This window comes from Providencia sp. PROV252, assembly GCF_033676005.1.
In the GTDB taxonomy this organism is placed as follows: Bacteria; Pseudomonadota; Gammaproteobacteria; order Enterobacterales; family Enterobacteriaceae; genus Providencia; species Providencia vermicola.
Map to the genome: position 1 here is coordinate 2,590,722 of NZ_CP096294.1, position 57,671 is coordinate 2,648,392.

Genomic DNA, 57,671 nt, shown 5'->3' on the forward strand with positions numbered 1-57,671 from the left:
GTTTTGTGCCATTCACGTATATTATGCAAGACAGCCGTTTTGATGGGATCCCGCTGATTTTAGAAACGATCAACCCAGACATCTGGCCACAAGAAATTGCATGGTTGAAATCGCAGCAAAATAGCTAACATTGATAGAGTCCTATTAAAATTTAGGGCTCATTTCTATTTGCTTAGCTCACCTTTATGTTGCACAGCTTGTAACACCCTAATAAGGTGTTACAAGTCACGTAACGGAAGGTGATATTATTAAATCATTTAAACACAAAGGACTAAAGCAACCATTTGAAAAATGGACACTTTCAGGTATTTCCCCTAAAGATTCTTTACGTATAAATGATAGGCTCCAGGCTATTGATTCCGCAAACTTTATTGATGATTTAAATATTTTCACATTTAACCTTCATCAATTAAAAGGCGACCGAGTCAATATTTGGTCAATTACTGTTCGTACAAATTGGCGTATTACATTTGAGTTCATTAATGGCGATACTTACATTTTAAGTCTAAAGGACTGCCACTAATGAAACAGGTTATTGTTACCCATCCCGGTATTATGGTTGCAAACATCTTAGATGACTTAGGCGCTAGAGTTCAGCAATTTGCCAGAAATATTGGTGTCACATTCGCGGCTGTTTCCCGCTTTCTTTCAGGAAAAACTGCATTCCCCCCTGCTCTCGCGATCCGTATTTCAGCGGCTTTAGGCAGTACCCCCGAGTTTTGGCTACGGCTACAAACTCATTGCGATTTACGCTTACTCGAAGATAAAATCGATATCTCAGGGGTTGTTTTATTCGAAAATCTGCCGCAACCACAACAATCAACATCTGAACACTAACAAAAAACCCCACGCGAATAACGCAGGGTTTCTTTTCAAATGTTCAAAAATTACAACGACTTCATTTCAATCTTAGCCATCATGTCAGCTAACTTACTGCGGTTCTTTAAACCGACATCCGCTTGTGAAACTGATAACGCTGAAATTGCAGTTGCCATCCGCAATGTGTGCTCGCTTGATTCACCATTGAGCAGCCCATAAGCAAGGCCAGCAACCATCGAATCGCCTGCCCCTACTGTGCTGATGACCTCACAATGAGGCGGCTTAGCTAACCAAGAGCCCGAAGCATTAACCCATAATGCTCCTTCTTCTCCCAATGATATTACAACGTGAGAAATGCCTTTATCTCTTAGTTCATGAGCCGCAGCAATCACATCTTTTAAATCAGGCAGTTTGCGGCCCACCCAACTTTCTAATTCATGGCGATTAGGTTTTACCAACCAAGGAGAAGACTTTAAGCCCGCTTTTAATGCCTCACGGCTACTGTCGAAAATGATGCATGGACACAATTGGCGCAAGCGAGTCATCCAACGGGTAAATTCCTCAGGGTCAATCCCATTGGGTAGGCTTCCACTCACCACGACCATATCAAAGTGACCTAACCAATTTAGTGATTCAGTTGAAAAACGGTTCCAGTCTTCTTTACTCACATCAAAGCCAGAAAAATTAAAATCAGTTGATTTCCCATCATTTTCAGTGAGCTTTACATTGATACGCGTGCGTCCAGGCACCATACTGAAACGGTTTGCCATACCATTTTCACTGAAAAAATGTTGAAATTCTTCTTGATTATCTTTTCCCATAAAACCACTAACAGTAATATCAATGCCCAGATCACGCAGCACTTTCGCCACGTTGACGCCTTTCCCTCCGGCATTCAGGCTAGCGGTTTTGACTAAGTTAACTTCACCCACTTCAATAGACGAGCACAACCCTACAAGGTCGTAAGCAGGATTTAATGTAATTGTAGCAACCCGGCGAGTCATAACCACTAATCTCCCTTATCATGATTATCATGTCATTAGATGTATGTCATAGTTATAACACTAAAACGTGTTGTTTTCAGTGCTATTTATACTTTTTCCTGCTTGTTTTTCTCAGACCCCATGGCAAAATTCTCACGCTAAAAATGAAAATAAATGGGAGAAAATATGTCTCAGTCAATTAACGTCGTCGTTGGCGTCGGTGTCATTATCACCAATAAACAAGGGCAGATTTTACTAGGTAAACGTAGCAGCAAACATGCACCCTATTGGTCTATTTTTGGTGGTCATGTCGATCCAGGTGAAACATTCGAAGCCTGTGCTATTCGGGAAATAAAAGAAGAGATTGGCATTGATATCACCACACCTTCTGTATTTGGTATCAGCAATAACTTACAAACCTATCAGCAGGAAGGTAAACATACCGTTTCCATTTGCATGCATGTTGAATATAACGGAGATAAACAACCGCAAATCATGGAAATCGATAAATGTGAAAGTCTTATGTGGGTTTCTCCTAATTCCCTGCCTGAACCGCATTTTGAGGCAAGTCGTAACGCAATCAATCTTTGGCTAAATCAGCGCTTTTACAACCAATCTATTTAACACCCCATAAAACATACAAATTAGATTAATTTGTATGTTTATTCACCATCCCTTTCAAATTGTTCAGTTTATTTTATTTTCGTTGTTTACAAGACTTCGCCACTACCGTATCATTTAGCTAGTACAGTGAAACAATTTATTAGGAGCCACCATGGCCGTTAATGGGACAACACAACCAAAAAGCCCTTCTATATTAGGAGGCGCAATGATCATTGCAGGTACCGCTGTTGGTGCAGGCATGTTTTCAATTCCAATGGTGACTTCTGGCGTATGGTTTTCAGGCTCAGTTATCCTGCTAATTTATACTTTTATTTGTATGTTACTTTCTGGGCTAATGATTTTAGAAGCGAATATGAATTATCCAGCGGGTGCTAGTTTTCACACCATAGTAAAAGATTTACTCGGCACTGGTTGGAACACCATTAACAGCTTATCAGTGACTTTCGTCCTGTATATTCTAACTTACGCTTATATTTCTGCAGGCAGTTCAATTATTACCGCAAACTTAGCAGAACATATTCAGATTCCACAAGCTGGAGCGGGGTTAGTTTTTGCATTCATTGTTGCATTCTTTGTTTGGTTATCTACCCGTGCAGTGGATAGGTTAAGTACCATTTTAATTGGTGGGATGGTTATTACCTTTATCATGTCAATTGGTGGGATGATCTCAACGGCTTCGCCCGCAATTTTATTTAACCAAGTAGAGCAAAACGAAACACAATATCTACCTTATGCCTTAGCTGCGCTGCCTTATTTGTTAACATCATTTGGTTACCATGGTAACGTGCCTGGGCTGGTGAAATATTATAATAAAGACAGTCGTAGTGTAGTGAAAAGCTTAACTTACGGTGCCATCATTACTGTTGTTATTTACATCTTATGGCAGTATGCGATTCAAGGAAATATTCCACGCTCTTCATTCATTGAAATCAGAGAAAATGGTAACAATATCGATGCACTACTGGCTCAGATGAATATTTCTACACAAAGCAGCTTTATTTCCCAATTTTTGAATCTGTTTTCCTATATGGCTTTAGCAAGTTCTTTCTTAGGTGTGTCATTAGGTTTATTTGATTTTATTGCTGACTTTTTTAAATTCTCTGATGATAAGCAAGGCCGACTGAAATCTATTTTAGTCACCTTTATGCCACCAACCGTTTTAGCACTGATTTTTCCTAATGGCTTTATTTATGCTATTGGCTTTGCTGGATTAGCTGCAACAATTTGGGCTGTGATTGTCCCTGCATTGATGGCAAAAGCAAGTCGTAGACGTTACCCAAATAATAGCTATAAAGCACCTGGAGGCATGTTTATTATCGGTTTTGTTATTTTATTTGGTTTAATCAACGCCGTTGCGCACATCATGTCCTTAGCTGGTCTACTCCCTATTTACTAATTTGCCATTCTTAATATAGCCCTGCGGGGCTATATTATTTCCCATCAGTTATTTTTCAAAAAATTTTCACTGAAAATTGACCTCAACATCTTGCCTAATCCCGTTTGTGCGAGTAATTTTGTCGCACTCTTTTTGACAATACCAAAGAAGGTTATTTATGGCCAAGGCCAACGAAATCAAACGTGGTTTAGCAATCAACTACAATGGCAAGTTACTACTCGTTAAAGATATTGATATTCAAGCACCTAGCGCTCGTGGTGCCAGTACTTTATACAAAATGCGCTTTACGGATATCAAAACGGGCCAGAAAGTTGAAGAACGCTTTAAAGGCGATGATATTTTAGAAACGATTTCGTTAACTCGCCGTGGTGTCAGCTTTTCTTATATTGATGGTGATGAATATGTTTTCATGGATAACGAAGACTACACGCCATATATTTTCAAAAAAGCAGATATTGAAGATGAACTGCTGTTTATCCCTGAAGAAGGGTTACCAGGCATGCAAGTTCTAACAATGGATGGGCAAGTTTTAGCCTTAGAATTACCGCAAACTGTTGATATGGTTATTGCTGAAACAACACCAGGTATCAAGGGTGCTTCCGCCAGTGCACGTACAAAACCCGCTTTGATGCCGACGGGGTTAACCGTTCAGGTTCCTGAATATCTCACCAGTGGTGAAAAAATTCGTATTCATATCCCTGAACGCCGCTATATGGGACGTTGTGATTAATCTTATATCGATAAAATAATATTAATATGTGTATGCCTATGGACAACATGCTCATAGGCATACATTTTTATTTAACATCATACTCTCCTAGCCTACTACTTCCTCATTTCATTTATTGTCATTAATCATACTTAACAGTGTAAATACCCATCGTTTTTTCTTTATTAATCCAGTTAAACTGCTGTGAGCCCTTCAAATTTGGTAATAGTTGTTCTGTCATTTTTAACTTGGAAACATCAACAGACTGTGTTTTTTCTTTTCCTGAGTCACTCCAACACTTTGTTTCGACAAAATTTTGATTTGTACTAATGATACATGGAGCAGCAACAATCGAGCCTGTAAAACGAATAACCGCAGTATTAGAACGTTGTTGACCACTGTTGTGTGAAGCGAATGTTGAGATACTGGTCATTAATGTAGTCGCTGCTAAAAATGTGAATATTGTTTTTTTTACTAAGCCATTCATAAGAATTTTCCTCTTAAAATTAAGTTATCGTCATTTTTAGTAATTTATTTACTCTTAAATGAATAATTCAGTTCAACTGAATGAGGACGACATCTTATTCCTAATGAACAGCTAGAGATTTCACTTATGGTCGTAGTTTTTTATTTTTAATATTGGATGATATTCAATATATAATTATTAGACTAGATCACACTTTTAATGACCACACGTATTGCAACACATATAAAATTAAGTCTATTAAAATAAGACGAAAATATAGCAATCTTCGTCGAAATTAGTGTTTTTTCTATTTATTTGTATTCGATGTATCAAAAATAGTGTTATTAGATATGAATGAAAAACTCAACTACAAAATTAATTTATCACCGACTAACTTAATTGCTTCTGGACGTCAACGAGCCTGTTACCAGCACCCAGATTATGATGAGCTTTGTATTAAGATTCACCTAAAAGGCCGCGATGATAAAGAAACACTCAGAGAAGTGCGGTACTATAAGCGCCTTTATAGAAAGGAATACCAAGCGACAACAGTGTCCCACTATTTTGGCACACAAGAAACCAATCTTGGGCTAGGTTACGTGTTTCAATTAATTAAGGATAAAACAGGGAATGTATCGCATACTTTAGATTATTATCTAAAAAATAAAAATGCCTACTTGAAGCATCAAAAAAATATGAAAATTGCTTATGCTCAATTTAAAAAATCTATTTATAAAGAAGCAATCGCCACCATGGCGCTAAAAACCTATAATATCGTTTATCAATTAGGCTATAAACCACATGGGCAATTTTTAATTATCGATAACCTTGGGTCGTCTAATTTAATTCCGCTCGATTATTTTTCATCCACAATTGCACGTTCAACGTTAGACCGCCGCTTTGCGGACTTTGAAAAACGGCTATACAAAGAGTTCCATGTCAAATTATAAATATCCATTTTTAATTATCTTTTTTATTTAATTTTTATTCGATAATTTTATCCCTCTACGCAATAAAGGAGTGATTATATATTATTCCTTTATTGTTTAAGGCCCCCCTCAATAAATACTGATAAATACACAGTAGTTATTGCATATCTTAATTAAACTCGCCTATTTGACCACCAAGAGAAGAATTGACCGTCAAAATTTAGCTTTCTACACGTGCTAAAATTTGAGCTCACCTTGCATAAATTTAAACTTCTTTACATTTGAAGTGCAAAAAAAGCTTATTACGTAAATAAACTGAAACAGAGTAATAATAAATGTGAGAAAGATCATATTTCATTATCAATAATCGGCGCAATTATACGCAAAAATACGCTACATATGACAGCAATCACATAACTCAATGGCACATATGCACTTTTATCTAATGTTTTGTAAATTATCCCCCTATTAACTCGCCATTTCGGTTTTGTTTATGTATGCTCTTAAAGGTTTGGTATTCGGGCTGTTACGGTACTAACTTCAAGCAATAACTGAATTAGTAAATATTGAGCTTTCATCTATACTCAATAAGGTCACAAGAAACCTCTGATCCAGTAAAGATTTAGATGGCGTGATAAACACTTTCTGCGAAAAGCACACTCTTATTTATCAATGCGTTTTTCACAGGGAAAAGTTTAGTTTTGTTGTGTCTCTTTACACAATAATGCGATAAAGAAATGGTAAGGGATATATATAAGAATGTTAACCTCTGAAAAACTTAAGCGCTATGCTTGGCGCATTGTTCCGGCAGTTGCTATTGCCGTAACACTCACAGCATGTACCAACCCGAAGTCGACAAAAAATACACAATATACTGCTAAATCAGATGTTCGCATGTTAAACGGTGCTGCAGGCGACTCTTTAACAATGGCATCCCAAGACGAATTTGAAGAATTAGTGCAAAGTGTTGACACTAAATCTAAAATCATGAATCAATATGCAAGTTGGAAAGGTGTTGCTTATCGCCTAGGCGGAACCACTAAAAGCGGCATTGATTGTTCAAGCTTTGTTCAACGCACCTTCTTTGAACAATTCGGCGTAGAATTACCTCGTACAACGTCAGAACAAGAGTCTTCAGGCAAAAGCGTAAAGCGTAATAATTTAAAAGTGGGTGACATTGTTCTGTTTAAAACAGGTCGTACAATGAAACACGTTGGCATTTACATTGGTGATGAAAAATTTGTTCATGCATCAACCAGCAGTGGTGTCATTGTTTCTGAAATGTCTAATAGTTATTGGAGTAAAAGGTATTATGCAAGTCGTCGTATTATCAACGGCTCCTAATTTTCAGTAAAACACTCCCCCTTACCTATAAAAAAAGCTTCCAAAATTGGAAGCTTTTTTTATATTTGCTATCAAGTAAAAATGAAAACTGCCATTATTGCGTAGAATAATCTTTTTAACGCCAGTATAAATACTAGCCCTTATTAGCCACCACAAAATGAGTCAGATACAATATCTCCCCCATTAAAAACATTACAGCTCAAGCTAACTAAGCACAATAAAACCCTGAAGATAGCTCCGCAATTGCAACACCCGTTGCTTTTAAACGGCACATTGCAGCTAATTCATCATTCGCATGAATGAACAGACAAACCTCTTTCTGCCATTCTAGGATAGCACTTGAAATCTGCATATCGGATAACGATTCAGACAGTTTCTGCATCGCAATACAATCTGTTGCACAGTCATGACTAAGTAATTTTAGCCCCACAAGATTATCGCTATCAACATCATTCATAGGCACAACTTCTACGTCTGTTCCTATTTTGCCTGATAACCAGCGGTAGCTTTGCGGTAGCCTGTGCACCACCGAAAGACCTAATTTTTCCACAAAAATATCCTATTAAAACAATTGGTATTTTGCCTAATTACAGGAAATAGCCCTGCAAACAAACTTAACATTGAGTAATGACCCTATATCCTGTGTGTTCTTTGAAGTCAATTTTTGACTTCAAAATATTACTCGTTCAAACCGAAGCTTTAACACAATAAAAAGTAACAACAATGTTAAATATTAGAACCTAAATATAACATTAAAATTATGATGTGTCGTTAAATTTTTGTGACGTAAATCATTGCACGTCTATTTTTTTGCTAAAAATATTAAAAATTAAATTAATTTTGACATCAACCTTCAACATGATAGGTAAATCATTTAACTATTTTTTACATTTACCAAATAAAAATAGCAACAACCATTCAAATTTTTGATGAATAGTTATTTTTCAATTAGCTCAGTCAATCCCATTTTGGTTGTCATTAAAAACATAAATTTAACAAAAAGCACACTAATGATAATTGATTTAGATCATTTTTCATCACGTAATTTAATACCGATGATAAACTAATCGAAATTACCGAACAGTAACACTGAAAAAACTCAATATAATGTGAATGATAAGAGATTACTTAAGGGAAAATAAGAATATTCGGGGAAATAAAAGGTGAGAACAAATTATCAGTTTCATCCATGAAGCTGATAACTCAGAGATTATTTCGCTTTTTTAGCTAACAAAACAAAAAGCATCGATAAAGCGACACAAGCCACCATCGAACCTACCATTGGCCACGCATTTTTAGCGGGGATCAGTGATAATAACGTTCCTACTAGTGCACCAATTGAAAAACGAATCGTTCCTGCTAAGGAAGAGACCGTTCCTGCAATATGTGGGTAATTATCAAGGATCACAGCCATCGCATTAGATGTAATCATTGCAATTCCACTGACATAAATGGCGACGCCAATAACTAACGTCCAAAAATCAAGACTAAATGCGGTTGTGCCTAATAACCAAATCCCCATAATAAACTGGATAATAATACCAAAATACAGCATCTTCTCTGCGCCAAAGCGCCTAACATAGCGACTGTTAATAGTCGTCATAATAAAGAGAAAAATGATGTTAATACCAAAATAGTAACCGAAATGTTGAGGAGAAACGCCATTTAGGTCGATATAAACAAATGCACCTGCATTTAAGAATGAAAACATCCCTGCAAACGAAAATGAACTCGCGAGTATATAGAACAAAACTTGCTTTGCCCTAAATAAGGTCGCAAACTGGCGTAATGTTGTGCCAATGTGGAATTTTTGCCTTTTCGTAACGGGTAATGTTTCACGCACAAAAAAGCTCACTAAAATCACTGCAATAACTGCCGCAATGGCAATGCTCCAGAAAATCGCATGCCATGAGAACCAACGCATCAATTCGCCACCTAAAATAGGAGCCAATAAAGGTGCGATCGTCATCACCAATACCACAAATGACATACTTCTAGAAAATTCGTCGCGCGTAAACATATCACGCATCAATGCGTTAATTACCACACTGGCGGCTGCGGCGGCAAAACCATGCAAAAAACGTAACCAAATAAGTGAATCAATTGATTCGGTGATTGCACAAGCAGCCGATGCTATAGCAAAAACAATTACTCCACCCAAAATCACGGGTTTACGACCGATGCTGTCCGCCATTGGTCCATAAAAAAGTTGCCCAATCGCAAAACCAAAAATGTAGCTGTTGAGCGTCATTTGAATCCGCCCCTCATCAACATTAAAATATTGCATCATCGTCGGAAAGCTAGGTAGGTACATGTCAATAGCCAACGGCATTAGCATAGACAATAAACCTAATATTAAAATCAGCCCCAAATAGGATGAACGCTGCTGTTGCACGCTATAGACTCCTGCTTTTATTTACGAGGTACATTAATGCTATTAATTTCTTCATCTGTCAGTGGGCGATACTCGCCTTGCTCAAGGGTCTCATCCAAGTAAATGTCCCCTACTCGCTCACGGTGCAGTCCACAAACATGATTTCCTACCGCGGCAAACATTCGTTTAACTTGGTGATAACGGCCTTCACTGATAGTTAAGCGAACATCACGAGGACTGATAATTTCGAGTTGTGCGGGTTTTGTTGGGTACTTTTCACCATTTAACATGATGCCTTGCTCGAATTGTTTGGCAACATCGGAGGCAATATCTTCACTTAATTGAACACGGTACGTTTTCTCACAATGGTGTTTAGGCGATGTAATGCGATGTGACCACTGTCCATCATCGGTGAGCAACACTAACCCTGTCGTATCAATATCTAAGCGCCCCGCAGAATGAAGCTTTTGTGCAAGCGGCTCATCAATAAAATAAAGAATGGTAGGATGTGTTGGGTCATCGGTAGAACAGATGTACCCCTGAGGCTTATGTAACATAAAATAACGCGGCCCCGTGACTTGTACTAACACATTTCCATCATAAGCGACTTCATGGTCAAGCGTGACTTGGAATGCTCCTGATTTGACCACTTCATCGTCAATCGTAACAAGACCTGCACGCAATTCACGTGCTACCAAACTCCGGCTTATCCCTAATTGCTGGGACAAAAATTTATCCAGTCGCATAGATTCTCTTAACTTGATGGATTGCCAGCGAAGCGTACAATAACGCTTAACTGTCAGAATAAAGAATGAAAGGTTGCTGTGATTACTATCACATAATTCATTATAACAATAACCCTAGTTAAGGGATAGTTTCCATGAAACAACATACATCTTTAGACAGAGTCATTGTTTTAAATTAAATTTAACCTCATTCACCTGTTTTTTTAACCAATACTGAGCAATATGTCTTTTTCCTTACGCCCATACCAACAAGAAGCCGTCGACGCGACGATCCACTACTTTCGCAAACACACTCAGCCCGCCGTTATTGTGCTGCCTACCGGTGCAGGGAAAAGTTTGGTGATTGCTGAATTGGCACGTCTTGCCCGTGGACGAGTACTGGTCTTGGCCCATGTTAAAGAATTGGTCGAGCAAAATCACAGTAAATACCTCGCCTATGGCCTCGAGGCGGATATTTTTGCTGCAGGGCTGAACCGAAAAGAATCACAAAATAAAGTGGTTTTTGGCAGCGTACAGTCTGTCGCTCGTAATCTTGCTGCTTTCAATGGACAGTTTTCATTAGTGATTATTGATGAATGCCATCGCATCAGTTTGAATGATAAAAGCCAATACCAGCAAATCATTCAGCATCTACAAAAAAGCAATTCAGCCTTACGGATTCTGGGCTTAACCGCTACCCCTTACCGTTTAGGTAGCGGGTGGATTTACCAATATCATTATCATGGCATAGTTCGGGGTGATGAAAACTGTTTTTTCCGAGATTGTATTTATGAGCTGCCACTGCATTACATGATTAAAAATAAGTTTTTAGTTCCCCCCGAACGCTTAGATATGCCTGTTTTGCAATATGATTTTAGCCAAGTTTCGTTGACATCTGCAGGTATTTTTAATGAGCAAGAATTAAACCTTTCACTGCAAAAACAACAACGTATTACACCTAAAATTGTTGCACAAATCATTGAATATGCAACACCACTGCAAGGCTGTATGATTTTTGCGGCTACCGTCGAGCACGCAAAAGAAATTTTGGGTTATTTACCAGTAAAGTCTGCCGCATTAGTCACCGCCGAAACACCTGCGTCTGATAGACAAGCTATTATTAATCAATTTAAAAACAGAGAATTACATTATCTTGTCAACGTTTCTGTTCTAACCACTGGCTTTGATGCCCCCCATGTTGATGTGATTGCAATTTTGCGCCCAACTGAATCAGTTAGTTTATATCAGCAAATTGTTGGTCGTGGGTTACGTCTTTGCCAGGGGAAAACCCAATGCTTGATTTTAGATTATGCGGGTAATCCTCATGATTTATATCGCCCTGAAGTCGGTTGCAGTAAACCAAACTCTGCCAGTGTCCCTGTTCAAGTTTTTTGCCCTCTTTGCCAATTTGCCAATGTGTTTTGGGGAAAATGTACTACTGATGGGCAAATTATTGAGCACTATGGCCGTCGTTGCCAAGGCTGGGAAGAAGATGATAATGGTCAAAAGCAACAATGTGAGTTCCGCTTTCGTTTTAAGCAATGCCCCCACTGTGGTGCTGAAAATGATATCGCAGCTCGCCGTTGCCAAAAGTGCCAAGAAGTCCTTACTGATCCTGATGACATGCTCAAAGCAGCATTAAAATTAAAAGATGCACTGATTATTCGTTGTGGTGGTATGCAATTTATCTCTGGTAATGATGCAAAAGGTGAATGGATAAAAATAAACTATTATGATGAAGATGGCACTAGCGTCTCAGAACGTTATCGCTTAACAACGCCCTCTCAGCGTCGTGTATTTGAATACCGTTTTTTGCGTGAGCACCAACGAGCGCCAGGCATTCCATTTAAATGGAATAATGCAAATGACATTATTTTGCAGCAATCATTATTACGTTACCCACAATTTATCGTGGCACGGAAAAAAGACCGCTATTGGGAAATTAGAGAGAAAATTTTTGATTATCAAGGGCGGTTTCGCATCGCAAACTCCCTTTCCTGACGCAATAAACGATCTTAAAGATTGCTGGATGGCGGTTTTTTCGATAAAATGCCGCCGCCTTCCAATTTCTCATTTTCCAAAATGCGTTATTCCTAGGCCAAATCTCGAACCTGCTGCTGGGTCGCCTGTAGCAGGAATTTATATTTTCTTTTTATAGAGAAATAGTAATGTTAACTATCAATGCAATTGAACGTAAAGAGCAGGGTAAGGGTGCGAGCCGCCGCCTGCGCAGAGATAATCAGCTTCCAGCTATCGTTTACGGTGGTAACCAAGAGCCTATCTCTATCACTCTGAGCCACGATGAAGTTATTAACCAAGAAAGCAAAGCAGAATTTTACGAAGTTCTGACTCTGGTTATCGATGGTAAAGAAACAAAAGTAAAAGTTCAGGCTGTTCAACGTCACCCATTTAAGCCAAAAGTGACGCACATTGACTTCCTGCGCGCTTAATTAAAGCCCACAGCCGAGCTTTAGAAATTTCGGGACGCCGAGTAAATAACGCCGCAATTGCGGCGTTATTTATTTCTAAAACTTTATTTTTTGCATCAATCAATATTACCAATACGCTAACAAAATATTTTATTTGCTGCCACGACGCTGTAATTGGTCGCGTAAGTTTGGCGGCGTACCACGAATGGTTAGTGTATCTGTCACTGGGTCCCAAAAAATACGTTCGCCCATCAACATAGCATCAAAGCTAATCGTTATACCTCCACCACTACCTGAAAATTTAGTCAATTGTTTAAGTGTTCCCCTATCTGCTGGGAAGCTTTCCTCCAATTGGTAATCATTTTGACGAGCAAAATCATCAAAGCTTTGTTCTTCTACCAGTGGCAACTCTTTCGCCAATTCCTGTAATTCAATTTCTTCGCCAGATTGCAGCTGTTCAGTGCAGTAACTATGCACTTGTTGACGATATGCTTGGCGAGTGTTTTTATCCATCTGAGCATTATCACAAAAATCATCCAACGCTTGGACTAAACCTTTGTTCTGCACTTTCGCATTCAAACCTTCAGATGCAGCTAAAAAATCCATAAAAAAATCAGATACTTTACGCCCTACTCGACCTTTTAAGAATGTTAAGTAGCGTTTCGAGTCTGGATTAGTTTCCCACTCGGTTAAATCAATGCGTGCAACGATATCTGCGTGTGGAATATCTAAATAATGTGTCGTCCCTAAATCTAATGTATCTGTGACAAACATGCTATCGCAGCTATTAAGAACAGAAATCAATAAATATTCAACGGCAAGGTAACGGTATTGGCAGAAAAGAACAATTCCCCCCTCAGCAAATGGGTATTTCGCGAGTTCATCCTTTAAACGAACCGTCATAGCACGGCTAAAACCTAAAAATTCTTCTTCACCCTTGCGTAAGAGCTTTAATGCATCAGCTAATTCACTTTCTTCATTGAATTCACCAAAGGCTTTACTTTTTGCGCTGTAAACACGGTGCAATTCTGCCATCATGTCTTGCACGACATCATCAGCCGTCAATAAAGAATCCCGTAACATCACCTCTAAGGTTTGTTCATCTCGCTTAATCAACTGATGTAAGGCTATCTGGGTAATTTCCAGACTCATTGTTAGCTCCTTCTTCTAGCAGAAATATTATCGCGCGTATTCAAACATTGATATCTATACGCTGCAATAGAAACTATCATTTGCCTCATTTTTCATCAGCAAATGCTGAACTAATACACACTTTTTGAATCTGAATAAGCATTATTATCACTTAAACAAAAATTTGTTGCGAAGAAAGAAGAAAAACATGCGGCTATACGCTATGATATGGAGCTTTCATTAATTTAGGATGTCTCAATTTATGCCACAATCATCTCGCTATAGTGATGAAAAAGTTGAAGGTTTACTCTCTGACCTCGTGAGTGTGTTAGAAAAAAACCATACCCCTGTTGACCTTTCCCTAATGGTGTTAGGTAACATGGTAACGAACCTGCTCAATACGTCAGTTGCCCCCGCACAACGTAAAATGATTGCAGAATCCTTTGCCAATGCGTTACTTTCTTCTGTAAAAGAAGATAAATCACACTAACAGATTAATGAAATAAACAGTATGGTCACCCATCAGCGCTACCGTGACAAAGTCTCTAACATGATTGGTTGGGGACACTGGTTTGCACTATTTAATATACTGCTTAGCCTCGTGTTAAGTAGTAGCTATCTGTTTATTTTTGATTGGCCAGACACCTTAGCTGGCCGTATATACGCCTTCGTCAGTTGGTTAGGTCATTTTAGTTTTGTGGTCTTTGCCGCTTACCTACTCATTATTTTTCCACTGACCTTTATTGTGATGTCTCAGCGGCTGCTGAGGCTAATTTTTGTTGCACTTGCCACTGCAGGTATTACACTCCTAATCTTTGATATCCGTGTTTTTAGCCAATTTGGCCTTCATCTAACACCACAAGTTTGGGATTTAGTCATCAATCCAATCAAAGGAGAAATGGCTCGTGAGTGGCAACTGATGTTTATCAGTATCCCCATTATTTTCTTGGTAGAAATGCTGTTTGCAACTTGGAGTTGGCAAAAACTACGAAGTTTAAACCGCCAAACGTTTGGTAAGCCCCTAGCAGGCATTTTCATTGTGACATTCATTATGTCGCATTTGATGTATGCGTGGGCCGATGCGAATTTTTATCGTCCAATCACGATGCAGCGTTATAACTACCCATTATCACAACCGATGACGGCCCGTAAATTATTAGACCGATATGGTTTATTGGATCTTACCGAGCACCAAAATCGGGTATTCCAACATGGTAGTCCTACCGCTCTGAAGCTTAATTACCCTCTTAAACCTTTGAGTTACTACGACCAAGGTACAGGGTATAATTTACTCTTACTAGTCGTGGACGATCTCGGTAATGAAGCTCAACAAACAACAATGAGCTCCCTTAACAGCTTTAGAGAGATGAGTACGCAGTTTACGAATCACTATACTGCAGGTTTACGCGATGACACTGCCTTGTTTGGTCTCTTCTATGGCATATCATCTACTTATCTTGATAACATTCTTAATGGTCGTCACCCTTCTGTCTTGGTTGAAGCGCTACAACACCAAGGTTATCAGTTTGGTCTGTTTTCAACAGATGGATTTAACTCACCACTGTTCCGTCAAGCCATTTTATCCGATTACTCATTACCTGCTAAAACAGCAGATAATGATAGCCTAACTATTAATCAATGGATTAGCTGGTTAGATAACCTTAAACATGATGCACCTTGGTTCTCTTTCTTGAATATCAAAGGCGTACCAGGCAGCCCACAAACTAACAAGCAAATTGACCAAGTTATCGCAACATTGAAACGTGATAACCGCCTTGAAAATACCATCGTCATTATTACTGCTAACTATAATAAGCAAGGTAAACAAGAAGAGGATTGGCTAAGCGATAAGAACTTTAATCGCGATCAAATGCGCGTCCCTTTATTTATTTATTGGCCAAATACACCTGCTCAACAAATAGGCAAGTTAACTAGCCATCAAGACATTATGACGACATTGATGCAACGGTTATTGCATGTGAATAATCAAACAGATGATTACAGCCAAGGTGAAGATTTATTCAGTAACCAACGCACATACCCGTGGGTGATTACTGGTGATGACAATGATGTGGTCATTACCACTGACAATGCCACTTTATATATGGATCATAATGGGCAATTTAATATTTATGATAAACAAGGTGTTATTGAAAAAGAAGCAAAACCTAACTTGGCTGAGCTTCTGAAAATTTTCACAGAATTAAAACGATTTAATGAAAATTAGTGCTTAATTATCAATCAGTCTCAACATGAGCCTCTTGATTTTAAGACCAAATTGGGTAGTATAAATCACAGTTCGGCATGTAGCGCAGCTTGGTAGCGCACCGTCATGGGGTGTCGGGGGTCGTAGGTTCAAATCCTATCATGCCGACCAACTTTTTATAGAGAAACCAACCTATTACGGTTGGTTTTTTTATGCCAGAGATTTGGTGCTGGTAAAACTATGGTAAAACTCTGGTAAAACTGCCTGATTTAATTATTGCTTTTTCTCTTGCGCAAAACCCTTTACTGTATATAAACATACTGTATGAATTAACAGTCACATCGATTGTTTAATACCTTGCATGAAAAACCTTTTAGCAAAAGAGTCAGAGAAAAAAGCAAATCTAATGTTTATTTCATAACTATGCATAAGGTTACTGAACCATTTATCATCCTTTGGTACACTTGTTGCCTATTTTTTACTATGCATAATTAAAATGATTAAACTATTCGCAAAATATTTCTCTATTGGTATCATTAACACAGCCATACATTGGTCTGTATTTGGTGCTTTAACAATCATTTTTTCTACAACTCAAGCAACTGCAAACTTACTCGGGTTTATAACTGCTGTAAGCTTTTCCTTTTTTGCTAATGCAAAATTCACTTTCAAGGCTAAAGCGACTACAGCACGATATTTATCATTTACCTTATTTATGGGGCTATTAAGTTACTTAACTGGCTATATTGCAGACCAACTACGATTCCCCCCTATCGCAACTTTAATAATTTTTTCTTCGATTAGCCTCGTATTAGGTTTCCTTTACTCCAAAATCTTTGTTTTCAGGAATACACCACAATGAAAATATCATTAGTAGTACCAGTTTATAATGAAGAAGAAGCTATTCCTATATTTTATCAATCAGTAAGAGAGCATGCTGCCCTTAATCAATATGATATTGAAATAGTTTTTATAAATGATGGCAGTAAAGATAATACTGAAAACATCGTCAATGCATTGACTATTGCTGATCCTTTAGTGATCTCATTAAATTTCACCCGTAATTTTGGTAAAGAGCCTGCTTTGTTTGCAGGGCTTGAACATGCTACTGGTGATGCCATAATTCCTATTGATGTAGACCTACAAGACCCTATTGATGTTGTTCCTCTATTAATAGAAAAATGGCAACAAGGTGCAGACATCGTGCTCGCTAAAAGGTCAAGCCGTTCAAGTGATACATGGCTAAAACGAAAAACAGCAGAGTGGTTTTATAAGCTACATAATAAAATTAGTTCACCTGAGATTGAAGAAAACGTAGGAGATTTTCGCTTAATGTCTCGCTCTACTGTTGAAAACATTAAGTTATTACCTGAAAGAAACTTATTCATGAAAGGTATACTTTCATGGGTAGGCGGTAAAGTTGATGTTGTTGAATATAGTCGTGCTGAAAGATCTGCGGGCGAAAGCAAATTTAATGGTTGGAAGTTATGGAATTTAGCTGTTGAAGGAATTACTAGCTTCTCAACTTTTCCATTAAGAATTTGGACTTATATTGGTTTATTTGTTGCCATGATTTCATTTGTATATGGTGGATGGATGATAATAGATAAATTGATTTGGGGAAACCCCGTCCCTGGTTACCCTTCTCTACTCATTTCTATCCTCTTTTTAGGAGGGGTACAACTAATTGGCATTGGTGTGCTAGGTGAATATATTGGTCGCATCTATACTGAAAGTAAACAGAGGCCGAAATATATATTGAAATGTAATATCAAGGATAAAAAATGATACATTTTAAAAAACTCAATATGTGGTATTTATTATTTCTAATACCGTTCATTTCTGTATTTATTATTGAATATAATACTCCTGTACATGCAGATGATTACAATTATTTTAAAATGGGAAACTCAGTAAGTAATCATTTACATCATTATTTAACGTGGAGTGGTCGGCTTGTTTCAGATTATTTCAGCACGCTATTACTATCCACATCGTCATCATTGTTAAAAGGCATGATAATAGCCTTTGTTTTTACAACCATCATCTTTTTAATAACAAAAATTGCCTATATAAAAGAAAAAAACATCAAGAATACCACTTTCTTCCTACAATTTATTTCTATATTCCTTATTTTCTGGATAACAAATCCAGGTAAAGGTCAAATTGTATTTTGGCTAGTCGGGGCTGCTAATTATCTTGTTACTAACTTTTTTATTGTCATTTTTTTATATTCTCTATTTAATTACTTATCCAATCGAAAAAACTTAGCTCTACTTCTTATCGTTTCTTTCTTTGCTGGATGTAGCAATGAAAATACATGTTGGATAGTTTTATTACTCTCTATTAGCAGTTCTATCTATCTGTATATAAAAGAAAAAAATAAGATACTCTTTGTCTCTACCGCACTCGTTTTACTCGGATTTGCAACGTTAATATTTAGCCCTGGCAATTTTGCTCGTGCAGCATCATCTCCAGAATTTGCTAATACTACATTTATTGAACGAGTACTACACTTTTTATCTGAAAGCTTTCCTCATGGGTTAGGGAAAACATGGATACCAATTTTAATTACGTTATTATTACTAATACCCTATTTAAAAAGAAATAAAAGCTTAGATTTCTATTTATCTATTTCATTATTATTAGCCGGTTTTTTGAGTATGCTATCTATGGTCGTAGCTCCTTCACTTCCGTCAAGAGCGTTAAGTGGAGCTCATTTATTTTTCATGCTATCTATGTCATTCTCAATTAAAAACATTTTAACGTATCGACCAAAGAATGGGATTATCATATTTAATTCTATATCCTTACTAGCTTTAATTACTTTTATTTATTCATTCCCCGAAACTTTATACTCATATGTTACAGTTAATAAACAAGTAAACATTAGGAATTATGAGGTTTACAAAGGATTACGAGAAGGGCGTTTAGACATTACCGTTCCTAAATTCTACTTTCCAAAAACTTTAAGAGCAGGTGACTCAATTAATTTATTTCATAACCCTGCCAATATAGCTAAATATTTTGGTTCAAAAAACCCAATTGATGCTCATGTAATGAAGTACGATTTTTCTATAATTCTAACTGGAAATAAATACCCAATAAATTATATTGGTATAAAAAATTTATATGTTGGTAAAGATAGATTTTACTCAGGTTCAACTATTGCCCTAGAAATTAGCCCTTCTATTTTTAAAACGGATGATAATGGTTATTCTTTAACTGTTTTTAGTCGTGATGGTAAAAAAGAAAAAATACAATCATCTGAAATAAACAACATTTATGAAATGCATATTATTGGATTTACTTCAAAGTTTAGACCTAATAATATATTAAAAATAACCTACGATGATAGCAATGGTAACCTGATAACCTTATTATCACGCTAGTAATAAAGGGCTATTTCTATAGCCCTTTAGCTTTTTATCGTAATCAACTAGTTCTATACCAGCCCATCAGTGTGATATAAGCATTTGTCACCGTAATAGTACTTCCACTACCTTTATTTCCTGTAGTGCCGGATATTGTATGTGTATGCGACCCAATAGCAACTGTATGAGTATTAGCTCCAGATGACGATGTTAAATAATCATAGCCTGCGTAATTACTAGATGTAATAGAAATAGCTGCCCCGGAGGCTAGCAAAGAGCCCGTTCGACTTGTAATCGCGGCTACTTTAGATGCATCCTGATGCCTTAACCCCTGCCCATGAGTATGCGCCCCCGCAGAATTAGTTGTTTTAGTTCCGTAATCAAAGCTGCTTGTTGTTGCTGAGAAACTATGATTATGAGTAGGCATCTGAGCTTCAGTTAAAGTGATTGAATCCGAACCGCCAGTTGTCAACACATTCGCACCACTTGCAGCAGCTAATCGAATGGTTTTATTCTCGCCAATGTACTGCCATTTCGTACCAGGGAATAATGTATTGGGGTTCTTGTTTTGCGCGAACCACACAACAATACCAATAGGGTAAATGGTATTAAGATTGACCGCGTTTTGTAATGCATCAGTGACGGCTTTCTGACTCATCACGCTAGTTGTTGATGCGCCAGTCGATTGGACGACACTACTTGTATTGAGCTTATTATTAAGCCCGTTATTGAGTGCTGTGTTTGTTGCATAATCCCCCGACGGTTGATAGCTCCCCTTGGCTTGGTAGCGTCCATCCCCTTCCGCTTTGGTGTAACTGTCACCTTTAAGCGCATAATTCCCTGATGGCTGATAACTTCCCTTAGCTTGGTACCGTGTATCCCCTTCGGCTTTCGTGTAGCTTTCACCTTTAAGTGCGTAATTGCCTGCGGGGGCATAGTTGCCCTTAGGTTGGTAATTGGTGTCAGACTCCTCTTTAGAATAACTATAACCTGCAGACTGATAGTTGCCTAATGGCTGGAAACGTTTGTCAGATTCCGTTTTGGTATACACATTGATATCACCGGCACTTAAATCTGCTTTCAGTTCTTGCCATGCTGTACCTAAGACAGGTTCAACATTGTTATTTTCAATTTTCGACTGCCACGTTTTGTTTTTATGATAAACAATCGCGCGGAGTGGATAGGGTTTGCCTTCTGTCGCCCATTTAGGAAAACCAAAGCTTTGTAATTCCCCTATCGCTTCAGTGATATCGTGAAACATGCCATTCATCTTTTCGCGTTCGATATCTTTAGCCGCAGGATCAGTTTGTTGGTCACGCTCATAATCGTAGCTATAGCCTTGCGTGTAAGAAACTGCACCATCAGCTTGCACATCATCGGGAATAGAAGTCCTGTCCCCTTGTGTTGCAAAGGGGACTTTAAATATTTTTGTCATGGATTTTAGGCTCCGAAATTACTGCTGAGGAAATTTTTACGATGCTGGCCGTGACCGAAGGCTTTTTTCGTCACGATACGGTATTTGACACCCACACCCGATGGGCGAGGCATAAGATCAAAGTTTTCAAGAAGAACCCGTAAACGTTCGTCCGGGTTGAAATTAAACACGTAATACAGATAGGTCATATCGAGCGGATCAAGCACGAATACTTTGCTGTCCGCTTGCCAAAAGAAGCGTTTAAGAAATTCGTTAATATTGGTGACCGTTGGGCTTTGCGTAAGATTAAAATAGCGCATACGCACAATGAGCCGCTTTTGATCGACGGTAAGCGATAAGGTGTAATCGGCATTACGCCGAAAGTTGCCTTTAAAATTAGCGTTCTTTTTACCGAAACCAAAGCCGATTTTGGTTTTATCGCTAGGCGGGACATCAATCCCCAACGGCACATCGAGTATGCGCGCCCAAATATTTAGCCCAAACTCGTTCGCAGTATCGATATTAAACACATTACGGTACCAATCACGCCAAAATTGGACGGTGGATTGCTCAAAATAGTCTGCTTTGTATTTGGCTAATGCTTTGAGGTTTGCCGCATCTTCATATTGCCAAAGGATCGCTTTTAATAAATCAGAATGAAAATCAAATGATTGGGTTTTGCTCATACCAGTACCACCTGTACCGCACTGCGTTTGAGCCTTGCCACCTCATTCATTTTGATTTCATAGTTATTTGATGACCAGGCTTTGCCATCGGTTGAAAGCTCGACACGTGTAATAAATAAACGAGGCTCAACAGCATTGATACCGGCTGATATTTCGAAAGGTGATACATCACGCCCCACCACTAAACCGCCCTCACCATCGATATCCCCATTTGCCCATGACTCAACCGCGGCGGGAATAATCGTTTGTGCATCGACGGTGGCTTTTTTCACTGTTACTAGGCAGAACAACACAATTTCTTTCGCCCTATCGAATTTAACGGGATAAATTTGGCCGCTGATTTTTTCCAATACTTCAACTTCTTCACTGCCGTTAAAAGCCGCACCCAGCGTTTTTGTACGCAGTAGCGAACGAGCAATTGCCTCTTTATCTCCCCCTTCAACACACACATAAATACTATGAGGCACTAACGTGATCCCATCAAACATCATCGGTTGGTCAGTGTAGTTTTCTCGATACGCCAACGAACGCACACCTTCAAGTTCATATAATGCAGAAGTGATCGCCTCCCCCACACTCACCGTGTTTTTAGCTAACGTCTGTTTGCGTCGTCGCCTTGATTGCAGATCTGATTCAGCATTTCGCCCCAACACCGCATTGCTGGGGTTATGAACGGTTTCCCAACCTAATACCGAACTGGCCACTTTATTGAGTTGACCCACACCGCACTCAATCGGTCCCGTTTCAATGGCGCGCATATCCCCAGTGTCGGGGGTCGTAGGTTCAAATCCTATCATGCCGACCAAAATTCCCTAAGAAAACCAACCTATTACGGTTGGTTTTTTTATAGAGTCTTTGATTTTAATGTAGAAAGGTTATTAGAAACCGAAAAATTATGGTCTATGCTCTATTTTTCAGCTCATGGTCTTTCTTTTATTGATAATCAAAAAAATTTGACTCATGGCGATAAACGTAAACAAAATTTTGAACCACCGCTTTTTATTACCTCTTCAGACTAGCAAATGCGAGAATTCATATCAGCTCGAAGGAATGGCCTTAATTTCTTTAACTTAATCGCTGATTGGATGGGCATTAAAGAAGTTTACTCAGATAAAATACCTGATAAATATAAGTAGTTTTAACAATAAACTTTTTAAAAAATGTCCCTTCTCTATTCCCAAATTTAAAAAACTCATTTATTCTTAAATTGAGCGAACATGCTTACGTGCAGTACTGTCACCGCCAAGCATTACGGGAGGTTTTTATGTTTCTCGTATATACCATCATTGTCATTGCTTTTTTCATCTCTTTGGCGACTATTGAAATGCCTGATAGCGACAAAATTAGTATTGAGGTTGAAGATAAGCAAATAGGACTTATGTATGCAATGTAATATTAAATAATCGCCCTTTCAGGCCCCCCTGCAAAGGGCATTTTTATGACTTGTTATATCTCAATCAATAAGTTGAATATCTAGCCCATATAACAACTCTAACGCTTCAAAACGCGAAAATTTAGCCTGTTTTAAGGTATTTTGTCGAATATCAATCGTAAAAGAATGAGTACCTGTAAGATCAGCCGAAGTTAAATTAGTTTGCATAAACAGACTGTTTGATAAGTCACAATCTGTTATCACAGACTTATTGAGTTCCACATTTCTAAAATCAATATCGTGTAAACGACAATCATCAAAATGAGTTTCATGAAGTTTAAGCGCAAAAAAATTGCTACCGCTTAAAATACAACTTTTAAAACTCAGCTGTGAATAAAAATCAAAACGAGGCCAATGCGCTTTTGTCCAATCTACCCCCACTAATTTACACCCATTAAATTCACAAATAGAAAAACGGGAATTAGGGATGGAGATTAGGCTCAAATTGCATTTTAGAAATGTACATTCGACAAATCGGCAATCTGTAAAACAGCTTCCAGTAAAGTTACAATTGATGAATTCACACTGCTCAAAAAGTACATGCTCTAGTCTTTCGTTTTCAAGCTCTAAGTTACAAAATTTTTGTTCTAAATATTCACCATGGTTCTCTATTTCCACTTTCCACCTCATAATGCATGTCATCACACACCTAAAAGCTGACATTTACTGTATATAATACCATGTATTTTTTATAGTAACCTGGCCCTTTGCACATAAATACCTATTTTATGTTCTGCTTACCAAAAAACACATCTAATCTATTGAAAATAAAGATTATTTAGCTCTATACCACTACCCCCTAATAAATTAGAAGATACCTTCACATGAATTGCCGTTTAGCAACAATTGATGACATAGACAATATCTACAAAATAGACACTGTAGCGACAGATGTTCGATTAAACGAAATCACACATTGGGTAAAACAGAATGACTGTTTTATATTGGATTGGAAAAAAATCAAGAAATATTAGCGTACGGTGTTATAAACACACATTTTTTTGGCTATGGGTTTATTGAACTATTAATGGTCAATAACCAATATCGTCGGCAAGGTCTTGGGCTTATACTAATCAATCAATTGATAAAGAAAAGCCCGACAGCCAAAGTTTTCACGTCAACTAATAAATCAAATACAGCCACTCAACAGCTATTGATAAAAACTGGCTTTATTCCTAGTGGCTGTATTGAAAACATAGATGATAATGATCCAGAGCTTATTTACTGCTACATCGCTAGGTAAAATGACCTAATAATCAGGTCTATAGTAGTGATTTTTCCATCACAACAGTTTGTAGCATCTGGTTAAATTGCTGATACGTTTCTTTATCTATTGTCTGTGGAAAACTTAATACTTCTAACTTATGGGGCTTATTTTCAGGATAATAACTTGGGTGAGCATGGTTGTATTCGTTTTGTTGAAAACCACAGTGCTGATAAAACGAAAGCCGCTTTTGACTGATTTCATCAATTACAGGATCAATTTCAAGGATAACTAGCCCTACATCGTGGCAGAATTGCTTTAGTACTTTCTGACCATACCCTTGCCCCCGGAGAGAATCTGAAATGGCGAGATGTTCAATGTAAAAGTATTCATTAATTTTCCAGCAACCAATAAAACCAACAAATACGTTATTATCTGTAAAATAATAGAGATAATAGTCGTCATGACTCAAAATTGACTTACGACCTTGATAACTTCTCTGCTCATAAAGCGGAAATGCCTGATCATATAGCTGATTAACAACATTATTCTCGTTTATGTTTTCCCTAGAAATTCTGATTGAATGTAGCATTTGATTTTAGACTCATCGTTATATGAACATAATTACACTTTTAGAATACGTTTTTTTTAAAATCTGACAATCATTTTATCCACTGCAAACCTATTTTTATAAAAAAATAACTATTTGTTTTAATTGTTTATTATTTTCTAATATAAAAATATTGGTTTTTAACTCAGATTAATTTAAAAAATATTTTTGTGATCATATTGACTTTTTTCTATATACGCCCAAAAATACTGTATATTAACACAGTAATTGGCCGAGGCTATTATGTTAAGAATTGAAGTTTTATTTGATAAAAATGCACCACAAAAACCAAGCACAAACGTTTTACACGCGCTTGAATCTGAGATTTTACGTAAATTGCAAAATCAATACCCTGATATGGTAACCCGTGTTGGTTTTAGCTCGCAGCAGCGCGTAAACATTTCAGGAACCAAAATGTCTGAAGATAAAATCCGCATTGAAGAAATATTGGAAGAAATTTGGTTAGATGACGGGTGGATCCCCGAAGAAAATACTGCTGAATAGACTTCATTAACGAAAGGAATGTTAGTAATCAATAAGCATTCCTTTTTTGGATACTTAAAATTTGTAGCGGAAGCCAGTTAACCCCACAAAACCTAATTTTTGTTCTGTTAATGAACTCTTTCCTGCGTCACCAATTAAATAATACGCAGCGATACCAGTATATAGCGTGAAATTATCATCCATATTGTAATTTAATATGGCTGAGCCATGTATATCTTTAAAACCACTACTTGCATCATATTCTGCGAATTTAGTTTTGCTGGCTTGTTGTTTGGAAACACCAAAATAAGCTTGGTTATAGGCTTTATTTCCCCAAACCGCCGCTAAATTATATTCCATTTCCCATGAGCTATTAATGTCATAGTCTGTATTCATACCTAATTCTATAGTAACAGTTCGACCTATATGGCGACCGCCATAGCGTCTATCTTTTGTTGCTATATCACCCATGATGTAAAACTCATAATTATTTAGTGTATAAGACAGATCAGCGCCAACTAACAAGGAGCCATCTAAGTCCCCCATTCCTTTTAGGTCTTTATTTTTATTACCCAAAAATCCAACTTTTTCATCACGCCCATAGTCATAGCCCAATGAACTGACAAAAGTGAGATTGTCAGTTAAGCCTATTCCCCATGCTGCACCTTCAATACCTAAGCTAAATACGCCATAATCATCAGAAAGATATGCATACGTTGCTTCTAAGCTTGGTCCAAGCTGGTACTTTTTTGAACCTTCATAAACGGGTGCTATATTGATCCCCGCCCCTGCAATAAATGTACTTTCCCCTGCAAACACATAGCTACAAGGTAAAATGCCAACCATTAATGCTACAATTTTTTTCATGTTCAAATTACGCTCATCGTAGTTAATAAATCTTTTGTCTTAAAAACGTTTTAATTTCTTTTAATAGGTTTGATTTGTTTTTTCTTTCATCAGAAAGATGCGACTGCGAAATACATTTATTAACATCAATACATGTTGATATTTCATTGATTGTTATGCTAGAAGGATAAATGCCTGATGTCTTATTGAAATCTTTTCCCATGATGATCAAAGCGATGAGAATAACTGCAATAAACATTGGTACTTCATAGAAAGCTTGTTTCATCATCAATGCTCTTATTCTTAGGAGGGTGTAAGAATAATAATCTGTCTATATTTTTGTACCTTAAAACTGGGTTAAACCAACCTTAAGATAAACTTAAATCTAAGCTGAACTTGAGACGGCGAGATATTGTCTGGTTTCCATTGACTACTTATACTGACGGTCAGAGGTGATAATATGAATATCCTATTAGTAGAAGATGATCTCCAGTTGGGAAAAGCACTTTGTCGTGGACTTGAATTAGCTGGTTTTAACCCCTGTTGGGTACGGTTGCTTACAGATGCAAAGTCACAGCTCGCTTCTCGTAATTTTGATTTAATGCTATTAGATTTAGGACTACCTGATGGTGATGGTCAGGAAGAATTAATTGCATGGCGTCAATCTGGGGAGTCAATTCCAATCATTATATTAACAGCTCGAAATCAGATGGATAATTTGGTTTCTAGCTTAGACTCAGGTGCAGATGATTTTTTGACTAAGCCCTTTGCCATGCCAGAACTTATATCTCGCGTCAAAGCTGTAAGCCGTAGAATAGCGGGGTTTTCTTCTGAGATTTGGCAATTAGATAATCTGCAATTAAACCCGTTAAATCATCAAGTCACACTTAATGAGCAACTGCTTCTGCTTTCTGGAAAAGAATATTTATTACTGTATGAATTAATTAAGAATGCCGATAATGTTGTTCGAAAAACAGACTTAGAACAACGTCTCTTTGGTATTGATGATGTAGAAAGTAACTCTTTAGAGGTTCATATCCATAATTTGCGCCGCAAGATAGGTAAAGAACGCATTATTACTATCCGTGGTATCGGTTATTTATTAAAAAAAGAAGCTCAAACAAGTGAAAGTTAAGTCCTTTTTTATTTATATCTTCGGATTACAAATTAGCTCTGTAATTTTTCTCTGGCTAATATTAGTTGGCTGGCTACAGTTTTTCTATTGGCCTTCAATTCATGAAGAGCTTGATAAACAGCAAGAGATTATTACTCAAGGATTTGCTAAAACATTAAGTGTGGTTTCAAATAACCCTGAATATTTCAAAGAAATTGCAGATAACCTACAAAATCTATATGCAGACGCAATGGAGAGTGGTGATGAAATAACCTATCGTCCTTTTATGGTTGTCAGGGACCAACAAGGCAATGTTTTTTACCGCAATAATGAAAAATTAAAGGTTCCTTCACTAAAATCTGTTTCTGAATTAGCTAGCCTACATAAAGATTGGCATTTCACCTCTGCTTGGGATAAAACAAACACATTCGAAATTGTTATTGCAGAGTCCTATAGTGATAGAAAATCATTATTAGGAAACCCTGCTGAAGGCACTGCAATTCCTCTCGCCTTTATTTTAGGAATAATGTTACTTGCTATTTTAATTACCGCCTATTTTAGTCTAAGACCATTAAGACAAGCGGCAAAAATTATCTCCAGCCGCCAACCTGGAAACTTAACGCCTATCGAAGTTAAGGAACAATATAAAGAGATTCGGCTGATTATTGCCGCAATCAATAATTTAATGGCTCGTGTTGATGCGGCTAATCAGCGTGAAAAGCGTTTTATGGCAGATGCCGCACATGAGCTTCGCACCCCGATTGCTGCCGTTATCGCCCAATTACACTTATTAATGCAAATCGATAATCCAAAAGAAAAAGAAGAAATTATTAATGACATGCAGGAGACACTAAACCGTGCAGCTTCTTTATCTCATCAGCTTATTGATTTAGCCCGTTTAGAAGCCGAGGATTTCGTCTTAAATAAAGAGCAAGTCGATATACCCACTTTAATCAGCACCATTATTTCATCCCATGTTCCTTATGCAATTAATAAGAATATTGATGTTGAACTGCAAAGCCCAGAATCATTCTATGTGCTCACAGATAAACTAGCTCTGACAAATATCTTTACCAACTTAATTGAAAATGCGATCAAATATTGCCCTGAAAAAGGAAATATCAAAGTTTCAATTAAAGATTTAACCCCCTTTGGTGCCACTATTTCATTACAAGATAATGGGCGAGGCATTCCTGAACAAAGTCGCCAACTCATTTTCTCTCGCTTTTACCGTGTTCCTGGCACAATGGAAACAGGGAGTGGATTAGGTTTATCCATCGCCCATAATTTAGCAATGAAAATTAATGCGTCAATTAGAGTTACTGATGGGTTAGATAATAGAGGGATTGGTTTCATTATTGATTTGCCATAAATCTAATTCTGTAATTGAGTTAACAACACAGTCCCTATTTTAGGGTTAAAATAGCCGCCTTTAAGTTAATTTACTTACAGCAAAAAGAGGCAATAATGTCCAAGGCATTAGTAATTATTGATCTCATTGAAGAGATAATTGGTAAAAATGGCTTATCAAATTCCAGCTACCAACAAACTTATGAGCGCAAAATTATTGAAAAAACGAATCAAGCAGCCAATCACGCAAGGAACCTTCATATTCCTGTTATTTGGGTAAAAGTCGGTTTTTCTGATAATTACCACGATGTTCCCGCTGGCTCCCCCATGTTTCAACATGCCAAAGAAATCGGCGCATTAAAGTTAAGTGATAATGGCTGCAATTGGGTAAATGACCTTGATGTGGGTTTTCGTGACCCAATCATGATTAAAAAAGGTGTCTCTGCATTTGCAGGAAACCATTTTAATAAATGGCTGACTAATAATGGAATTACGCAATTATTTATCGGTGGTGTAAGCACCGTAAAAGCCATTCAGAGCACAGCACGGGAAGCGCATGATTTAGGCTATTTTGTCACCATTTTAGATGACTTATGCGCCGCGCCAACACTTGAACTTCATGAACAAAGTCTCCAAGCATTAGAGGGTATGGTCACCGTTTCTTCCGTTAAGGAATTTCTGCAATTAAAATAGCAAAGCCTAATTTATTATTTTGTATTTTCTAGGTAAATCTCACGTAGCCGGATGGCAATATTCCCCGGCTTACCTTCTCCAATCTTCTGATGGTTAATCTTGATCACAGGGCAAACTAATGTTGTAGCTGATGTCATAAAGACCTCTTTCGCCGTTAGCATTTCTTCAAGACTAAACGCTTTTTCGATAATTGCGATACCCTGCTCTTTAGCCAGTGAAAGAACGGCTTTTCGTGTAATGCCTGGTAATATTTCATGACTCAACCCTCGGGTTTGTAATTGACCATGTTGATTCACAATGAAACAATTACTGGAGCTCCCTTCTGTTACAATTCCATCTTTGACGAAAATTGCATCATCAGCACCTTGTTGTTTAGCATACTCTTTCGTTAAAGAAGCCGCTAATAAAGCCACTGTCTTAATATCACACCGCGCCCATCGAATATCGTCTACTGTGACAGCCCTAATGCCATTTTTTACTTTTAGGTTATCAACAATGTTCGTCTTTTGTGCAAACAAGACTAATGTTGGCTGAATATCTTTATCAGGGAATAAAAAGTTACGCTGCTTTGCATTTCCTCGAGTGAATTGAAGATAAATAAGTCCTTCATTGATATTGTTACGCTCAATTAATTGCGTATGAATTTGTTTAATTTCTTCTGAGCTATAAGGTAAAGCAAGTTGCAATTCATGACATGAGCGTTGTAAGCGTGCAATATGATGTTCAAAATCGACCAATTTACCGTTAATAATGGCTGTCACTTCATACACCGCATCGGCAAACAAAAAACCCCGGTCAAAAACGGAGACTGTTGCCTGTTCTTCAGGTAGGTATTGACCATTTACGTAACTTATCATTGAGATACATCCCTTTAATCTGCCATTTTATTCTCTTTTATATCATTAACCATACACCATATTTATCTATCTGCGTTTAAATTCATCTCTTTTTTCTTATAAAGCGTCTAGAGGATGCACCAATAACCGTGATGAATATCCACATTAAAATTATGTTTAATTTTTAAAATATATTTTAGGATTAACTTGACATTAACAATCCAAAGATTAAAATGCTCTCACGTGATCAAGATCACACTTTAATAATCGGAGTTAACCATGAGCAGCATTAAAGAATTTATCAGTAGTGTTCAAGAAGTCGTTGAATTACTGTCAAAACGTTTTATGTAAGTTAGTTGTTTTCTAGTCAATCAAACCTTTCATTTACCTTATCATTAGCGTTAATTTGCAAACATTTTGCACAGCGGCTTTGAATTCAAAGCCGCTTTTTTATTCAAAAACATTTTCAATAATCTCTGCAATAATCGCAGTTCCAACTGCAACAAGCAGTAAATCCCGCCCACTTACCTGCCATTCATAACCAACATACACTGGAAGTTGCGATACAAATTCCCTAGGGAGTACCTTTTTGGCAATACCAGGTGGTAATGGTTTACCTCGACCAATTTGTTTCGCTATACCTGGTGGTAAGCCTTTATACCCAGTTAAGCCATATTCGATAGCGAGTGGACGAGCATAACCAAAACTGACATTAAAATTTGCCAGCGTATGTTTCTGCTTATTCGTATCTTGATGCCATTTAGCATTACTTCTTTCGTTTCGCTGAGTTTGCTTATCCTTTCCATTATGAACTTGGTGATGCCCTTTACCCTTTCCTTGCTCATTATTTTCATATGGTGAAGACATTGATGATAGTGGCATTACCATCGCAAAGAAAAATAGTAGATGACGAGAACGTACCCCCCTCCCAACATTACTTAACTTAAATATATTCATGATTACCCCCTGAATACGCAGATCTGTGAGAAAACTCGCTTTTAATATTCAGTAAACATTATTCTGCGCCATATTCATTCGCAATCGGAAAATACTTATCATCTGTCATGTTATGTAAATGTTATTTCTCTACTGGGCTGTGTCTTTTGAAATCTGCTATTTTAATGATAGTCTTAGTCGTCATTAATGTGATGAAATTATTAACTAATTAAAACATTTAAGGCAGTGTTTAATATCACCCTTAATGAGTTTTTATCGCATATATGATATGCTATTCAGGCTTTGCTCACTTTTTTGAGATTTTCTACAAAACCTTTGATAGAAGGAGAACACATGCAGCAGCAACTGCTCGACTGGGTACACCAGTTTAATCAAGACTATGCCAACCTCGCCTCTTTGCTCATTGTGCTTGGGCTCATACTGATTGTCGCCCTTGTCTTACACCTTTTTTTACACAAAATATTGCTACCCTCATTAGAGAAACGGGGGCAAAAATCAGTAGGTAGCTGGCCGCATTTGCTTACCCAACATAATCTTTTCAACCGAATTGCATTTGTAATTCAAGGTATTGTTGTTAACATTCAAGCATCACTTTGGCTATCTACTGGGTCAACAGCCCAGATAGTGCTTAAAGTCGGTTCGCAAGCATGGTGCCTGTTATTTGGCTTATTAACGATTTACTCCATACTCGATATCGTGTTAGGCATCTTACAACGTGCTGCTAAAACTGCTCACCTTCCTTTGCGAGGAATTTTCCAAAGTATTAAGCTCATCGCATCCATACTGATTGCAATCATGATCATTGCGCTACTAATTGGTAAGTCTCCACTGATTATTTTAAGTGGACTCGGTGCCATGACAGCAGTGATGATGTTGGTATTCAAAGACCCAATAATGGGCTTAGTTGCTGGTATACAATTATCTGCCAATAATATGGTCAATATTGGCGATTGGTTAGAAATGCCTAAATACGGTGCGGACGGTGCTGTTATTGATATCGGTTTAACCACCGTTAAAGTCCGTAATTGGGATAATACTGTTACAACTATTCCAACTTATGCATTAATTTCAGATTCTTTTAAAAACTGGAAAGGCATGACCGAATCTGGCGGGCGCCGGATAAAACGTAGCTTTCGTATTGATGCCACCAGCGTACATTTTTTGACACCAGAAGAAATTTCGCATTGCGAAAAAGCAAATTTACTTGAGCCATATATCGGCCAAAAAGTGTCTGAAATCCAAGTTTTTAATTCCGCAATACCTGATGATAAAGCAATCCCATTAAATCAGCGACGTTTGACTAATATTGGGACATTTCGCGCATATATTGATGCCTATTTAAAAGCACACCCCAATATTCATAAAAAAATGACGATTATGGTGAGGCAATTGGAATCTGACTCAAATGGTATTCCAATTGAGATTTACGCCTTCACTAACACAACGGTTTGGGTTGAATATGAGAGGATTCAATCGGATATCTTTGACCATATTTTCTCCATTTTGCCACAGTTTAATTTAATGCCGCATCAATCACCTACCGGAAATGACGTTAGGTTAATTAACCAATCGGCAGTAAAACCGTTAACCCAAAGTAATTAGTTAAAGTTTCTTATTTTTCTACATCTAAAGTAGTATTTTAAAAGAGGGTTTACCCCCTCTTTTTCCTCGCTTCATACCCCACCATTATATAAAAAAAAACATAACGATTGTTAATAAAAATAGGATTAAAATCGGTTCTAGTTCAAAAAAAAACCTTATAAATTAAATGAATACATCTAATTTATCCGCAGTAACATTGATGTACGTCATGTCACTTAACAGAGACTTTTTTTAACATATAAAACAAGAAAGTCGTGTTGTTATTTACATATAGGCAATGTCAATGCATAAAATTAAAAATAATACTCAATTTGGAGAACTGAGCAGGAGGGAGTTTATACAAACCTCCGCAACTGTTGCGGGTGTCGCCGCAGTAGCAGGCTCAATCACTCTCCCCTTTTCTGCTCAAGCAAAAGCACCAGCAATCATGCCTGACGAAGTCAGCGAAAAAATCAGTTATAGCGCATGCTTAGTTAACTGTGGAAGTCGTTGCCCTCTGAAGGTTCACGTTAAAGACGGTGTTATCAGCCGTATTTCTAACGAAACAATGTACGATGACTCCACATTAGGCGAGCACCAAATCCGTCCATGTTTGCGTGGACGTTCTGTACGTTGGAAAACCTACAACCCAGACCGCTTAAAATACCCAATGGTGCGTGTGGGTAAACGAGGCGAAGGTAAATTCAAGAAAATCACTTGGGATGAAGCCACCACCATCATCGCTGAAAAACTGAAATATACCATTGATAAATATGGCAGTGATGCTATTTACTACCAATACGGTTCAGGTTCTACAGGCGCCAATTTGCATGGTCGCGCAGCGTGTAAACGCTTACTTAGCTTAACGGGTGGTTTTTTAGGTGACTACGGTACTTATTCGTACGCTCAATTAATGGAAATTACACCATACGTATATGGTAGCGTTGAAGAATCTTATTTATCTGAAATCCAAAATTCTGATTTAGTCGTCATGTTTGGGCATAACCTCGCCGAAACACGGATGTCTGGTGGTGGCCAATTCTATGAAACACTCAATGCCTTAGACAAAAGTAAAGCGAAAGTCATTATTATTGACCCTCGCCGCACGGATAGCGTCACAACTTTGGGCGCTGAATGGATCCCTATTTACCCAGGCACGGATGCTGCATTAGTCGCTGCATTGGGTTATGTGATGATCCAAGAAGAGTTAACTGACGAAGAATTCCTGAAAAATTATTGCATCGGTTGGGATGAATCTACACTTCCTGCTTCTGCACCGCGTAATGGATCATACAAAGATTATATCTTAGGTAATGGTCCTGATGGCATTGTTAAAACCCCTGAATGGGCAAGTAAACTGACCGGTATCTCTGTTGCACGTATTACCCAATTAGCACGTGAAATTGGCAATGCAAACCGCGCTTGGATCTCACAGGGCTGGGGCTTACAACGCACTGAAAATGGCGAACAAGCATGTCGTTCTATCATGATGCTGCCATTGATGTCAGGTAACATTGGCCGAGCAGGAACTAACACTGGTTTATGGGGTAATAGCTACGCTTATCCTGTTGCAGGTTTTGCGCTACCTAACCCTGTGAAAGCGTTGATCCCAACCTACATGTGGTCTGAAGCCATTGTACGAGGTAAAGAACTGACTGCAGAAAATGCTGGTATTAAAGGCGTCGATAAACTGGAAAACGACATCAAATTTATGTGGTGCTATTCCAGTAACGTCATTGGCAACCAGCACGGTGATTTGAATAAAACGCATGAAATTCTCTCGGATGAGTCTAAGTGTGAGTTTATTTTGGTGTGGGATAACCATGATACCCCATCAGCTAAATATGCTGATCTGCTGTTACCTGATGTCACTACGGTTGAAACTAACGACCTGATTAATAACTCCTATGCAAGCGGTGCGTATCATTATCTTGTACGCTTACAAAACGCGATTGAGCCGTTATGGGAAAACCGTCCTAACTATGATGTGTTAGCCGAAATCGCTGAAAAAATGGGTGTTAAAGAACAGTTCACGGAAGGCCGTACTTACGCTGAGTGGATTGAGTTCTGTTACAACAAGACTCGTGAAAAAATGCCACATCTACCTGAATTTAGTGAAACAGACGGTGCGGGTATCATTGACCGTAAGTTCCTAAATAGTAGCGAAAATATTGCACTGAAAAAATTCCGTGATGACCCGATTAACAATCCGTTAAAAACACCATCTGGAAAAATTGAAATTTACTCGGAAAAATTAGCTGAAAGAGTCAAAAACTGGGAGTTGCCAGAAGGCCAGCGCATCCCTGCTCTTCCTGAATATTGTGTGAATAAAGAAGGGGTTGAAGCACAAGCTAAAGACCAAAAGCACACTTTATTAATGACAGGCTTCCATGATAAAGGCCACGTACACTCCTCTTATTATAATGTTGCGATGCTGCGTGAAGCCATCCCACACCAATTTTGGCTCAATCCAATTGATGCACAGCAACGTGGTTTAAGTAATGGTGATCTGGCTGAAATTTTCAATGACCGTGGCCGTATCCAAATTAAAGTCAAAGTCACTGAGCGTGTCTTACCTGGTGTTATTGCTGTTCCACAGGGTGCATGGCGTACTCTAAATAGTGAAGGTTTAGATGTTGGTGGTTGTATCAATACATTGACTTCTCACGTGCCTTCTCCGTTGGCAAAAGGAACACCACAGCATACTAACCTTGTTGAAGTTAAACGCGCTTAAGGAGTTAAATCATGAAACAGTATGGCTTTTATTTTGACTCCACAAAATGCACTGGCTGTAAAACCTGTCAGGTCAGTTGTAAGGACGAAAAAGATTTAGATTTAGGCCCTAAATTCCGTCGTGTGTACGAATTTGGCGGCGGTAGTTGGCAAAAACAAGATGGCATTTGGCAGCAGAATGTCTTTAATTATTATCTGTCAATTTCCTGTAACCACTGTTCAAACCCAACATGTGTCGCGGGTTGCCCAACAGGTGCAATGCATAAGCGAGAAGAAGATGGCCTAGTAGTTGTTGATCAGTCTATTTGTGTAGGTTGTCGTTATTGTGAATTGCGTTGCCCATATGGTGCCCCGCAATTTGATGAGAAGAAAAAACTGATGAGCAAATGCGATGGCTGTTATGAGCGTGTCGCAAAAGGTATGAAGCCCGTGTGTGTTGAGTCCTGCCCACAACGCGCTTTAGACTTTGATGATATTAATGTTCTGCGTGAGTTACATGGCACAGAGTGTGGGATTGCACCAATGCCAGACCCAAGCTTCACTAATCCGAACATTGTCATCAAACCCCATAAAGACGCGAAGCCATTTGGTGATAAAAGTGGCGAACTAAAAAACCCTGCGGAGGTGTAAAATGCATGAATTACCATTAGTTTTTTTCACCGTCTTAGGGCAATCCGCTGCGGGGCTGTTTTTGTTGGCCTATTTAAGCCGCAAAATGGGTTCCATCGATGACAAACAGTTAAAAACGGCGAATATCGTTGCTTTTGTTATTATGCTTATTGGTTTAGTTATCGGTGGATTGCACGTAGGTCAACCACTGCGCTTCTTTAATATGCTGTTAGGTGTTGGTCGTTCTCCAATGAGTAACGAAGCCTTCTTAAGTGGTGTATTTGTTGGATGTGCAGCAGCAACCTTGTTTTTCACATTGTTCTTCAAAAATACCGTCTTGCGTGAATTGGCGAATATCGCGGCTGTGGTATCTGGATTAGCCTTTGTCTGGTCAATCCCACAGGTATATAACATTGCAACAATCGCAAACTGGAATACGGGCTATACCACACTGCAAATGTGGATGACCATGCTCGTTGGGGGTGGTGCACTTGCCATTGCCATTGGTGCTCGCGGATTAGGCATTGCTGCTTTTCTTATCGGTACGTTCGCTATTTTTGCCAGCCGAGCGGGATATCAAGCGTTCCTAACAGAAACAGGCCCTGTTCTCAGTAGCGAGCAAACAGGTTTCTGGGGCTTCCAAGTGGTTGTTTTAGCTATTGCCTTAGCTGCATTTGTTGGTATCGCACTGAAACAACGCGCACCGAAAGCGACCTTAGCTACCTGTGCGGCAGCGGTTTTACTGGCTGAACTTGCGGGTCGCATTGCTTTCTATAATTTATGGCAAATCACCATGTAACCCTTTGTTGTTACTGTGTTAAAATGACCTATCAAAGGACGCCTTTTGGCGTTCTTTGATTAAATGCCAAAATTACTCTGCAACAATATCATTGAACGTAATCAATCATTGAACGTAATCAGATTAAAATGCCATGCTGCAGCGCGAAATAAGATGGATAAAATACGATGCTAGACACCACTATACTGCGCATTTTAGGTGCGTTTTTTTACTATTCCCCACAATCAGATACCTTACAGAACGTCTATTCCGCCTTAGGTGAATTACCACAATTACACTCATGGAAAGACTCAGAACAAATTCAGGCTATTTGTGCTTCATTGGCACAAACTGCCCCTAATGATATTGCTTATGATTACTCTGTCTTATTTGAAGGGCAAGGTAGCATGCCTGCTCCACCTTGGGGATCAGTGTACTTTGAGCATGATAATACCGTCATGGGAGAGTCAACTGCGGCTTATCGCAACTTACTGCAATCAAAAGGGTTAGTTACTGATACTGGCATTCGAGAACCTGAAGACCAGTTTGGCTTGATGTTGATGGCAATTTCAGCGCTCGCAGAACATGGGGAAGATGACGCTATCGTTGAATTGTTGGAGCAGCATTTATTACCGTGGGCATACCGCTACTTAACCTTAGTTCAACAAACGCAAACAGAAAACGCCTTCTACCCAAATATCGCCAAGGTCACTGAAGTCTACTTAACTGACTTACAAAAACAACTTGAACTTACACCAATTCAGGTTGAGTTATTCCGCTAATTTTATTATACCCAAGAGTAAGCTCAAGCTGCCTGCTCTTTGGTTGTTTAAACGTTAAAATGAGGAGCCTGGCTCTTGCAAAAAAGCCAGCTCTTGTTGGGTCGATGGGCGGCCTAAAACCGTATTACGATGCGGATAACGACCAAATTTATCAATAATCGCTTTATGGCGCATTTCATAATCTAACGTATTGTCATCCCCTAACATACGGAAGAGTTCCACTGCTTGTAAATGAATGAAACTGGACTCTGAGTGCATATAAGGCATTAAGACAAATTTACGTTGCGATAGCGTCAATAAATTATAATCATGCTGCTTGATGGCTTCTTGCGCTAACGCCAACGCCATCGCATCTTGAGCAAAAGCGCGCGGAGTATCACGCCATAAATTACGAGAGAACTGATCAAGCACGATAATTTCCGCTAAACGACCACGAATTGACGCACGCCAATAAGCGAGTTCTCCTTTCGCTGCACGCTCACAAATCGCTGAAAAACGGCGGGCAATCGTCGAATCAAATTTTGTACTTTTTTCAAACCACTGTTTTGGTGTTGATTCTTCAAACCAAAATGAAAGCACTTCTTCCATGGCATTCATCGTATATTCCTATCGATTTTCTTATTAGACGTTATCGTAATCCTAGTTAATAATCGTATTAATTAACAGAGTTAAACTCTAAAAACAGCAATTCACAGCAAATTATTTTGTTTTTTTGAGACCTAACGCTAAAAAATTGCACAACATTTTTTGTCACAATTTAACAAATTAGCTTGTTTATACCTGAGGTAAATTATTGTATCTATCACTATAATAGGTTTAAACTTTTTCAATTTTCATGTTTTGTTATTTAATGTGAGGACATCTGTTTATCAAGAGGAAATAGATACATTTGGTTAAGCTAATGTTAGAATTTCACTGATAAGATAATTGTATAGCTAACGCGTTTAAGTACACGACGCCACATTAATAATTCTTCAGCGTTTAATATTGGCTCTCATTAAGGATGGCAATGTAAATGGCAGGACATATGGTACTTATTGGTTGGGCATTATGGGTCAGCCCTTGCGGGACAGATTCATGTGATGCACTCCCTGTCACTGACACCATTTTCACTCAAGAACAATGTGTTAGCAGAAAAAGCTACCTCGAGTCAAAACGCCCTAATCTGTATTTCCTCTGCGGGGAGGTCTATCGTGACAGCGAAGAAATGACTGCGGAAGAAAAACATGCTGTTCCAGCACCGCATCCCCCTCTACGTTCGCTGCCAGAACGCCATTCACGCTAACTTGAGCCCCTATTTGAACCCAAGTTAGCTAAAGGATTAACTAATTTATTTGTGCAATTTGGCAATCTGCTTCGATAAAATCGCCTTTATTGACACTATGTTCTAAGGTTCCTGTTTGATGAGCAAGCACCTGAACTTCCATTTTCATTGCTTCCATTACCCCAATAATATCCCCTTCATTCACTTTTTCACCTTGTGGGATTAACCAGTTAAATAACACACCTGAGATCGGAGCATTAACAGCATCTGGATTACTCTCCTTTTTAGAAGTCACTTTTGTTACTGGTGCATTGTTAACGGATAAACCAGAAAGGAGCTCAGCTGGCAAGCCCAATTCACAGCGTTTGCCATCAATTTCAATAAACGTACGCATTAATGCATTGCTATCTTGTGGAATTTGACGTGGCGCAGGAGGAATATCCACATTAAACTCCGTTTCAATCCAGCGAGTGTGCACTTTAAAATCGCCACAAAAATCAGCCTGTTCCATCACGGCCTGGTGGAAAGGTAAAACAGAAGCCACCCCCTCAATAGTAAACTCAGCCAAAGCACGACGAGCACGTGAAATAGCTTGTTCACGGGTATTTCCAACCACGATCAGTTTTGCCATTAAAGAGTCAAAAGTTCGCGGGATTGTTGTGCCTGCTTCTACCCCACTGTCCACTCGTACACCTGGCCCTGATGGTGCATCAAAAACGGTAATCGTCCCTGGCGTTGGTAAGAAACCATTTCCTGCATCTTCTGCATTTATACGAAACTCAAAAGCATGCCCCCGCGGTTTAGGCATTTCATTGATACTTAACGGCAGGCCTTGTGCAATACGCAACTGTTCAATAACCAGATCAATTCCTGCCGTTTCTTCTGTCACAGGATGCTCAACTTGTAATCTTGTATTGACCTCAAGGAAAGATAACGTTCCATCTTGGCTAAGCAAAAACTCAACCGTACCCGCGCCGACATACCCCGCCTTACGACAAATATCGGTCGATGAAGTGATAATTTGCTGTAATTGCTTTTCTGATAAATATGGAGCAGGAGATTCTTCGACTAATTTTTGATTACGACGTTGCAATGAGCAATCGCGGGTTCCCACGACCAGTACATTGCCATGCGTATCTGCGATAACCTGTGCTTCAATATGGCGTGGATTATGCAAAAATTGCTCAACAAAGCATTCACCTCGACCAAATGCAGCGGTCGCTTCGCGCACAGCGGAATGATAAAGCTCTTCGACCTCATGCATTTGCCATGCAACCTTTAAGCCTCGTCCACCACCGCCAAACGCCGCTTTTATTGCAATCGGCAAGCCATGTTGATGGGCAAACTCCACCACTTCTCGCGCGTCTTTAACAGGGTCTTTTGTCCCGACAACCAAAGGGGCTCCGACCTGCATTGCGATATGACGAGCTTGCACTTTATCCCCTAAGATATCAATGCTTTCAGCACTCGGGCCAATCCAAATTAACCCTGCCTCGTTAACCGCGCGAGCAAACTCTGCTCGTTCGGATAAAAAACCGTATCCTGGGTGAACCATTGTTACCCCTGATTTCTTGGCAATACTTATCAGCTTTTCAATATTTAAGTAACTTTCAGCTGGGGTGCTCCCCCCTAAAGCATAAGCTTCATCAGCCATTTTGACGTGTAACGCAGCTATATCGCTATCTGCATACACGGCAACAGATTGAAAACCATAATCACGACATGCACGGATAATGCGTACAGCAATTTCGCCACGATTGGCAATCAATACTTTATGGTCTTTGTTATTGTTGTTCGTATTCATAAGCTCAATCACTCCCTTGTAATTCTTTAAACTCGCCTAATGGGTTAAAACGTATTAAGGCATTCACTGGAATTTGCCCTGCGAGATCCAAATGATACTCACAGACAGTACCGATAACGGGGTATCCGCCCGTCAATGGGTGGTCGTTTAAAAATAAAACAGGTTGTCCATTTGCAGGGACTTGGATCGCCCCAATACAGGTCCCTTCACTCGGTAATTCCTGTTGGATTTTTCGCTCAAACGGTTGTTCACCCAGAAGTCGCAAACCAATACGGTTCGATGCAGCAGTCACTTGCCATAATTGGTGAGTGAGTCGCTCAATAGCCTCCTGAGTAAACCAATCTGTTCTTGGCCCCAAAATAACATCTAAAACCACAACATCATCTGCTGATGAGTAATCAAAAGCAGGCATTTCGTTAACGGAGATAGCTTGCGAAGTTGTTTGATTATTTATTGCGAGCTCTTGACCAACCGCTAAGGGTAATGGCCCAACTTGGGCTAGGGTATCAAACGAACGACTCGATAAAATCGGGGCAACATTAAAACCACCACGAATGGCCAAATAACTGCGAACACCTTTCGTTGGGCGCCCCAGTTTAATCTCATCGCCTTTAGCAAGATGAAGAGTTTCATACACATTCGCTTCGTAGTATTCGTTGTTGTTTGTCGTTATTTCAATTGCACAAGGCGCCCCTGTGACAGCAACGATTAAATTTTTATTTGCCCGTGCCTTAAAACCACCTTGCGTGATTTCTAACACGGTTTCATCGGAACGATTACCCACAAGGCGGTTAGCGCTACGCAGAGCCGTTTTATCCATAGCCCCTGATTCTGAGATACCCAGCGCTGATTGGCCAACACGGCCTAAATCTTGGAATAATGTTTGTAACCCTGTCGCTAATACGGTGAAATCATTCGTTAAATTCTGAGAGATTGCTGTTTGCTTGACCTTTTCAGGCAGGCTATAGCTCAGCGTACTTTTCGCTGCATTGGTAAAATTCACCCGTGAGCCCGCTTGGACTAAAGCAGGCTCGGGACGATTGATATCCCACATAGCAAGATCTGTCACACCAATCAGCTGCCATCCGCCTGGACTTGCTTGTGGGTACACGCTGCTAAACTCCCCTGCAAGCGCGACAGAACCCGCGGGGATACGAACGCGTGGTGATTGGCGTCTAGGGACATGCAACTGTGCATCTTTCGACACCATGTAACCAAAACCAGGTGCAAAACCACTGAATGCAACGTGGTATTCATTTTCCGTATGACGACGGATCACTTCACTGATAGAAACACCTAATATTTCAGCAACTTCTATTAAATCTTCCCCTGTATAATGCACTGGGATGACCACTAATTTGCTCGATTTAGACGTCACTTTCGAAATATCTCTGACAGAAATCTGGCTAACCAAATTTTTCGCATTAACAATGATAGGGTTATAGCGAACTAAAATCGTCCTTGCTGCAGGTGTGATTTCTTCAATCCCCTTAATTGGCGTTTCATACAATGAATCTGTGAGCGCCATTGTCTGCTCAAGGCTTTGAAGCTCTACCATCAGCGCACTTAAATTGACAGGTAAAAATCTCAATGGGCACCTCTATATATGATAAGCCGCATCAGGCACATCAGTGATGAACATATATCCAGGCGCATGGCTTAACGCAAATGGCACCCCCGATTTCATCACTGCCGCTTGTGGCGTCACACCACAGGCCCAAAATACGGGAATTTCCCCCTCTTCGATACGTACCGCATCGCCAAAATCGGGTTGCATTATATCGGCAATGCCAAGCTGCTCAGGAGCACCAATGTGCACAGGTGTACCGTGAACGGCGGGGAATCGCCCTGTTATACTGACAGCATCAGCAACGCGGTTTGCAGGAATTGGTCGCATCGAAACCACTAACTCCCCTTGTAAGCGCCCTGCAGGGCGACACAAGCGATTGGTTTTATACATTGGGACATTCGATTTATCGGTGATATGGCGCACATCAATACCTGCCTCAATCATAGGTGTCTCGAATGTGAAACTACAGCCAATCAAAAATGTAACTAAATCAGGATATTGTCGATAAATTGCGGTCGCATCCGTGATTTCATCGGCTAATTGCCCATGTTCCCATACGCGATAACGCGGGATATCAGTTCGTAAATCTGCACCTTCAGCTAACATGGTTTGCCAACTTCCCGATTCACACACATCTAATACTGGGCAACTTTTCGGATTACGTTGTGCGTACAATAAAAAATCAAATGCCCAATCACGAGGAAGTGCAATCATGTTGGCCTGCGTCATACCTGGAGCAAGACCTGCAGTCGGTTTATCATAGCCATTACGTATCGCTTCGCGGGCAATTCGTGCGGCCTCAATCGCTTGCGTAGAGGCTTTCATTAATTGTGTCATTCGCGCTCTCCTTTATGGGCAAAGCCATAAATTTCAATCCCTTGTTTTTCAAGGATAGAGCGAACTTGTTGTGCCATTTCAAGCGCACCTGGACTATCCCCGTGAACACAAATGGAGCCAGCATCAATTGGGGTAAATTTACCATCAATAGATACAACACCGCCTTCCTGCACTAATTGCAACATACGCTCAGCCACAATTTTCGGGTCATGTAATACAGAGCCTGCGAGTTTACGGGAAACCAATGTACCATCGCTGTTGTAAGCTCTATCTGCAAAGGCTTCTGCCACAACTTGCAAACCACTGTCTTGTGCCCAACCAATCAGCGGAGATCCCGCTAATGCAACAAGAATTAAATGATTATCAATCGATTTGATTGCATCAATCACTGCGATAGCTTGGCGTTTATCATGTGCAATCGTGTTATAAAGTGCACCATGGGGCTTCACATATAACACATCAGTACCCGCAGCAGTGGCTAAGCCTTTTAGTGCGCCAATTTGGTAAATCACATCCGCAATCAATTCACTGGAAGCAATATCCATATTTCGACGTCCAAATCCCACTAAATCGGGATACCCTACATGAGCGCCTACTGCCACACCATTTTCTTTGGCCGCTTTTAAGGTTTTTAAGATCCCTTCAGGTGAACCCGCATGAAAGCCACAAGCCACATTTGCACTGCTGACTACAGATAAGATAGCCTCATCATTTCCCATCTGCCATTGACCAAAACTTTCCCCAAGGTCGCTATTTAAATCGATTTGTTTTTTCATCATCACTCCAAGGGTTATTTCAGATAATTAAAGATGGCGCTGACTGACATCGCCCCCATGTACCAAGTCAGTGCGCAAGTCACCACACCTGACCATAATAACCAACGTGGATAGTGATAACCTGACATCAAATCTGCACGTTTCCAGCCAATATAGACAAAAAGAGTCAAACCAATTGGCAGGATTAATCCATTGAATCCCCCCGCAAAAACTAGCAATGCAGCAGGTGCCGTTCCCATCAGCAAATACACTATCAGAGAAACTGCAATAAAAATGATCGTTGCGATATTACGTTGTCTTTCAGAAATAGTGTGTTTGAAAGCAGTTAAAAAACTCATCGACGTATAAGCCGCACCAATCACACTTGTTAGTGCCGCAGCCCATAAGATCAATCCAAAAATACGTAAGCCAAAATTACCCGCAGCAGCCTGAAAAGCTTGAGATGCGGGGTTAGCTGCATGACCAGAGATATCAATTGTTACGCCACTTGCAACAACTCCTAGAATGGCAAGGAATAAGACATAGCGCATTAAACCAACAACCAATATTCCTTTTGTTGCCGCACTGGATACCACATGAATGTTTTCAATCCCTACCGTGCCTTTATCGAGTAAGCGATGAGCCCCCGCATAACAGATATAGCCGCCAACCGTACCGCCCACAATTGTCGTAATCATCGCAAAGTCGACGGTATCGGGTAAAACACTTTGACGTAGCGCTTCCCCAACGGGTGGATTCGATGCAATTGCGACAAACACGGTTAAACCAATCATGACAATCCCGAGGCCAATAATTAACCTATCAATAAATGTACTGGCTTTGCGTGATGAGAAAATATAAATGGCAAGTAAGGCGCTAATTAATCCTCCCCATTTTGGGTCAAGGCCAACAAGTGCATTTAACCCTAGTCCTGCCCCTGCAATATTACCGATATTAAAAATTAAGCCGCCAAAAATCACCAATATTGCCAGTAAATAACCACTCCCAAGGATAGTCGCATTCGCTATTTGTGATGAGTGCATTTTGGTTAATGTCACGACTCGCCAGATATTTTGCTGCACAACAAAATCAATCACGATGGAGGCTAAAATACCAAAAGCAAATGCCGCGCCCAACGTTACAGTAAATGTTGCAGTTTGGGTAATAAACCCAGGACCTATCGCAGACGTCGCCATCAAAAATATGGCACCAATTAGTGACGAGCGGCGACTTTTCACATACTCAGCAGTGCTTGGTGCGCTTTCTTGAGCTGCCATATACATACTCCTCTATGTGTTATTGTTTTAATTATTTGTGTCGTTGTAGATGTTGTTATTGCGATTATCACTCAGGCAATTATCGTGCCATTGTTCTACTTGTTATGTTAATTGTTAATTCATCTTTAATGGATTGTTGAACAATTAGTATGAGATGACGAATAAACAATCAATAAAAATCGTTATCCATGATTTAAAAATCAAGGCGTGATCACTTTTTTAACAATGAAAGCAAAAAATAGGTTATGGATCTCATTGGAATGCACTAATTCAGTGCGACTTAGGCTATTTTTCACCATATAGGTGCAAATCAGGGGATGCGCCCTGATGTTTTTGAAAGGAAACTTGCCGCTTAAACTTGAATATGTGAATATAGCCGCTTCATCATCCACCAAATTCAAGTTTGCATTTTTATGAAAAAAACGCCTGTTGCTCAAACCTTGTCAGTCACGATTGCGGAAGTCATCCGTGCTAAAATCACCGTAGGGGAAATCACGCCAGGGCAGCGGCTGTCTGAAGCAACATTGAGTGATGAACTCGCTATTTCACGTAATACGCTTCGCGAAGTCTTTCGTGTATTAACACAAGAAGGATTACTGACCTATGCACCAAATAAGGGCGTTTTTGTGTCAGTCCCTGATATGTCTGCGATTATTGATATTTACCATGTGAGACGGCTCATTGAATGTAATGCACTAGAACACGCTTATGCGTTACATCCTGCCGTGCAAAAAATGAAAGATGCAGTTGTTGATGCGCGTCAACATGAAAAAATCGAGAATTGGATTGGTGTGGGCACAGCCAATATGAAATTCCATACTGCTATTGTCGAATTAACCGATAGCGAGCGGCTTATCAAACTTTATCGTAATATATCTGCTGAATTACGTCTCGCTTTTGGGCACCTAAATGACCCCAAAATTTTATATGCACCCTATATTGATAAAAACCAATTTATTCTTGAGCTACTCGATAAAGGCCACAACCTTGAAGCTGCAAATACCTTACGCAGCTACCTTGATTTATCTGAACGAACACTATTGGCAGCTTATAAACGCAGCCAAACTTCATTTTAATTTTCTTGTTTTACCAAATTAACGCTGTTCCTCCCCTCTTTGAATTACCCCCAGATTAAATTTTTTACATTACAAAAATTTGAGTGAATCATCTTATTCCCACAATAAAAATTTTTACGAATATTACAGCAAAATAAGTTTAAATTTATCGAGTAGAAAACTCTGCATTGTTAATTAATCACATTCATATCTTTAATTTTAATATTCTATTTATATCGGTATGTAATAAAAAAAGTACTTTTGTTTGTTTTTTCATCCAATCTAGTTTCCCCCCTTACGCATTTAACTTATTTTTAACGTAAAAACAACCAGAATAAAACACTTTCATTTTTTTAATGTAACTCGAAAATTAACTTTCTCACGCCACAAGAATTTACATCAAACACAAAATTATCACAATTAATTGACTTTAAGGCCGCTTATTTAACAAAAGTAACGAATTGATATAAATTACCTACTGAAATTACTCAAATAAATCGAGTTAATAGTTGTAGTTTTCTCGAATATTCGTTATAAAATTTACGATAATAAAAAAGCATACATAAAAAATATTAATATAAATGAGATTTCATTATGACATTAAACCAAGTGACTAATAAGAAGCCCTTTAAATTTGGCCTAGGATGGCAAATACTGATTGCTCTTATTTTAGGTGTTATTGCTGGTGCACTTTTGCATGACAATACAGAGTACAAAGATTGGCTTATTTTAAATATCCTTTCTCCCGCGGGTAAAATATTTATTCAGTTAATTAAAATGATCGTTGTGCCCATTGTTATCTCAACGCTCATCGTGGGTATCGCTGGTGTCGGAAATACAAAACAATTAGGTTCTCTCGGTTTCAAAACCATTCTCTATTTTGAAGTGATTACCACAATCGCCATTATTGTTGGTATCTCCTTCGCAAATATATTTCAACCGGGTGTTGGTATTGATATGTCTCAACTCACCCAAGTCGATATTTCTCAATACGAAAAAACGACACAAGAAGTCGAAAGTCATCCATCAGGGATTATCAATACCATTCTCACTTTAGTCCCTAGCAATATTTTTGCTGCGATGGCAAGTGGTGACATGCTCCCTGTCATCTTTTTTGCAGTTATCTTCGGTTTAGGGCTGTCATCTTTACCCGCTGAGAAAAAACAACCACTGCTTGATGTGTTACAAACATTTTCTGAAACCATGTTCCGCGTGACTAATATGATCATGATGTATGCACCAATCGGGGTATTCGCATTGATCTCAGTCACCGTTGCAAACTTTGGGTTCTCATCATTAGTCCCATTACTTAAATTGGTTATTCTTGTGCACTGTGCAATTATTTTCTTTGCTGTGGTGGTATTAGGAATTGTTGCGCGTTATTGCAAAATTAATATCTTCACGTTAATGAAAATATTAAAAGATGAGCTCCTATTGGCCTATTCCACAGCAAGCTCTGAAACTGTACTTCCACGCATTATGGATAAAATGGAGAAGTACGGCGCACCAAAATCTGTAACCAGTTTTGTTATTCCTATCGGTTATTCATTTAATCTCGATGGCTCCACTTTATATCAAAGTATTGCAGCAATATTTATCGCCCAACTCTATGGTATTGAATTATCCATAGGCCAAGAGCTGATACTCGTATTTACCCTGATGATCACGTCAAAAGGTATTGCAGGCGTTCCTGGTGTATCATTCGTTGTACTACTTGCGACATTAGGCAGTGTTGGGATCCCATTGGAAGGCCTTGCATTCATTGCAGGTGTTGACCGTATTTTAGATATGGCACGTACTGCTCTTAACGTTGTTGGCAATGCATTGGCCGCTCTCGTTATTGCTAAATGGGAACATAATTACGACATCAAAAAAGCACGTGAGTATGAAAGTACCTTTTAATTCAAAATATAAATAAGCTATTACAATGATGCCCTCTCTGACAATTAGATAGGGCATCATTTTCTAAAAAAATACAAGTCTAGAGTATTTTCCCTTACGCATTCATTATAACAATATTTTCTATATATATTTAAGATATCTTTAACACTAGTTACATATACCTATTTCTTTCTTTTATTTTATTTTTTTAAATAATTTACCTTTAGTCATTGGAACTTTATTGATATCTTAACTACGCTATAAATCTTGCACTAAGTATTTCGTATATTTGTTAGTCTGAGCAGGAAAAAATGAATCAAATAAGAAGATTTCTTTTATTTTTAAAGGTGCTTCAACACCTAATGGTAATTTTTGTATTTTCATTATCCTATTTTATGCTACACAGCTGGTTCTAACAAAAAAAGCCTCGTCATCTAACGAGGCTTTTCTTTATTAAAAATAATAATAGGTAATTTAACTTATTATTGAAAATTAATTTTTAACTAAAAATATCTATTTTCAATACGCAATGAAATTTATATTTCCACTGCACCAATATCTTAATACCTCATCCCCTTTCGACCATAACTATAAGCAAGACCATCGCCATCACCGATACCACCTCTGAGCCTAACGTGATTTCCTTTACCTTTAATTACTTTACAAAACTTAATTTAATTTTAACTATCACTTGCAAAAAATGACGCTCATTCGCGTATAACTAATTCTATGAGTTAATCCTAGTAGTACCATCCCTTTTAAGCCCCAACACCAGGGGCTATTTTTTTTAGCCAATATTGATAACTTGTTTTCTCTTCCTCAGAGCCAGTCAATACTAAGAAGTGATATTAATTAGGTACCTTTGAAAGACTTAACAATGTCAATCACACATAAATAATTGCGATTTATAATGACTTTCTTTGCATGAAATTCAGGGTGTAAGGCAAAAAAGGCCTCTAATCGAGATTCAAATTCTTTAGTAAGGTGCAATAACTCGCAAGTGTTTTTCCACGTTTCTTTTGGTTGTGTCCTCGCTATACGTGCCAATAAGAAACGTTTTATAATCCGAGTGGCGCAAACATGATGTGGCTTTTTTAAATGTATGATTAACATGGAGTCATTAAAAAATGGCAAAAGTCGTTTGTCATATGCCCCCTCAACTATCCATTTATCCTGTGACAATACATTTGAAACCAAAGAATTAATAATAATTTGGGTATTTTTGTGGTATTCCCCTCCGCTTTTATCCCAATAAATATCATCATAACTGTATAGTGAAATATTAAATTCCTTAGACAGTTTTTTTGCTAACGTTGTTTTACCAACTCCCGATGTACCTACAATACAAATTTTCATTCTTATTCTTTTAGTTACGTTTAAATTAGACTATAAATGGTTAGTACCACGCTATGTTCAAAATTTGAGACTACAAATAATGCGTAAATTTACTGTCGTTAAATCACATATTTCAGAATTCCCTAACCCTATACATTTTTGCAAAGGGGATATTCTGTCTGTCGGTGATGAATATGTCGGAGATGAAGGGTGGGAGAATTGGTTAGAATGCCGTTTTAATAACCTACAAGGCTTTGTTCCTAAGCAAATCATCCAGCTTATTGATTCCAAGTCTGCCATTGCAATTGAAGATTACACTGCATTAGAGCTTAATGTAGTTACTGGTGAAACACTCACATCCACACGGGAAATCAATCAATGGATTTGGGCTAAAAATAGTAAAAACCAAGAAGGTTGGGTTCCGCTTTGCCATCTGCAAGAAGAACTTTAAGCATTAAAGCATCTCTTGATTTTTTTATGCTTTATAACAACAGAAATTCGCTCATTTTATTGCATTTCTTAAATTAAATCCCACTTCCCTACAGGTTTTAATGGTGAAAGACATGCTTAGTACTAAATCATCTTGCTGAGCATGTAAAATGGAGTAATAAACTGATGTTATACGATGGCACAACTACTACTTAGCGTATTGTAATTATACAGAGAACTAAAAAGAAAAAACCCGCTAACTTTTTCAAGTTAACGGGTTCTTATTTGGTGCCGGCTACCGGAGTCGAACTGGTGACCTACTGATTACAAGTCAGTTGCTCTACCAACTGAGCTAAGCCGGCTAATTTGGCGGAGAGATAGAGATTCGAACTCTAGGATGGTTACCCATCGGCGGTTTTCAAGACCGCTGCCTTCGACCGCTCGGCCATCTCTCCATGGGGCGCGATTATGGAGGAATCTGACCTCCTTGTCTACCCCCGAAAGTAAAAAAATTGCTTTTTTTAATTCATTTGGCTAATCTTCACTCAATTGTTCTCATTTTACCAAGAAAAATGGTAATATCTGTGCAAAATCGGAGTCTACTAGTACTCTAGGCGTATGATTTTTAATCTAATAATAAATTTGCCGATGGGATCGCGTGCTCGAGTATGTACAGACAAACATTATTAAAACCAAATGCCCTTTCACGCATTTTTGCGACATTTATTTTACTGTTAGTTGTGATACTTTCGTTATCACTTTTTAACTACTATCAAGAATGGGTAAAAAGCCGCCAAACTGCACTTCATAGCATGGCAACTAGGTTAGCCTATCAAATTGAAGACTACCGTTATCAAGCAAGTCATATTTATAAACTTGCTAACGATAAATCACACGTCTCTGCAAATACCCCACTTTCCGCGATGGAAATACGCCATGATATTTATTGGTTGACTAGCACCAACCAAACCTTAGATGCCATTGTATTCGGGCCAAATAAAGCCACCAATAATGAACTCGCAACTAAACTAGCTAACTACATGGAGATCGTTTGGGGGGCAAGAAATGAATATAACTCCATGTATTACCTAAATGGGTTAGATAACACTTTAGTTCTTGTGACCACTCATTCCGTTCTAAAACCTGAATTGCGTTTCAAAGAAAGCTATCTAACACTCACGGCGGAAGAAAAACGCGCCGACATGCTAGCTCAATCCACATTACTTGACCGACGGGAAATCATCTCTAACGTACAAAAATACTCCCCTGAAAATGTATATTACTATACATACCGGCTGATGTTTAATTCACCAGGGCAATTAACCAGTGTTATATCATTTGATATTTCGATGAATTCATTGATTCCTTCTTCATTAGATGGCGACTTCTTCACAATAAACTCTCGCCCAACTAGCACACTGGGCCCTGAAACCAATACCACATTAATGGGAACAAACCTTATATTTTCACAACCAATAGACGGCACTCCCTATCAGCTTTATTATCATATTTCGTTAAAAACGATTATCTTTCATCTTATTAGCTATAACTTTTGGCTAATTGCTTGCATGATAGCCATGATTTTTTTAGCGGTATTAACGCTACTTTTCCTACGTAAGCGTTTGATTTCACCGAACACATCCATGCTGCAGGAGCTCCAGTTTAAAGAGTCACTGAATAACGATATCATCAATCATATATCTTATGGGATCTTGGTTTACGATTTTAATACCAACACGAAAATCCTCAGTAATAATCTTGCTAATCAGCTATTACCTTCAATGGATCTCGCTCACATAAAAGAAATGGCCATAGATAACCATGATTTTATTCAAGTCTCCATAGAAAATAATATCTTCGAAGTTGTACTCGTAGAAAATGACGCAATGCCTAATGCCGCACTCTTTATTATTATGGATAAAGATAAAGAGGTTTTGACGCAAAAACGCCAAGAACTCGCAATGCGTGAATATCAAAAAAATATTCAAATGCGCAAAGTTGTACTTGAAAATATGTGCCATGAAATTTTACCCGCACTGTCAGCGCTGGAATTACAATTCTCTCAGTTAACACAACCTACTGACCCTAGTGAACTATCCATACTACAAGAGATTGAAAATCAATTAATTACAATTCATTCTTGGTTTAATAATATTGAACTTCTTAACCAATTAGAGTCACAGAAAACCTCTCTCAAACCTGAGGTAATTTCAATCAGTCAATTGATCAACCAGTTTCTCAAGAACAATCTATCGAAAATCAATAATAAAGGTCTATCGCTCTATTTCCATAACAATGTAAATCCAGAGTCCCTAATTGAAGTAAACCCTATATACCTACAAAACCTTTTACAACTAATTTGGGAATATTCTCTTGTCACAACCTCTTTTGGAAAGATCTCATTCACGCTATCTTATGATACAGAGAAACATATTATTTCTCTCAATATTAGAGACAGCGGTACAGGCTTGAGTAATCAAGAGCTGAGTAATCTGCAAAATCCGTTTAGTGCGCAAACTGTTAAACCAGCACAATTTACGCGCTCAGGAATGGCACTCTATTTATGCAAATTGTTGGCAAAAAAGATGAACAGCACGCTTTCTATTCGCTCAAGTACTGCGATTGGAACACATTATGAACTTTCACTGCCTGCCATTAATGAATCTATCGAGCATGAATACCCTGCACTATTAGAAGATGTGTACATTCGTTTAAATATCCATAATGCAGACATCTCTCGTATAGTAAGAAGTACACTGTCAAACTACGGTGCTGAATTTCTTGATTTAAGCGAAAGCTCAGCCCAATCAGATTGGGATTTACTCATCACGGATAACAATGAAGAAGCGTTTGAATATACACTTAAAGTTGACGGAAGTATCACTTCAATAAATGAAGTTAATCATAATTATATTGAAGCTAACTACAATTTTGCAGATGAACTGATTGATGCGATTTCTTTATTAATAGAAAATGCAAATACCGATAGCAGTAATATTAATGAAATAGCTCTACCTGATGAACCTTTAGCCACTACAGAAAAAGCGATTGCGGCATATCAATTTGCTTTGGCACAAAGCGGTTATCGAGATTTGTTCATCACAACAGTACCGATAGATATTAATAAACTGTATAATAGTGAAAGTGTTGAGGATTTAGCCGAATTGAAAAACACTGCACATCGTTTAAAAGGAGTTTTTGCTATGCTCGAATTTACAGTTCTTCATAAACTTTGCGAGGACTTAGAACACTACATAGCAGATAAAAACGGAATTGAAATAAGAAATTGCATTAGAGACCTGGATAATTCAGTCAAAAAACTAATGCCAGAAGGTAACCAATAATATGAATAACCTAAATGTCATTGTTGCCGATGATCATCCTATTGTTCTTTTCGGTATTCGAAAGTCACTTGAGCAGATCGAATGGGTGAATATCGTAGGTGAGTTTGAAGATTCAACCTCTTTGATTAATAACTTAGCGCGCTTAAATGCTGACGTTCTAGTTACTGATTTATCTATGCCAGGTGATAAATATGGCGATGGTATTACACTAATTAAATACATTAAACGCCACTATCCTGACCTTTCCGTTATTGTTCTGACCATGAATAATAACCCAGCTATCTTAAGTGCTATTCTTGAGCTGGATATTGAAGGCATTGTTTTAAAACAAGGTGCGCCTGCAGACTTACCAAAAGCGCTTGCGGCTTTACAAAAAGGTAAAAAATTCACACCTGAAAGCGTCAGCAAATTACTCGAGAAAGTTAATGCAAGTGGCTATGGTGACAAGCGTTTATCACCAAAAGAAAGTGAAGTTTTACGCTTATTTGCAGAAGGTTTTTTAGTCACGGAAATTGCTAAGAAATTGAATCGCAGTATTAAAACAATCAGTAGCCAGAAAAAATCTGCGATGCTGAAGTTGGGTGTAGAAAATGATATTGCACTACTCAATTATCTCTCATCGGTGAGTATTGATAATTCTCCTTCCGAATAAGGCTTATCAGCCCATCTAAACGATAAAAACCCGATTGCGGGTTTTTATTTTTTATTCATTACGTTAACAAAATTGAATAAGTGTTTCACGCAAAATTGCAATAGTTGTTGGCTTAGATAAACACTCGTTCATCCCTGCATCAATACAGCGTTGTTTTTCTTCTGCCATTGCATTGGCGGTTAATGCAATAATCGGTAATGTTTCCCCTAAAAGTCGTAATTCCTGAGCCAACTGGTATCCATCCATATTGGGCATATTCACATCTGATAAAACGATATCTGCACGGTTATTTTTCAAATACTTAAGCGCATCAATACCATCAACTGCAGTGCTTGTACTAAAACCAATACTGGCAAGTTGCTCACTCAATAACATTCGATTAATTGGATGATCATCAACAATTAAAACATGATACCCACTCAATCGACAATCCGCTTCAATAAGCTCATGAATATTCTGGTTCTTTATATTTTCTTCTGCAACTTTAACTAACCACTTATCAATAAGTAGCGGTAGCTTATCTAATTGATAAGTATTATAAATCCACTCATTTGGCTGAGCCTCATAAAACTCTCCTGCATAGCAACTTAAAAGCCTGATTTGGTAACGGCTCTGTACTGAAATTGTGTCAGTAAAATCAGTGATGAGTAGGTCATAAGCCTTCTGTATATCAATATCATTCCCAGTGACTACGGAAAATTCAGCATGTTTGAGTAGGCGTGACAGAAAACTCATCAAAAATTCATTTTTACATGAGACGGCGATTTTATAATTTGCGCGATATTCAGGTATATTTTTTTGAATATATTCTTGCCCATATAATGGAATACGTATAATAAAGGAACTTCCGAGACCATGCTGAGAACTCACCTCCATATCCCCATCCATCAAGTTTATCAATTTTTCACAGATAGCTAATCCTAACCCTGTACCTTTATGACCCGTGTTATTTTGATCATAAACTTGAAAGAATGGATCAAACAACTGCATAACAACCGCATTAGTCATACCAATTCCTGAATCACGGATTTCAATTTTTAAATAATTATTATCTTTCCAAACATGGAGCAAGACGAAACCTGAATGGGTAAATTTAATACTGTTGTTCACAATATTAGAGACCACTTGTTGTAACCGCACTGAGTCATTCAATATCAAATCAGGGATATCAGGCTCAATATATGAATACAGTGAAATTCTTTTTTTCGATACCAATGGCAGGTAATTCGCTAATACAAAGGCAAAAACGTCTCGACAATTGAATAGTTTATTTTCAATTTTAAGTTGTTTAGATTCAATTTTAGAAAAGTCTAAAATATCACTGATAATTTGCAATAATAATGCAGAGGAATTATCCATTGTAGAAACTAAGCGAGTTGCTTTCTCTGATAACTCATAACGTTGTAATAATTCAATATTTCCAATGATCCCATACAGCGGCGTTCTTAATTCATGGCTCACTGTTGCCAAAAACATCGATTTAGCATGGTTCGCCTGTTCTGCTGCATCCGCAACATCTTGCAGTGATTTTTCCATTTGTACACGGATGCTAATATCTATCAACACACAGATCGCCACATCTTCGTTTTGATATCGAGAATTTACGAAGCTAATTTGTAAGTGAGTTCCGTTGGTGGTCACAACATCAATATAATTACTCGTTTTTTGGCGAATGATCGTCAAAACTCGCTGCTTGTCATCATCATTAAGCAGTCTAAAATAATCGTGTGCAAGTTCATTACTCAGTATGTTCCCGCCATCCGTTAACCTTAAAATAATAATCCCAACAGGTGCTGACGCAACAATTTTATGATTAAACTGTTCATGTTCTTCTAAGCGAATAGCGGTGTTCGCTGCAGGTTCTAACATTTTTCTTTCAAGCAGCCAAATCAAAAAAAATAGCAAAACCGCAGTAAAAATATTTAGCATCGCGCCATAAAATATAGTGCTTTCAAGGTTGGATAAAATCTCGGACGTCGGAATTGAAAAGAAAACAGTAAGTTGTGCAGGTAATAACCGTTTTTTAAAAATGAGTTTTGAGTAATCAGAATTAAAACCAAAGAATGAGGGCTCCGCAATCGCCAACAATGCTGAATTTTTCGGGTTGACCTCTGCTGACGAGTATAAAACAGGTTGATTATGGGAATTTACCACCATGATTTCGATGGATTTATCTTTGCTGATATTAAATTGATTTAAATTTATCGCACGCTCAATACCGATAAACCCTGTCACAGCTCCCTGGTTTTGAATCGGTTGGATCAAATAAACTTGGCCATTATCAGGTTGTGCACCATGTACGATAGTATATATATTACGCTCTTTACCTTGTGATTTTAGACTTTGGTAAGAGTGCGCACTTTCATAACCAACCTTTTTGAGCGTCTCAATATCAGAAACCGTCGAACGAATTGGATAGTCCACTAAGCAATAACTTTGGGAGCCAATGACAAAAACGTGATTCAATCCTTGAGGTACTGCAATACTCTCTTTCCAAAAATAATTTAGTTGTTCAAAAGCCAGTAAATACCCCTGAGAACGGTATTGAAAATAATCACAATCAGAGTTTAGCGTTAACTTATAGTAAGAGTAATTTACTGAGCCAGGTAATGTCATAAATTCAGGCTCATTTTCATTTAAATTTTTATACCTATCCAATTTAATCCGATGCTGTTCTGTCATGGATTGGATAGCTTGTAGCGTTTCACCTGTTTGTTGAATATACGATTGTAAGCTTTCAAAACCTGAATGGAATTGCTGACGAATATCCGATTTATATTCATTAAATTGAGAATAGAGAAAAAATAATGTAATAAAGGCACCCATGCCCCATAACATCAATCCAAGGATACGAAAAAGATCCCGGGATAATCTTAATGATGTTTTAAATGAGGGTAAGTATCTCAAGTGTCTTCCTAATTATGCGTTATCACAACAGCGAATTATACTCGATTACAATATTAAAAAACGATAAACATGAAAAGGAATAAAATAGATGGTTCTATGGAAGATAAATAAAACGGGCAGCCATCTCCGTGCTGCCCGTTATATCGCTTAAAGGCGTTGTTTATTCTTGATCGTTGACATTTGCATCATCAGCACCATTTTCGTCGGTGCTTTCATCTGCATTCTCATCATCTTCAGTCTCAGCAACACGCTGTAATCCAACAACCTTTTCGTTTTCAGCCGTTCTAATCAAGGTAACACCTTGTGTATTACGGCCCACAATGCTCACTTCAGAAACACGAGTACGAACTAAGGTTCCCGCATCCGTGATCATCATGATTTGGTCAGTATCATCAACTTGAATCGCACCCACAACGTTCCCGTTACGCTCACTCACTTTAATGGAGATAACACCTTGAGTTGCACGAGATTTTGTTGGATATTCCGCTTCTTCAGTACGCTTACCATAACCATTCTCTGTTACGGTTAAGATATGCCCTTCACCACGTGGAATAATTAAAGAAACAACTTTATCGTCGTCCATTAATTTAATACCACGAACGCCCGTTGCGGTACGACCCATCGCACGCACTGCATCTTCAGAGAAACGAACGACTTTACCTTGAGCAGAGAACAACATGACTTCATTAGAACCATTAGTTAAATCTACACCAATGAGTTCATCCCCTTCATTGAGGTTCACGGCAATAATACCTGCACTTCTTGGACGACTAAAGTCTTGCAGAGGGGTTTTCTTCACAGTACCGCTTGCGGTTGCCATAAAGACAGTATAACCCTCTTCGTACTCCCGTACAGGTAAGATAGCTGTAATACGCTCATCTTGCTCCAGTGGCAATAAGTTAACAATAGGACGACCACGCGCACCACGGCTAGCTTCAGGTAAT

At 38.5% G+C, this 57,671-nt stretch carries 55 protein-coding genes, 3 tRNA genes and 1 pseudogene (2 of these 59 cut by a window edge); 33 read left to right on the forward strand and 26 right to left on the reverse strand.

Annotated features, from left to right (window positions below; all coding sequences use genetic code 11):
- From nfo to M1F05_RS11985, 3 genes are all read left to right on the forward strand, one after another.
- Nucleotides 1-128 carry the 3' portion of a deoxyribonuclease IV gene (nfo, locus tag M1F05_RS11975; RefSeq protein ID WP_206082278.1) on the forward strand. It extends 718 nt beyond the left edge of the window, so 128 of the gene's 846 nt are visible here — the last part of the coding sequence; the start codon falls outside the window, past its left edge; its stop codon occupies nucleotides 126-128.
- 119 nt (nucleotides 129-247) lie between these two features.
- Nucleotides 248-523: a type II toxin-antitoxin system RelE/ParE family toxin gene (locus tag M1F05_RS11980; RefSeq protein ID WP_318826060.1), complete on the forward strand. Its 276-nt coding sequence runs from the start codon at nucleotides 248-250 to the stop codon at nucleotides 521-523.
- Nucleotides 523-837: a HigA family addiction module antitoxin gene (locus M1F05_RS11985; RefSeq protein WP_206082279.1), complete on the forward strand. Its 315-nt coding sequence runs from the start codon at nucleotides 523-525 to the stop codon at nucleotides 835-837. The genes M1F05_RS11980 and M1F05_RS11985 overlap by 1 nt, the downstream gene beginning before the upstream one ends.
- A 50-nt stretch (nucleotides 838-887) precedes the next feature.
- Here the strand turns inward: M1F05_RS11985 and fruK are convergent, their stop codons facing one another.
- Nucleotides 888-1,823, reverse strand: coding sequence for a 1-phosphofructokinase (gene fruK / locus M1F05_RS11990; protein ID WP_206083006.1), 936 nt, complete (start codon nucleotides 1,821-1,823; stop codon nucleotides 888-890).
- Between the two features lie 165 nt (nucleotides 1,824-1,988).
- On the opposite strand from fruK, the gene M1F05_RS11995 reads away from it, so the two are divergent.
- The 3 genes from M1F05_RS11995 to yeiP all read left to right on the forward strand — a co-directional run bounded on the left by M1F05_RS11995 (nucleotide 1,989) and on the right by yeiP (nucleotide 4,552).
- Nucleotides 1,989-2,426: a nucleotide triphosphate diphosphatase NUDT15 gene (locus M1F05_RS11995; RefSeq protein WP_206082280.1), complete on the forward strand. Its 438-nt coding sequence runs from the start codon at nucleotides 1,989-1,991 to the stop codon at nucleotides 2,424-2,426.
- A 151-nt stretch (nucleotides 2,427-2,577) separates the two neighbouring features.
- Nucleotides 2,578-3,822: a tryptophan permease gene (mtr, locus tag M1F05_RS12000; RefSeq protein WP_206082281.1), complete on the forward strand. Its 1,245-nt coding sequence runs from the start codon at nucleotides 2,578-2,580 to the stop codon at nucleotides 3,820-3,822.
- Between the two features lie 157 nt (nucleotides 3,823-3,979).
- A complete protein-coding gene (gene yeiP, locus M1F05_RS12005) occupies nucleotides 3,980-4,552 on the forward strand; it encodes an elongation factor P-like protein YeiP (RefSeq protein WP_206082282.1) in 573 nt (190 codons plus the stop codon).
- 121 nt (nucleotides 4,553-4,673) lie between these two features.
- On the opposite strand, the gene M1F05_RS12010 is transcribed toward yeiP, so the two are convergent.
- Nucleotides 4,674-5,018, reverse strand: a complete 345-nt coding sequence (locus M1F05_RS12010) for a hypothetical protein (protein WP_206082283.1) — start codon at nucleotides 5,016-5,018, stop codon at nucleotides 4,674-4,676.
- A 329-nt stretch (nucleotides 5,019-5,347) separates the two neighbouring features.
- Between M1F05_RS12010 and M1F05_RS12015 the strand changes: the two genes are divergently transcribed.
- Entirely contained in the window at nucleotides 5,348-5,947 is a 600-nt protein-coding gene (locus M1F05_RS12015; protein WP_206082284.1) for a YrbL family protein, read from the forward strand.
- 738 nt (nucleotides 5,948-6,685) lie between these two features.
- On the forward strand, nucleotides 6,686-7,270 hold the full coding sequence (gene mepS, locus M1F05_RS12020) for a bifunctional murein DD-endopeptidase/murein LD-carboxypeptidase (protein WP_206082285.1): 585 nt from the start codon (nucleotides 6,686-6,688) through the stop codon (nucleotides 7,268-7,270).
- Nucleotides 7,271-7,478: 208 nt separating this feature from the next.
- Here mepS and M1F05_RS12025 read toward each other — a convergent pair whose 3' ends face one another.
- The 3 genes from M1F05_RS12025 to rsuA all read right to left on the reverse strand — a co-directional run bounded on the left by M1F05_RS12025 (nucleotide 7,479) and on the right by rsuA (nucleotide 10,390).
- Nucleotides 7,479-7,820, reverse strand: coding sequence for a hypothetical protein (locus M1F05_RS12025; protein WP_206082286.1), 342 nt, complete (start codon nucleotides 7,818-7,820; stop codon nucleotides 7,479-7,481).
- A gap of 660 nt (nucleotides 7,821-8,480) precedes the next feature.
- Nucleotides 8,481-9,665, reverse strand: coding sequence for a Bcr/CflA family multidrug efflux MFS transporter (locus tag M1F05_RS12030; protein ID WP_206082287.1), 1,185 nt, complete (start codon nucleotides 9,663-9,665; stop codon nucleotides 8,481-8,483).
- 17 nt (nucleotides 9,666-9,682) lie between these two features.
- Nucleotides 9,683-10,390, reverse strand: a complete 708-nt coding sequence (gene rsuA / locus M1F05_RS12035; RefSeq protein WP_206082288.1) for a 16S rRNA pseudouridine(516) synthase RsuA — start codon at nucleotides 10,388-10,390, stop codon at nucleotides 9,683-9,685.
- A gap of 222 nt (nucleotides 10,391-10,612) precedes the next feature.
- On the opposite strand from rsuA, the gene M1F05_RS12040 reads away from it, so the two are divergent.
- Nucleotides 10,613-12,370: a DEAD/DEAH box helicase gene (locus M1F05_RS12040; protein ID WP_206082289.1), complete on the forward strand. Its 1,758-nt coding sequence runs from the start codon at nucleotides 10,613-10,615 to the stop codon at nucleotides 12,368-12,370.
- A 167-nt stretch (nucleotides 12,371-12,537) separates the two neighbouring features.
- Entirely contained in the window at nucleotides 12,538-12,819 is a 282-nt protein-coding gene (gene rplY, locus M1F05_RS12045) for a 50S ribosomal protein L25 (RefSeq protein ID WP_206082290.1), read from the forward strand.
- A gap of 129 nt (nucleotides 12,820-12,948) precedes the next feature.
- Here rplY and yejK read toward each other — a convergent pair whose 3' ends face one another.
- Complete coding sequence (gene yejK / locus M1F05_RS12050; RefSeq protein ID WP_206082291.1) at nucleotides 12,949-13,950, reverse strand: nucleoid-associated protein YejK; 1,002 nt, start codon at nucleotides 13,948-13,950, stop codon at nucleotides 12,949-12,951.
- 241 nt (nucleotides 13,951-14,191) lie between these two features.
- Here yejK and M1F05_RS12055 point away from each other — a divergent pair, with 241 nt between their 5' ends.
- The 6 genes from M1F05_RS12055 (at nucleotide 14,192) to M1F05_RS12080 (ending at nucleotide 19,527) form a co-directional block, all read left to right on the forward strand.
- Complete coding sequence (locus tag M1F05_RS12055; RefSeq protein WP_047755730.1) at nucleotides 14,192-14,419, forward strand: YejL family protein; 228 nt, start codon at nucleotides 14,192-14,194, stop codon at nucleotides 14,417-14,419.
- A gap of 21 nt (nucleotides 14,420-14,440) precedes the next feature.
- On the forward strand, nucleotides 14,441-16,156 hold the full coding sequence (gene yejM / locus M1F05_RS12060) for an LPS biosynthesis-modulating metalloenzyme YejM (RefSeq protein ID WP_206082292.1): 1,716 nt from the start codon (nucleotides 14,441-14,443) through the stop codon (nucleotides 16,154-16,156).
- A 73-nt stretch (nucleotides 16,157-16,229) separates the two neighbouring features.
- A tRNA-Pro gene (locus M1F05_RS12065) sits at nucleotides 16,230-16,306 on the forward strand.
- Nucleotides 16,307-16,631: 325 nt separating this feature from the next.
- The gene (locus tag M1F05_RS12070) at nucleotides 16,632-16,997 is read left to right on the forward strand and encodes a GtrA family protein (protein WP_206082293.1); all 366 of its coding nucleotides are present in this window, start codon (nucleotides 16,632-16,634) and stop codon (nucleotides 16,995-16,997) included.
- Complete coding sequence (locus M1F05_RS12075) at nucleotides 16,994-17,923, forward strand: glycosyltransferase family 2 protein (protein ID WP_206082294.1); 930 nt, start codon at nucleotides 16,994-16,996, stop codon at nucleotides 17,921-17,923. Before M1F05_RS12070 ends, M1F05_RS12075 begins: the two co-directional genes overlap by 4 nt.
- The gene (locus tag M1F05_RS12080) at nucleotides 17,920-19,527 is read left to right on the forward strand and encodes a DUF6056 family protein (protein ID WP_206082295.1); all 1,608 of its coding nucleotides are present in this window, start codon (nucleotides 17,920-17,922) and stop codon (nucleotides 19,525-19,527) included. Before M1F05_RS12075 ends, M1F05_RS12080 begins: the two co-directional genes overlap by 4 nt.
- A 43-nt stretch (nucleotides 19,528-19,570) precedes the next feature.
- Here M1F05_RS12080 and M1F05_RS12085 read toward each other — a convergent pair whose 3' ends face one another.
- From M1F05_RS12085 to M1F05_RS12095, 3 genes and pseudogenes are all read right to left on the reverse strand, one after another.
- On the reverse strand, nucleotides 19,571-20,944 hold the full coding sequence (locus M1F05_RS12085) for a phage baseplate protein (protein ID WP_206082296.1): 1,374 nt from the start codon (nucleotides 20,942-20,944) through the stop codon (nucleotides 19,571-19,573).
- A gap of 5 nt (nucleotides 20,945-20,949) precedes the next feature.
- Entirely contained in the window at nucleotides 20,950-21,609 is a 660-nt protein-coding gene (locus M1F05_RS12090) for a DUF2612 domain-containing protein (protein ID WP_131680582.1), read from the reverse strand.
- Nucleotides 21,606-22,373: pseudogene (locus tag M1F05_RS12095) on the reverse strand (hypothetical protein); the annotation flags it as partial. The gene M1F05_RS12090 and the pseudogene M1F05_RS12095, both read right to left, overlap by 4 nt.
- A gap of 500 nt (nucleotides 22,374-22,873) precedes the next feature.
- Between M1F05_RS12095 and M1F05_RS12100 the strand changes: the two are divergent.
- A complete protein-coding gene (locus M1F05_RS12100) occupies nucleotides 22,874-23,002 on the forward strand; it encodes a hypothetical protein (RefSeq protein ID WP_263974613.1) in 129 nt (42 codons plus the stop codon).
- A 60-nt stretch (nucleotides 23,003-23,062) separates the two neighbouring features.
- Here M1F05_RS12100 and M1F05_RS12105 read toward each other — a convergent pair whose 3' ends face one another.
- Nucleotides 23,063-23,659, reverse strand: coding sequence for a pentapeptide repeat-containing protein (locus M1F05_RS12105; RefSeq protein ID WP_241016767.1), 597 nt, complete (start codon nucleotides 23,657-23,659; stop codon nucleotides 23,063-23,065).
- Nucleotides 23,660-23,990: 331 nt separating this feature from the next.
- Here M1F05_RS12105 and M1F05_RS12110 point away from each other — a divergent pair, with 331 nt between their 5' ends.
- Nucleotides 23,991-24,284: a GNAT family N-acetyltransferase gene (locus M1F05_RS12110; protein ID WP_241016768.1), complete on the forward strand. Its 294-nt coding sequence runs from the start codon at nucleotides 23,991-23,993 to the stop codon at nucleotides 24,282-24,284.
- A 19-nt stretch (nucleotides 24,285-24,303) separates the two neighbouring features.
- On the opposite strand, the gene M1F05_RS12115 is transcribed toward M1F05_RS12110, so the two are convergent.
- Complete coding sequence (locus tag M1F05_RS12115) at nucleotides 24,304-24,837, reverse strand: GNAT family N-acetyltransferase (protein WP_206082298.1); 534 nt, start codon at nucleotides 24,835-24,837, stop codon at nucleotides 24,304-24,306.
- 261 nt (nucleotides 24,838-25,098) lie between these two features.
- Here M1F05_RS12115 and M1F05_RS12120 point away from each other — a divergent pair, with 261 nt between their 5' ends.
- Nucleotides 25,099-25,359 (forward strand): DinI-like family protein, encoded by a 261-nt coding sequence (locus M1F05_RS12120; RefSeq protein ID WP_206082299.1) that lies wholly within the window; start codon nucleotides 25,099-25,101, stop codon nucleotides 25,357-25,359.
- 54 nt (nucleotides 25,360-25,413) lie between these two features.
- Here M1F05_RS12120 and M1F05_RS12125 read toward each other — a convergent pair whose 3' ends face one another.
- Nucleotides 25,414-26,205 (reverse strand): MipA/OmpV family protein, encoded by a 792-nt coding sequence (locus tag M1F05_RS12125; RefSeq protein ID WP_206082300.1) that lies wholly within the window; start codon nucleotides 26,203-26,205, stop codon nucleotides 25,414-25,416.
- A gap of 22 nt (nucleotides 26,206-26,227) precedes the next feature.
- Nucleotides 26,228-26,473, reverse strand: coding sequence for a hypothetical protein (locus tag M1F05_RS12130; protein ID WP_206082301.1), 246 nt, complete (start codon nucleotides 26,471-26,473; stop codon nucleotides 26,228-26,230).
- A 171-nt stretch (nucleotides 26,474-26,644) separates the two neighbouring features.
- On the opposite strand from M1F05_RS12130, the gene M1F05_RS12135 reads away from it, so the two are divergent.
- The 3 genes from M1F05_RS12135 to M1F05_RS12145 all read left to right on the forward strand — a co-directional run bounded on the left by M1F05_RS12135 (nucleotide 26,645) and on the right by M1F05_RS12145 (nucleotide 29,341).
- Nucleotides 26,645-27,319, forward strand: a complete 675-nt coding sequence (locus tag M1F05_RS12135) for a response regulator (RefSeq protein ID WP_206082302.1) — start codon at nucleotides 26,645-26,647, stop codon at nucleotides 27,317-27,319.
- On the forward strand, nucleotides 27,309-28,670 hold the full coding sequence (locus M1F05_RS12140; RefSeq protein WP_318825848.1) for a HAMP domain-containing sensor histidine kinase: 1,362 nt from the start codon (nucleotides 27,309-27,311) through the stop codon (nucleotides 28,668-28,670). Before M1F05_RS12135 ends, M1F05_RS12140 begins: the two co-directional genes overlap by 11 nt.
- 95 nt (nucleotides 28,671-28,765) lie before the next feature.
- Nucleotides 28,766-29,341 (forward strand): cysteine hydrolase family protein, encoded by a 576-nt coding sequence (locus tag M1F05_RS12145; RefSeq protein ID WP_206082304.1) that lies wholly within the window; start codon nucleotides 28,766-28,768, stop codon nucleotides 29,339-29,341.
- 14 nt (nucleotides 29,342-29,355) lie between these two features.
- Here the strand turns inward: M1F05_RS12145 and M1F05_RS12150 are convergent, their stop codons facing one another.
- Both M1F05_RS12150 and M1F05_RS12155 read right to left on the reverse strand, forming a co-directional pair.
- The gene (locus M1F05_RS12150) at nucleotides 29,356-30,204 is read right to left on the reverse strand and encodes a D-amino-acid transaminase (protein WP_206083007.1); all 849 of its coding nucleotides are present in this window, start codon (nucleotides 30,202-30,204) and stop codon (nucleotides 29,356-29,358) included.
- A gap of 423 nt (nucleotides 30,205-30,627) precedes the next feature.
- On the reverse strand, nucleotides 30,628-31,134 hold the full coding sequence (locus M1F05_RS12155) for an anti-virulence regulator CigR family protein (RefSeq protein ID WP_241016769.1): 507 nt from the start codon (nucleotides 31,132-31,134) through the stop codon (nucleotides 30,628-30,630).
- 333 nt (nucleotides 31,135-31,467) lie between these two features.
- Between M1F05_RS12155 and M1F05_RS12160 the strand changes: the two genes are divergently transcribed.
- From M1F05_RS12160 to M1F05_RS12180, 5 genes are all read left to right on the forward strand, one after another.
- Complete coding sequence (locus tag M1F05_RS12160) at nucleotides 31,468-32,736, forward strand: mechanosensitive ion channel family protein (protein WP_206082305.1); 1,269 nt, start codon at nucleotides 31,468-31,470, stop codon at nucleotides 32,734-32,736.
- A gap of 283 nt (nucleotides 32,737-33,019) precedes the next feature.
- The gene (locus M1F05_RS12165) at nucleotides 33,020-35,449 is read left to right on the forward strand and encodes a DMSO/selenate family reductase complex A subunit (RefSeq protein ID WP_206082306.1); all 2,430 of its coding nucleotides are present in this window, start codon (nucleotides 33,020-33,022) and stop codon (nucleotides 35,447-35,449) included.
- A gap of 11 nt (nucleotides 35,450-35,460) precedes the next feature.
- Nucleotides 35,461-36,078, forward strand: a complete 618-nt coding sequence (locus M1F05_RS12170; protein WP_206082307.1) for a DMSO/selenate family reductase complex B subunit — start codon at nucleotides 35,461-35,463, stop codon at nucleotides 36,076-36,078.
- Between the two features lies 1 nt (nucleotide 36,079).
- Nucleotides 36,080-36,856 (forward strand): dimethyl sulfoxide reductase anchor subunit family protein, encoded by a 777-nt coding sequence (locus M1F05_RS12175; RefSeq protein ID WP_206082308.1) that lies wholly within the window; start codon nucleotides 36,080-36,082, stop codon nucleotides 36,854-36,856.
- A 167-nt stretch (nucleotides 36,857-37,023) separates the two neighbouring features.
- On the forward strand, nucleotides 37,024-37,617 hold the full coding sequence (locus M1F05_RS12180; protein ID WP_206082309.1) for a molecular chaperone: 594 nt from the start codon (nucleotides 37,024-37,026) through the stop codon (nucleotides 37,615-37,617).
- Nucleotides 37,618-37,671: 54 nt separating this feature from the next.
- Here M1F05_RS12180 and M1F05_RS12185 read toward each other — a convergent pair whose 3' ends face one another.
- A complete protein-coding gene (locus tag M1F05_RS12185; protein WP_206082310.1) occupies nucleotides 37,672-38,214 on the reverse strand; it encodes a DUF924 family protein in 543 nt (180 codons plus the stop codon).
- A gap of 418 nt (nucleotides 38,215-38,632) precedes the next feature.
- Here M1F05_RS12185 and M1F05_RS12190 point away from each other — a divergent pair, with 418 nt between their 5' ends.
- Nucleotides 38,633-38,902, forward strand: coding sequence for a hypothetical protein (locus M1F05_RS12190; protein WP_206082311.1), 270 nt, complete (start codon nucleotides 38,633-38,635; stop codon nucleotides 38,900-38,902).
- A gap of 40 nt (nucleotides 38,903-38,942) precedes the next feature.
- Here the strand turns inward: M1F05_RS12190 and M1F05_RS12195 are convergent, their stop codons facing one another.
- Genes M1F05_RS12195 through M1F05_RS12215 form a run of 5 tightly spaced genes read right to left on the reverse strand, consistent with a single transcriptional unit; the run spans nucleotide 38,943 to nucleotide 45,124 of the window.
- The gene (locus tag M1F05_RS12195) at nucleotides 38,943-40,685 is read right to left on the reverse strand and encodes an acetyl/propionyl/methylcrotonyl-CoA carboxylase subunit alpha (RefSeq protein ID WP_206082312.1); all 1,743 of its coding nucleotides are present in this window, start codon (nucleotides 40,683-40,685) and stop codon (nucleotides 38,943-38,945) included.
- 4 nt (nucleotides 40,686-40,689) lie between these two features.
- Nucleotides 40,690-42,276 carry a 5-oxoprolinase/urea amidolyase family protein gene (locus tag M1F05_RS12200; protein ID WP_206082313.1) on the reverse strand — a complete coding sequence of 529 codons (1,587 nt, stop codon included), beginning with the start codon at nucleotides 42,274-42,276 and terminating at the stop codon, nucleotides 40,690-40,692.
- A gap of 9 nt (nucleotides 42,277-42,285) precedes the next feature.
- Nucleotides 42,286-43,092: a putative hydro-lyase gene (locus tag M1F05_RS12205; protein WP_206082314.1), complete on the reverse strand. Its 807-nt coding sequence runs from the start codon at nucleotides 43,090-43,092 to the stop codon at nucleotides 42,286-42,288.
- A complete protein-coding gene (locus M1F05_RS12210) occupies nucleotides 43,089-43,868 on the reverse strand; it encodes a LamB/YcsF family protein (RefSeq protein WP_206082315.1) in 780 nt (259 codons plus the stop codon). The genes M1F05_RS12205 and M1F05_RS12210 overlap by 4 nt, the downstream gene beginning before the upstream one ends.
- Nucleotides 43,869-43,882: 14 nt before the next feature.
- The gene (locus M1F05_RS12215) at nucleotides 43,883-45,124 is read right to left on the reverse strand and encodes an NRAMP family divalent metal transporter (RefSeq protein ID WP_318825849.1); all 1,242 of its coding nucleotides are present in this window, start codon (nucleotides 45,122-45,124) and stop codon (nucleotides 43,883-43,885) included.
- Between the two features lie 413 nt (nucleotides 45,125-45,537).
- On the opposite strand from M1F05_RS12215, the gene M1F05_RS12220 reads away from it, so the two are divergent.
- The gene (locus M1F05_RS12220) at nucleotides 45,538-46,200 is read left to right on the forward strand and encodes a GntR family transcriptional regulator (protein ID WP_206082317.1); all 663 of its coding nucleotides are present in this window, start codon (nucleotides 45,538-45,540) and stop codon (nucleotides 46,198-46,200) included.
- A 573-nt stretch (nucleotides 46,201-46,773) separates the two neighbouring features.
- Nucleotides 46,774-48,081, forward strand: a complete 1,308-nt coding sequence (gene gltP, locus M1F05_RS12225) for a glutamate/aspartate:proton symporter GltP (RefSeq protein ID WP_206082318.1) — start codon at nucleotides 46,774-46,776, stop codon at nucleotides 48,079-48,081.
- Nucleotides 48,082-48,912: 831 nt separating this feature from the next.
- Here gltP and M1F05_RS12230 read toward each other — a convergent pair.
- A complete protein-coding gene (locus M1F05_RS12230) occupies nucleotides 48,913-49,416 on the reverse strand; it encodes an AAA family ATPase (protein WP_206082319.1) in 504 nt (167 codons plus the stop codon).
- Between the two features lie 79 nt (nucleotides 49,417-49,495).
- Here M1F05_RS12230 and M1F05_RS12235 point away from each other — a divergent pair, with 79 nt between their 5' ends.
- Nucleotides 49,496-49,846: an SH3 domain-containing protein gene (locus M1F05_RS12235; protein ID WP_206082320.1), complete on the forward strand. Its 351-nt coding sequence runs from the start codon at nucleotides 49,496-49,498 to the stop codon at nucleotides 49,844-49,846.
- A 264-nt stretch (nucleotides 49,847-50,110) separates the two neighbouring features.
- Here M1F05_RS12235 and M1F05_RS12240 read toward each other — a convergent pair.
- Together M1F05_RS12240 and M1F05_RS12245 are read right to left on the reverse strand one after the other, a co-directional pair.
- Nucleotides 50,111-50,186, reverse strand: a tRNA-Thr gene (locus tag M1F05_RS12240).
- A gap of 5 nt (nucleotides 50,187-50,191) precedes the next feature.
- Nucleotides 50,192-50,279 (reverse strand) — tRNA-Ser (locus M1F05_RS12245).
- A 213-nt stretch (nucleotides 50,280-50,492) separates the two neighbouring features.
- Here M1F05_RS12245 and rcsD point away from each other — a divergent pair.
- Both rcsD and rcsB read left to right on the forward strand, forming a co-directional pair.
- Entirely contained in the window at nucleotides 50,493-53,168 is a 2,676-nt protein-coding gene (rcsD, locus tag M1F05_RS12250; protein WP_206082321.1) for a phosphotransferase RcsD, read from the forward strand.
- Nucleotide 53,169: 1 nt separating this feature from the next.
- Complete coding sequence (gene rcsB / locus M1F05_RS12255; RefSeq protein ID WP_206082322.1) at nucleotides 53,170-53,820, forward strand: response regulator transcription factor RcsB; 651 nt, start codon at nucleotides 53,170-53,172, stop codon at nucleotides 53,818-53,820.
- A 63-nt stretch (nucleotides 53,821-53,883) separates the two neighbouring features.
- Here rcsB and rcsC read toward each other — a convergent pair whose 3' ends face one another.
- On the reverse strand, nucleotides 53,884-56,727 hold the full coding sequence (gene rcsC, locus M1F05_RS12260; protein WP_206082323.1) for a two-component system sensor histidine kinase RcsC: 2,844 nt from the start codon (nucleotides 56,725-56,727) through the stop codon (nucleotides 53,884-53,886).
- Between the two features lie 160 nt (nucleotides 56,728-56,887).
- Nucleotides 56,888-57,671, reverse strand: the end of a protein-coding gene (gene gyrA / locus M1F05_RS12265) for a DNA topoisomerase (ATP-hydrolyzing) subunit A (RefSeq protein WP_318825850.1). It continues 1,817 nt past the right edge of the window; 784 of the gene's 2,601 nt are visible here — the last part of the coding sequence; its start codon lies beyond the right edge, outside the window; the stop codon is at nucleotides 56,888-56,890.

Coding starts and splice junctions, on each gene's coding strand:
- M1F05_RS11985 (WP_206082279.1), top strand. CDS start 523: ATGAAACAGGTTATTGTTACCCATCCCGGTATTATGGTTGCAAACATC.
- fruK (WP_206083006.1), bottom strand. CDS start 1,823: ATGACTCGCCGGGTTGCTACAATTACATTAAATCCTGCTTACGACCTT.
- M1F05_RS11995 (WP_206082280.1), top strand. CDS start 1,989: ATGTCTCAGTCAATTAACGTCGTCGTTGGCGTCGGTGTCATTATCACC.
- mtr (WP_206082281.1), top strand. CDS start 2,578: ATGGCCGTTAATGGGACAACACAACCAAAAAGCCCTTCTATATTAGGA.
- yeiP (WP_206082282.1), top strand. CDS start 3,980: ATGGCCAAGGCCAACGAAATCAAACGTGGTTTAGCAATCAACTACAAT.
- M1F05_RS12010 (WP_206082283.1), bottom strand. CDS start 5,018: ATGAATGGCTTAGTAAAAAAAACAATATTCACATTTTTAGCAGCGACT.
- M1F05_RS12015 (WP_206082284.1), top strand. CDS start 5,348: ATGAATGAAAAACTCAACTACAAAATTAATTTATCACCGACTAACTTA.
- mepS (WP_206082285.1), top strand. CDS start 6,686: ATGTTAACCTCTGAAAAACTTAAGCGCTATGCTTGGCGCATTGTTCCG.
- rsuA (WP_206082288.1), bottom strand. CDS start 10,390: ATGCGACTGGATAAATTTTTGTCCCAGCAATTAGGGATAAGCCGGAGT.
- M1F05_RS12040 (WP_206082289.1), top strand. CDS start 10,613: ATGTCTTTTTCCTTACGCCCATACCAACAAGAAGCCGTCGACGCGACG.
- rplY (WP_206082290.1), top strand. CDS start 12,538: ATGTTAACTATCAATGCAATTGAACGTAAAGAGCAGGGTAAGGGTGCG.
- yejK (WP_206082291.1), bottom strand. CDS start 13,950: ATGAGTCTGGAAATTACCCAGATAGCCTTACATCAGTTGATTAAGCGA.
- M1F05_RS12055 (WP_047755730.1), top strand. CDS start 14,192: ATGCCACAATCATCTCGCTATAGTGATGAAAAAGTTGAAGGTTTACTC.
- yejM (WP_206082292.1), top strand. CDS start 14,441: ATGGTCACCCATCAGCGCTACCGTGACAAAGTCTCTAACATGATTGGT.
- M1F05_RS12070 (WP_206082293.1), top strand. CDS start 16,632: ATGATTAAACTATTCGCAAAATATTTCTCTATTGGTATCATTAACACA.
- M1F05_RS12075 (WP_206082294.1), top strand. CDS start 16,994: ATGAAAATATCATTAGTAGTACCAGTTTATAATGAAGAAGAAGCTATT.
- M1F05_RS12080 (WP_206082295.1), top strand. CDS start 17,920: ATGATACATTTTAAAAAACTCAATATGTGGTATTTATTATTTCTAATA.
- M1F05_RS12085 (WP_206082296.1), bottom strand. CDS start 20,944: ATGACAAAAATATTTAAAGTCCCCTTTGCAACACAAGGGGACAGGACT.
- M1F05_RS12090 (WP_131680582.1), bottom strand. CDS start 21,609: ATGAGCAAAACCCAATCATTTGATTTTCATTCTGATTTATTAAAAGCG.
- M1F05_RS12100 (WP_263974613.1), top strand. CDS start 22,874: ATGTTTCTCGTATATACCATCATTGTCATTGCTTTTTTCATCTCTTTG.
- M1F05_RS12115 (WP_206082298.1), bottom strand. CDS start 24,837: ATGCTACATTCAATCAGAATTTCTAGGGAAAACATAAACGAGAATAAT.
- M1F05_RS12120 (WP_206082299.1), top strand. CDS start 25,099: ATGTTAAGAATTGAAGTTTTATTTGATAAAAATGCACCACAAAAACCA.
- M1F05_RS12125 (WP_206082300.1), bottom strand. CDS start 26,205: ATGAAAAAAATTGTAGCATTAATGGTTGGCATTTTACCTTGTAGCTAT.
- M1F05_RS12130 (WP_206082301.1), bottom strand. CDS start 26,473: ATGATGAAACAAGCTTTCTATGAAGTACCAATGTTTATTGCAGTTATT.
- M1F05_RS12135 (WP_206082302.1), top strand. CDS start 26,645: ATGAATATCCTATTAGTAGAAGATGATCTCCAGTTGGGAAAAGCACTT.
- M1F05_RS12145 (WP_206082304.1), top strand. CDS start 28,766: ATGTCCAAGGCATTAGTAATTATTGATCTCATTGAAGAGATAATTGGT.
- M1F05_RS12155 (WP_241016769.1), bottom strand. CDS start 31,134: ATGAATATATTTAAGTTAAGTAATGTTGGGAGGGGGGTACGTTCTCGT.
- M1F05_RS12160 (WP_206082305.1), top strand. CDS start 31,468: ATGCAGCAGCAACTGCTCGACTGGGTACACCAGTTTAATCAAGACTAT.
- M1F05_RS12165 (WP_206082306.1), top strand. CDS start 33,020: ATGCATAAAATTAAAAATAATACTCAATTTGGAGAACTGAGCAGGAGG.
- M1F05_RS12170 (WP_206082307.1), top strand. CDS start 35,461: ATGAAACAGTATGGCTTTTATTTTGACTCCACAAAATGCACTGGCTGT.
- M1F05_RS12175 (WP_206082308.1), top strand. CDS start 36,080: ATGCATGAATTACCATTAGTTTTTTTCACCGTCTTAGGGCAATCCGCT.
- M1F05_RS12180 (WP_206082309.1), top strand. CDS start 37,024: ATGCTAGACACCACTATACTGCGCATTTTAGGTGCGTTTTTTTACTAT.
- M1F05_RS12185 (WP_206082310.1), bottom strand. CDS start 38,214: ATGAATGCCATGGAAGAAGTGCTTTCATTTTGGTTTGAAGAATCAACA.
- M1F05_RS12190 (WP_206082311.1), top strand. CDS start 38,633: ATGGCAGGACATATGGTACTTATTGGTTGGGCATTATGGGTCAGCCCT.
- M1F05_RS12195 (WP_206082312.1), bottom strand. CDS start 40,685: ATGAATACGAACAACAATAACAAAGACCATAAAGTATTGATTGCCAAT.
- M1F05_RS12205 (WP_206082314.1), bottom strand. CDS start 43,092: ATGACACAATTAATGAAAGCCTCTACGCAAGCGATTGAGGCCGCACGA.
- M1F05_RS12210 (WP_206082315.1), bottom strand. CDS start 43,868: ATGAAAAAACAAATCGATTTAAATAGCGACCTTGGGGAAAGTTTTGGT.
- M1F05_RS12215 (WP_318825849.1), bottom strand. CDS start 45,124: ATGGCAGCTCAAGAAAGCGCACCAAGCACTGCTGAGTATGTGAAAAGT.
- M1F05_RS12220 (WP_206082317.1), top strand. CDS start 45,538: ATGAAAAAAACGCCTGTTGCTCAAACCTTGTCAGTCACGATTGCGGAA.
- gltP (WP_206082318.1), top strand. CDS start 46,774: ATGACATTAAACCAAGTGACTAATAAGAAGCCCTTTAAATTTGGCCTA.
- M1F05_RS12230 (WP_206082319.1), bottom strand. CDS start 49,416: ATGAAAATTTGTATTGTAGGTACATCGGGAGTTGGTAAAACAACGTTA.
- M1F05_RS12235 (WP_206082320.1), top strand. CDS start 49,496: ATGCGTAAATTTACTGTCGTTAAATCACATATTTCAGAATTCCCTAAC.
- rcsD (WP_206082321.1), top strand. CDS start 50,493: ATGTACAGACAAACATTATTAAAACCAAATGCCCTTTCACGCATTTTT.
- rcsB (WP_206082322.1), top strand. CDS start 53,170: ATGAATAACCTAAATGTCATTGTTGCCGATGATCATCCTATTGTTCTT.